We start from the raw sequence: 52,807 nt of genomic DNA on the forward strand, positions 1-52,807 counted from the left end.
GTTCGTCCTCGTCGCCGATGTAGACGGTCTCCTCGTCGACCTCGCCGATGAACTCGCCGCATTTAATGTTCACGTCGGCGGCTTCCAGGCGCTTGCGCAGGGCACCCTGGAGTTCGGGGTCGCTGTTTGGCAGAACCTGGTCGAGGCCTTCGACGAGGTGGATGTCGATTGGCGCGTTGTGTTCGTCGCGGAACTCGGCGACCTCGCCGGCGGTCTGGATGCCCGAGAGGCCAGCGCCGCCGATGACGACCTGCGCAGGGTCGTTCGTGGAGGCTTCGCGAGCGGCCTGCTGAATCTTGTCGTGGATTTCGAGGGCGTCGTCGAGGCTCTTGAGCGTCAGCGCGTGCTCTTCGAGGCCGTCGATGCCGAAGAAGGCCGTCTGCGAGCCCAGCCCCACGAGCAGGTAGTCGTACTCGACGGTGTCAGAATCGGCGAGGGCCACTTCCTGGGCGTCAGTGTCGATGCCGACGACCTCGTCCTGGACGAACGCCGTCGAGGGCTGCTTGATTTCGTGGACGGGAATAGCGATGTTCTCCTGGACGCTCGGGTCCCGAATGCAGCGGTGGGACTCGTGCAAGACCAGATGATAGTCCGTCTCAGAAATCCAGGTCACATCGACGTCTGCCACACCGTCTAGCTCGTCCTCTAAACTCTTGATTGCCCCCGCGCCAGCGTACCCCGCACCGAGCACGACCACGTTCTCTGTCATAGGCCATTCTCCGAAGTCATTAGATACAAACCCTTTGGAATCGGTCTACGGCTCCGCTGTTGTCCGCGCATGCTGGCTCACGGTCGTGACCCAGTCCCCTAAGTTTGCAGTCGCCTTCGGTCACCCTCCCGAGGTAAAACAGCACCTACCGTTCCGAAAGACGCCTCCTAATCACCTATTTACAGAGACAGTCTGTCCTTTCCGGTCGGCCAATCAAACAGAGGGAGGGGTAACCGGGAGCCGACAGACAGCACAACGGTTGTCCTGACCGTCAGGACTGTCCAGCACAGCGGTGGTCGGTCTCATTCGGCGCGGCCCACGTAACAGCGTTGTGCAGGAGCTTCTGGACGACCGGCCGGTGATACACTGGAAACGTCTCGTGGCCGGGTTGGAAGTAGAATATCCGTCCTGCATCACGATAGTAACAACACCCGCTGGGAAACACTGTGCCGTCGCCACACCAACTTACAGTCACCAGGGTGTCCGGTATCGGCAGGTCGAACCCCTTTCCGTAGATCTCGGCTCGTTCGAGTTCGAACTCCTCGGGAAGCCCGTCGGTAATTGGATGGCTCGATTCGACGACCCAGACGTGCTCGCGCTCGCCCTCCTCGCGCCAGCGCAGGGTGCCAGTCGTTCCCATGAGTGCCTCGAACGGCTTCGATTCGTGACTGGAGTGGAGCGGGATGAACCCCATTCCGTCACGGACAGCCTGCTCGACGCGGCTCGCAGTCGCATCGCTGACAGCATCGTGTGCGACATCTCCCCACCACAGTAACACGTCAGTTTCGGCGAGTACCTCCTCGGCTAGTCCGTTGGCAGGGTCATCGAGTGTCGCTGTCTGAACAGTGTGGCCGTACGAAGTAAGCATCTCAGCCAACGTCGTGTGGATCCCGTCGGGGTACATCGCATTGGCCGGGCCTGTCGCCCGTTCGTGCCGGTTTTCGTTCCACACGGTGACTGCAACCATACAAGAATACACTGAATAACCGGAGAAAAATATAATTACTCTCTCATGGCTGAGCTACCTGCACAGGGGTAGTTATTAGCCGGCCGCGGCCGAAATCCCGACAAGATATGAGTGATTCACCGGAGAAGCTCTCCGTCTGGTGTGCTGGCGAAGAGTGGTGTCCGATAACCACGACGGCGTCCCTCATCGGGAAGAAGTGGCACCCCGTCATCATCCACCGACTGCTTGATAACGGCCCGTCAGGATTTAACGAACTCAAAGAGAACGTCGACGGGATTTCTTCCAAAGTGCTCTCTGACAGCCTCGAAGACCTACAGGAGAAAGGGCTCGTCGACCGGGAAGTAATCAACGAACAACCGTTTCGCGTCAATTACTCGCTCACCGAACACGGGGAGTCACTTGAGTCCGTAATCACCGAAATGGCAGCGTGGGGCCAGACATACCTGCAGGAACCGACAGAGGCCGACGAGCCTACGGAGTAGGTCGTGCAGGCAATCGCTTTTGTTGCTGCCCGGCGAACATCCGTGTATGCCCGTTAATTCGGACGACGAACTCCGAGAGATCCTCGAACTGGACCGCGTCGCCGTCGTCGGGTGTTCGACCAGCCCCGGCAAGGACGCTCACGAGATCCCGAAGTACCTCAACGAACAGGGGTACGAGGTGATTCCGGTCAATCCCTTCGCAGACGAGATATTCGGACAGAAGGCCTACGACTCGCTGTCAGAGATTCCCGGCGAGATAGACATCATCGACGTGTTCAGGCCAAGCGACGAGGTCAGCGACATCGTTGACGCGGCCCTGGAACGGGACGACGACGCCGTCATCTGGCTCCAGCTCGGCATCCACGACGACGAGGCCGTCGAACGTGCCGAAGCGGCCGGCCGCCGCGTCGTCCAGGATCGCTGTATGAAGCCGACGCACCAGCAACTAATGGCCTGAACAGGCAGATAACGGCTGAGTGTGGTTGACACAGCTGTCGCCCGGTACGGTTTAGTTCGTGGCTGGGCCACATCCGGAGTATGCTGCCGTGGGTGCCAGAGGCGTACTGGCTCGTCCGGGTTCTGTTCCACCGTTCGCTGGCGGTTATTTACCTGCCGGCGTTCCTCGTCGCGGCCACGCAGTTTCGGTGTCGATTCTGCGCTACGTCAGCCCGGTCAGCGAGGGCGATCTGCAACACGCCAGGGTCCGGCAGGGGTCGTCAGTTCGTGTCGTCCCTGCGCGCTGGCGGCGTCTTCGACATGATTTTCCCCCACTTCGAACGGTTATCGGCGACCTGCCGATAGGCCCGCTCGCGGAACCGCTCGTAGTCCTCGAACTGGCGGAAAAAGGAGACCAGCGGCCGCGCCGGCTTGCCTATGTCGGTGTAGGTGAGCGCTGTCTCGATGGACTCCCCACAGGAGTACACCTCCTCGTCAGTCACCAGATGCGAGCAGGACTCGTAGTCGTCCGGAAGTCGCTCCAGCAGGTCGTCGTCAAGGTCGGAGAACCCGACGATTTCGAGGTCGGACCGCTCGTCGATGAAGTCCGCCCACCACGTACAGAAGCCGCAGTCGTCGTCGTAGACGAGCGTTGCGTCGCTCATATCCGACCTACGTACCCGAGGCACAAACACCTGTGGTTCAGCTGGCGGGAATTTACAGCCGATCACCACAGACACGGACATGAAGCGGTTCGTCAGACTGATTGTTGATCGTGGCCGGCGGGCTTGCCTTGGTGGTCGCGCTCTGGACGGTTTGGCTTGTGGCCTCGTTCTCGGCAGTCCGGTTCGGCGGGGTCGCGCTCACCCTTCTGGGACTGGCCGCCCTCGGAGTCGGTATCGGCCGGCAACTGTCGCTCAGTTAGTGACCGCGGCATGACTGTGACGCCAACTGTTTTGCCTGCCGCTCTCTTCAGAGCGCGTATGGACGAGGATGCAGTCGCCGAACTCATCGAGGAAGCGCTTCCGGAAGCACAGGCGACGGTCACCACACCGCGGGACCCCGACGACGACAAACACTACGCCGTACGCGTGGTGTCCCCGGCGTTCGAGGGAGAATCACTAGTCGACCAGCACCAGCTCGTCCACGACGCGCTGGGGGACCATCTCACCCGCGACATTCACGCTATCGAGCTGACGACACTGACGCCCGAGGAAGCCGAGTAGTCGAGCGTCCCGACGCTGTGGACTCGCTCGCCCCGTCGGTACGCCTTTATTGCCGACGCCGTTAGTGTGGGTATGGCATTCGAGCCCGAAGAACTCTCGCCCGAAGAGGTCACGGACCAGGTAGACAGCGTCATCGAGGACAACGAGGTCGTGCTGTTCATGAAAGGCAACGAGCTGATGCCACAGTGTGGCTACTCGAAGAAGGCCCTCGCACTACTGCAACAGCACCGCGACGACATCGAGACAGTGGACGTGCTCAAGGCAACCGACGCCTATCGTGAAGCCCTGGAGCGCCACAGCGACCGCGAGACTATCCCCCAAACGTTCGTCGACGGGGAGTTCATCGGCGGCAGCGACATCCTCGAACAGCTGGACGAGCGCGGCGAACTCGCGGAAAAAGTCGGCCAGTAAGCGCAGTCGGGAGTGGCGGCGGCGTTACTCCTCGTCCTCGTCTTTCATGTCGCCGAGTTTGTCGACGAGGTCGCTCGTGGTCGCCTCCGTCTCGAAGGAGACCGACCCGTCGTGGTCGTTCTCGTGGACCGCAACGCCCTCGCTGTCGTCTGCGTCTACGTCGTTGTCCTTCTGTTCGGATTCATCGTAGCTACCAAAGCCCATACAACTACAACTCGCAGTCCCACACTAAAATTCGCCGGTTCCTGCCGAGACACGACCATACAATGACATACCGAGACAAGCAAAGGTTCTTTACCGTGCTTGCACTCCCGCTAGATAACGGCAGTCGAGAGCCGTGGTTTTACCGACGGCTATCGGGCCTCCATCTCCAAACTTATGAGTTCCGCAGACGAGACACTTGATCGAATCAAAGCACAGGTCGAAGAAGAGACACCGGACGACATCGAAATCGAATCCGTCGCGTTCGAGGGACCGGAACTGGTTATTTACACGCCGGACGCGCAGACGGTCGCCAACCGCGACGGGATCGTCAGAAACCTCGCACAGACGCTGCGCAAACGTATCAACGTTCGCCCCACGCAGGAAGCCCTCGTCCCGCCGAACGAAGCCCGGGCTCGAATAACGCAGACGATTCCCGAGGATGCCGGCGTCCAGAACCTGGATTTCGACCGCCAGACCGGCGAAGTGTTCATCGAGGCCGAAAAGCCCGGCCGCGTCATCGGCCGCCACGGCGCGACCCTCGACGAAATCTCCGCTTCCGTCGGCTGGACCCCCGAAGTCGTTCGGACGCCGCCGATGGAGTCCTCGACGGTCTCGAACGTCCGGAACTACCTCAAGCAGGAACGGGAGGAACGACGGGACATCCTCCAGCGCGTCGGCCGCCAGATCAACCGCCCCACCACGGCCGACGAGGACTGGGTCCGACTCACTACGCTCGGCTGCTGTCGGGAGGTCGGTCGCGCGTCGTTCATCCTCTCGACGCCCGAGTCACGCATCCTCATCGACTGCGGCGACAAGCCCGGGGCTGAGGGCGAGGTCCCGTATCTCCAGGCCCCCGAAGCCCTCGCGGCGGGGCCGAACTCCATCGATGCCGTCGTCCTGACTCACGCCCACTTGGACCACTCCGCGCTCATCCCTATCCTGTTCAAATACGGCTACGACGGCCCGATCTACACGACCGCGCCGACGCGGGACCTGATGGGGCTGCTCCAACTGGACTACCTCGATGTGGCCTCCAAGGAGGGCCGCACCCCGCCTTACGAGAGCCAGCAGGTCCGGGACGCGCTCAAACACACGATTCCACTGGAGTTCGGCAATGTCACCGACATCGCGCCCGACATCAAGCTCACGATGCACAACGCCGGCCACATCCTCGGCTCGGCGGTGTGTCACTTCCACATCGGCGAAGGGCGGTACAACGTCGCCTTCTCGGGCGACATTCACTACAAGGACACTCGGCTGCTCGACGGCGCTGTCAACGACTTCCCGCGGGTGGAGACGCTCGTGCTTGAGTCGACCTACGGCGGGAAAAACGACTACCAGACCGACCAGTCCGACTCCGAGCGCGTCCTCAAAGACGTCATCAACGAAGCCTACGAGAAGGAGGGCAAAATCCTGATTCCGGCCTTCGCTGTGGGGCGGTCCCAGGAACTCATGCTCGTCCTCGAAGAAGCGATGCGAAAGGGCGACATCCCGACGATGCCGGTGTACCTCGATGGGATGATCCGCGAGGCGACGGCCATCCACACCGCGTACCCGGAGTACCTCCGCGAGGACCTCCGTCAGCGCATCCTGTACGAGGACGAGAACCCGTTCCTCGCCGAGCAGTTCGCACAGGTCGACGGCGGCGACGAGATGCGACGGGACATCACCGACGACGAGCCGGCTATCATTCTCACCACCTCCGGGATGGTCACCGGCGGCCCCGTGATGTCCTGGCTCCGCCTGCTGGGCAGCGACCCTGACAACACGATGGCCTTTGTCGGCTATCAGGCCGAGGGAACGCTCGGTCGCCAGATCCAGCGCGGCCAAGACGAGATCACGCTCGGCGATACCAGCGGCCCGCGAGCGGAACGGGTCAGCCTCAAGATGGGCGTCGAAACGGTCGACGGCTTCTCCGGGCACGCCGACCGACAGGGACTGGAGTCGTTCGTCGAGACGATGCACCCCCGGCCGGAGAAGATCCTCTGTGTCCACGGCGACGAGTCCTCGACGAACCAGCTCTCCTCGGCGCTGTACCAGAAGTTCAACATGCGGACCCACAACCCGAAGAACCTGGAAACGTTCCGGCTGTCCTGAGGGCTGCGCTGATCAGTTCTCTTCGGAGAGGTTCAATCCGGCAAACAGCCGCGCCGAAATCACCTGCTCGACGATATCGACGAGCACGGTGTCGTCGCTCGTGTAATCGGCGAAGATGCCGAGCGGCACCTCGCCGCCGGCCATCTCCCGATGCCCGCCCGCGCTCCCCACGTCACTCAGTGACTCACTCAGAACGTCACCGATGTTGACCCGGGAGTCCGTCGAGCGGGCGCTGAGCTGGATAGTGTCCTCGACGATGCCGAAGACGATGGCCGTATCGACGCCCTCCAGGGTCGCCAGGTAGTCGGCCGCCTGCGGCAGTGCGTCCCGCTCTGGCGTCCGTCCGACGTGTGAGATCAGCACCGAGCCGCGGACCGTCCGGTTCCCGATGGCGTCCGCGATAGCGTCGACAGTTGCGCCGCTGATCGACGGCGAGGAGAGTTGTCGCAACAGGTCCGAATCAGCCGCCGCTGTCAGAAAGCCGGCCGCCCCGTACTCGTCCGGCGTCACGCCGCGAAGGAAGCCCAGCGTCTCCCGTCGAATGGCAAACAGTAGCGCCGTCGCCAAGCGGTCGTCGAGTTCGATGTCGAGGTCCCGCAGGTACTCGGTCAGTATCGTCGCCGTCGCCCCGATCTCCACGCGGTGGTCGATGAACCTGGCCGCAATGTCCTCGGCGGGATGGTGGTCGATGACGATATCGACCGAGATGTCCTCGGGAACCCGGTTGTTCGATCCCGGAATCGAGTGGTCGACGAAGGCGAGCAGTTCCGAGGATTCCCGGTCGGTCACGTCGGCTGCATCGAACTCCTGGATGTCCATCTCCAGGAGATTGACGAACGAGCGGTTCTGCTGGTGTGAAATCTCGCCGCTGTAGAGGATTCGCCGCTCGTCGATGCCGACGGCGGCCGCGATACGGCCGAGCGCAAGCGCACTGGCCAGACAGTCGGGATCGGGGTTGTTGTGACAGACGATGGTAAGTGACTCCGCCTCTCCGAGCAAGTTTTCGAGTTCCGTTGCGGGACGCATCTATCAGTCGACCCTTCGGGCTCCTGATACAAGCGTGTGGGGGCCGGCCGTCGAGTCACACCCGGGCGCGCAGTTGCTGGACGAGAACGCCGAGGGCGAACGCGAGACCGAGGTTGACGAGTACGCCGAGAACACCGATTGCCGCGACCACTACGAGGTCATCTGTTCTAGAAACGCCGGTCCAGCCCAGTTGGAGCGCGATTAGTACCAGAATGACCCCGAGTAGCGCCGTCGGGTAGGCCGCGATGACGCCGACGGCGAGGAACGCGGTCAGCACGTAGCCCGCGCCGAGAATCAGGTTCGCGCCGGGCGTTCTGGCCCCGAAGGCGTACTTTCCGGCGACGCCGCCGCTCCCGTGACACATCGGGAACGCACCGAAGGGGACCGCGACCAGATTCATCAGCCCCATGCTGTTCGAGAGTTGGTCCGCGGACACGTCTCGGTCGAAGTAGTCCGCAAGCAGGACTGACGTGGCGATGGCGGCGTTGCCGACCGTGACCGCAATCTGAGCGAGGACGGCCTCTGCCGTCTGGACCGACAGTGTCATGCTTGGAAGCATGAACATGGCGTCGACAGCGGGGACGGCCGGCGTCGGCACGCCGGTCTCCGCGAGGGCGAGGACGACGCCGAGGACGAAGACGGCGAAGGCGCTCTGCCCACTGTAGCCCAGAAGTGCGAAGACGGCCACAAGGCCGACGGCAACGGCCAGGAGTGTTGGGTCGCTGAGCCCGAGACCGATGCCCGTCTCTAGCAGGACCAGTGCGACGCCGAGTTGGACCCCCCGGACCACGGTGTCGTCGACGTACCGATTGACCGTCCCGAGCGACCGCGTGGTACCGAGTACGAGCAGGATGCCCGCCAGCAGGAGCCCCGCAACGACGAGTTCACCGGTGGAGATAGTCCCGGCGATGACCAGCGCGGCGAAGGCCTTCATCGGCTCGACCGATATCGGGACGCCGTAGTACAGCCCCCAGACGACCTGAAAAACGCCGAACCAGACCAGCATGACCGGGAGCGAGAGCTCCGTCAGCACGGCGACGGCCACGACGACCGGGAGCACCGTCGCGGAGTCCCCGACAGCGCCGGTGAGTTCGTTCCACGACAGTGAAATCGCGGTTCGGTCGCGGAACGGGAAACTCATTCTGGCCGGTCTTCACGATGGAAAAACAAGAGCGTTTGCCCGCGGCGACCGCTACTCCGAGTACTCGTAGGGCGCACGGTCCCCGTCGGTGTCGATGTACTCCTCGTTTATCTCCCACTCGCCGTCCTCGGTTTCGACCATGTACTCCCCGTAGTAGGGGACCCGGGTGTCGACCGTCTCGCGGAACGCGGCGCGCATCGACTCCTTTGTCGTGCCGATGTCCCGCAGGTCGTCGTTGCGGTTCAGACAGCCCTTGAGATAGCCGTCGTGGGTGAGCCGTACGCGGTGGCAGTTCGCACAGAAGTTCTCGTTACCGACGGGGTCGACGATCTCGACCATGCCGCTGTTCTGGTTGTTGACTGGCTCCGTCTGAACGCCGCCGTCGGACGCGGCCAGCGAGGTGGTCGCGCCACTCCCTTCGACCGCCGCCTCGTTGCTGTGTATCCAGTAACGCCTGCGGTCGTGCATCTCGCGGTGTTCGACCGTGTCCGCGCGGTCTTCCAGCCAGTCGTGGACGCGGTCGATGTCGATGGCCCACTCCGGATGGCCGGCCAGTTCCGGCATGTACTCGATGAGCTGGAGCTGGAGCCCGGGGTTCTCGGCGACGTGGTCGACCATCTTCGGGACGTAGCCCGCAGTCGGCTCGAAGACGACCATGTTGAGCTTCACCGGCGCGAGGCCGGCGTCAAGCGCCGCTTCGACGCCTTCGAGGACGCGGTCGTAGGCCCCGCTCTGTGTCAGCTCGGCGAAGGCCTCGCTGTCGAGCGCGTCCTGGGAGACGTTGACCCGCTCAAGGCCCGCGTCGACGAGGTCCGGGGCGCGGCCGGGGAGGAAGGTGCCGTTGGTCGTCATCGACACCTCCATCTCGTTGGGGGCACGCCGAACAATCTCCTCTAAGTCCTCCCGGAGCATCGGCTCCCCGCCCGTGAACTTCACCGAGTCGACGCCGAACTCGGCGGCGACTTCGAGGAAGGCCACGATGGTGTCGGCAGTGAGTTCGTCGTCCTGTGCCTCCATCGGGCCCCGTGTGTCGCCCAGCCCCTCGTTGTGGCAGTAGACGCAGTCGAAGTTACACCGGTCGGTAAGGGAGACGCGGACACCGGAGACCTCGCGACCGAAGTCGTCTTCGAGCATTTCCTTGCTAACTGTTCACAGCACAACCTCTTAAATGACGTGACTGGTCCGGTTCCGTTATCGTGCGCACCAGGGTAACGGTTAATCCGACTACTGCCGTGTAGTGCGTATGGACATCGTCGACGCGCTGGACGCGCAGCACGGGACCACCTGCCTTGTCGGCGCTGGGGGGAAGAAGACGACGATGGCAACGCTCGCACGTCGCCTCGACCACGCTGTCGTCTCTGCGACGGTCCGGATTCCGATTTTCGACGGCTGGGTCGAGAACGTTGTCGTGACGGAAACCCCGCGGGAAGCAATCGAGGATGCGACTGCGTGGCCGCTGGGCGTCGTCCCGACACAGGAGCGGCCGGACCGCTACCGCGGCTACGACCCGGAAACTGTCGCCGACTTGACCGACATCGACCACCCGGTTCTGGTGAAAGCCGACGGCGCGCGGATGCGGGAGTTCAAAGCGCCGAGCGACCGCGAGCCACAGCTACCCCCGACGGCGTCGACGGTCGTGCCTATCGCAAGCGCCCACGTCGTCGGCGAACCGCTGACCGACGACCTCGTCCATCGCGTCAACGAAGTAGCCGCGATTACCGGGCTCGACCCCGGCGACGAGATTCGACCGCAAGACGTCGCTGCGGTCCTCGCCAGCGGCCGCGGCGGGCTGAAAGACGTCCCCGCCGGCGCGACAGCGATTCCATTGCTCAACATGGTCGACGACGCTGACCTCGAAGCGAGCGCGCGGGCCGTCGCCGAGGCGATTCACGACCGCGCCGACGTGCCACGCGTGGTGCTCGCGGAAATGCGAGCCGACGACCCGCTGGTGGCAGTCGTCTGAGACGAGCCGACACCGGCCCCGTTCGTTCAAAACTGTTCGGCCGCGGCCTCGAACTCCTCGCGGGTGTTGAGGTTCTCGAACGTCTCTAGCGTGGTGTGTTCGAGCACGTCCTCGTGCTCGACGACGACGTAATCGAGGTCGAAGACGGGTTCGACGACCTTGTGCTCGCCGCGTTCCAGCGCTCGCCGGCAGGCCGCCCGCATCGCCTCGGCGTGGTACACCGCCTGTGTCGTCTGGAACCACTCGTCCGGGCGCGGCACCGCGGCCTCGTGGGACGCCGCCCGCTCGAACAAATAGTCGACAAAGCCCGGGTCGACGAAGGGCATATCGCACGCGACCACGGCGGCGTACTCGCTGTCGACGGCCTCCAGCCCGGTCGCGATGCCCGCCATCGGCCCCTGGTCCGGGTCCGCATCGAGTGCGAACGTCGGGTCGAGTGTATGGCCCGACAGCGCCGCGTCGATAGCCTCGACCTGGTCCTCGCGGCAGTTCACGACGAGGTCGCCGACGACCTGTCCCAGTCGGTCGGCGACGCGGCGAATCATCGGTGTCCCCGCGAGGTCGGCGACGGCCTTGTCGCTGTCGCCGAACCGCGTCGACCGGCCGCCCGAGACGATGACTCCTGCGCGCATACCCCGACTTCTCGGGTCTGAGGGAAAGGTGCTTCGCGCTGTGGGTAATCCTTTAGTCGACAGCCGGCAGAGTGTGGGGTGATGACAGTGGCCAACCGGGACCGGATGCTCTACGTCGATCTGTCGTCGGCGTCGGTCGAGAGCCGTCCGGTCCCCGAGGCCTGGCGTCGCCAGTTCGTGGGCGGCAAGGGACTCGGCGCTCGGTATCTGTACGACGAACTCGACGCCGGCACCGACCCGCTGGGTCCCGAGAACGTCCTGCTTTTCATGCTCGGCCCTGTTTCCGGGCTGTTGCCGGGCGAGACGCGCTACGCGGCGGTCACGAAGTCGCCGCTGACCGGCGGCTTCCTCGACTCCTACGCGGGCGGGACGTTCCCGGACACGCTGGCTGGCGCACTGCAGGACCACATCGGGATTCTGGTCACCGGTCGCGCCCAAGAGCCGGTCAAGCTCGTCGTGGAGGACGACGGCGCGACCGTCGAACCTGCTGAGACGTGGGGCAAGGACACGGCCAAAACCGACGCGGCGTTCCCCGACGGGGCGGTGGCGTGCATCGGCCCGGCGGGCGAGCAGGGCGTCGCGTTCGCGACTATCGCCTCCGACGGCGGCGAACACCACGCCGGCCGGGGCGGTGCCGGGGCCGTGATGGGTGCAAAACGATTGAAAGCAGTCGTCGTCCGCGGCGACCCGCCGACGGATCTCGCGGAGCTACGGGAACAGTACGCAACCCGATATCGCGAGGGCGACACCGGGCAGTGGCTCCACGCCAGCGGCACCGTCGAGACGGTCGATTTCGCCAACGAGGTCGGCGCGCTCTCGACGCATGGCTGGGAGGACGGCCAGTTCGAGGGGGCCGACGGCGTCGGCATCGAGGCCGTGCAGGAACTCGCCGCGGGTCGGGAGTACGACGACGACGGGAGCCCCGGCGGCTTCCGCGTCGAGACGGAGAACGGCGAAACCGTCCCGCGCGGGGCGACGGCGATGAGTCTCGGGGCCGGCCTGGGAATCGACGACTTCGACGCCGTGGCGGCGCTTGGCGAGACCTGCAACCGGCTGGGGCTCGATCTCATCAGCGCCGGGAGCGCCGTCGCGTGGGCGATCAAAGCTGGCGACGCCGGCCTGCTCGACGAGTCGCTCGATTACGGGAGTCCCGACGACGCGCGGGCGCTCCTCAAAGAGATCGTCGCACGGGAGACGATGCTCGGCGACGCCCTGGCCGACGGCGTCGATGCGGCCTCGGCCCGGCTGGGCGGGGACGACCTCCTGCCGACGGTCAAGGCCATGGAACTGCCGGCGTACGACCCCCGCGGCGCACGGAGCATGGCGCTGGCGTACGCAACCAGCGACCGCGGGGCCTGTCACCGGCGGGCGCTCCCCATCGAGCGGGAAGCCTTCGACGGCGACTGGAGCCCCGAGCGGGCGGCCGCGGCCGTCATCCGCGAACAGGACCAGCGCTCGGTGCTGTGGTGTCTCGTCGTCGATGACTTCGTCGGCGACGCCTTCGAGGACCTCGGCGCGGAGTGGCTCGACGCTGTCGGCCTAGATACGGATGGCGACCTCGCGACAGTCGGCGAGCGGGTGTGGAATCTGACGCGCCTGTTCAACGTCCGCGAAGGCGTTTCCCGAGCCGACGACGAACTTCCGGCGAAGCTGCAGGAACCGCTCGACTCTGGCCCGAACGCTGGCGCGGCAATCGACGCCGAGTCGTTCGACGCGATGCTCGACGAGTACTACAGTCAGCGCGGCTGGGACGCCGACGGCCGGCCCACATCCGAGACAATCGAGCGACTCGGCCTCGCGGACGCCGTCGACCAATCGACACTACCAGCGGACACGACACTCGGAGAATGACAGACGAAATCGACCTCGACGAACTCGACGTACAGGACGACGAGGAGACGCCGAACCGGGGCGACTGGTTCTGGAGTGGTGAGGGCGACCCAGAGGACGAACCCGACCCCGGAGCGACTGGGACCGCATCGGTGCGGCCCGACAGCAACGCCGAGGCTGAGAGTCCCGGCGCGGCCGCAGGAACGGGTCCTGCTTCGGACACTGGTGTCGGAGGGAACGGCGGAGATACCGCCAGCGCGGACCCCGGAGGCCAGGCGGTCCCTCACGTCCCGCGGGAAAACAAGGACAAGCCGGTCGGCATCCCGACGGACAGCGGCGGCGCGGGCGGCGCGGCCGCGACCGACACGGACCCGGCCTCGAACGTCGCCGAGGACCCCGCTGCCGGCGAGGAACCCGTCGAAGCGAGCGGTCCCCACGGCGGCGGCATCGACGACATGACGATGGCCGTAACCTACGACGCGGCCCGGCAGTTCGCCGACCCGCAACTGGTCTTCCGCGAGGCGCGGGCGTGGGCCGACTGGGTTGGTATCGTCGGCGACGTGGAGGCGTTCGTCATCAACAAGTTCCAGCGTGACCACGGCATCGACGCCGACTTCTTCAGCGGCGCGGGTCAGGAACCGGCCGAACGCCTCGCCGACATCGACGAGCACTCGATGTTCTACGCCGAGCGGATGGTCCTCGTCGGCCGTCCGGACGACGAGCCCATCGCCGACCGGACGGGCTGGGAGTTTATCCCGCTCGCCGACGCCGCCGAGAAGGCGGAGTGGGAACTCGCTGATGAGTAACGCCCTATATTTATAATGTTTGCTGGTCATTGTCATACACGAACGACAATGACACTCCGAACCGCGGTCCAGCAGTCGAAGATACTCACGTTCGTGGTATTGGGTGCGTTCGTCTGGCTGTTACTGACACTGTTCGAAGTACTGTCGACCATCGACTTCGCGACCGGAACAGCGACGTTCGTCGGTCAGAACGCGCTGGGCGGCATCGCCGGGGTACTGGTGTTGGCCATCGTGCTCGGCGCGCTCGTGGTCCTGTACTCCGAGATAACCGAGTCGGACCCGGCCCCACAGTCGTGGCCCCCGTCCGAAGAATGACGTACTACAGTTGCGAGGAATGCGGCCAGATGATCGACCTCTCGGCGTTCGAGGGGCAGCCGCGCCGACAGAACTGTCCGGTGTGTGAGGAGACGACGCTGTGGACGCCCGAGTTCGAAGGCGAGGGGGTGTCGTTTTGACGCTCGTCTTCGAGGTAAGCGACCGCCTGTACGAGGCGGCCCAGGAATGGGCCGACCGGCGGTTAGAGGACATCGACGCGGCGATGGAAACGAAGGTCGAGCAGGCGCTGCTGGAGATTGAACACCTCGTCTCACAGTCCCACGACGTGGCGTTCGAGGTTGACGGCCGCGAGGTACAGTACGAACCGACAGAGGAACTGGCCGCGTTGCTCAGCCGACAGGCCGAGGAGAGCGGCCTCGACGAGAGCGCGGTCCTGAAGATGCACGTCGACCTCTACGCGAACGCGTTCCTCGACGAAGTCACGGACGAGCAGAAACCGCCGGGAACGCCGTCTGAGTGACGGCACCAAAACTTAAGCCCGGTCACTACGACAGATGATATACAATGGCACACGAAGAGAGTGAGTGGAAGCCGAAGGGTGCGACAGAGACGTTCAACGACTTCGAGGTCTGGGACCACGGCGTCTGGCCGGGCGACGTGAACCAGAACGACACGACGACGGACGACGACGAGGAGTGAGCCGCTGCCGGCGTCAGGTCTCGCACTGTTTTCGTGGCCCCTCCCTATACGCGAGCGACAGCTACGGGGCCGGGAAGGCCCGTTTGTCACGCGGCGGGACGTAGAAGTTCGAGCGTGACGCAACCTCGATAAATTCCAGCAGGCCGTTGTTCTGTCGGTCCCGGAGGTCTTCGTGCTCTTCTCGGAGCCACCAGCCGTTCATCGCGTCCCGAACTTCCTCGAAGTCCCGCGGGCGTTCCTGTAGAGACAGGAAGTGAATCCCGGCCTGGCCGCCGTCAATCGTGTTGAAGTCCCGCCGGAGGACAATCGGCTCCCCGTCCTTGCGGGCGCGGGCCACCTTCTCGAAGTGGCCGACCTCGCCCTCTGTACTCGCGTGCTCGCGGACCATGTCGGCGAAGGGGAGGGCACCTCTGTCGATGTCCTCCGGGGAGAACTCCGCCGAGAACAGTCGCTTGACGCGGTCGGACTGGGCGAGTTCCCACCAGTTGTCGAAGGCCTCGTTGATTCGCGAGAGGTGTATCGTCGTCCCGCCGGCGTAGGGGCCGTCGTCGATGGTGACGCGGTCCTCGCTGGCCTGCGTCCCGGCCCGGCCGGCGAAAAAGCCCGAGAACATATACGACTCCTCGGGGATGTCGGCGGGGACGCCCTCCGCGTCGGCGTGGGCCGCCGGAAGCCCCTCGCCGATGAAGCCGCCGCGGCGGTCGGCGACGGAGAACACGTCGCCGAGTCGACCCTGAATCTCCGCGTCCGCGAGCGTCGGCCGCGTGTCGAACATCGCCGATTCGGCGGCCGCGAGGTGTGAGGGAACGTCGCTTGCGAGGACGAGCATTGCGTCGAAGGCCTGCAGATCGGGATCGTCCGTTCGGGAGAGGACCCGCGGGCTGCGTATCGGGGACGAATCGAGCGACCCGTAAGTATCGAAGTAGCTCGTCCCCCAGCCAAGCATATGCAGGAGTCCCGAACTGGTGAACTCGTAGGCGTCTTCCAGCGTTCGCATCGCTAGCTCGACAGTCTCCGCGGCCGGATCTGACGGTGACCCGTCGAGGTCGAGCATGAACAGACGGAAATGACGCGGCAACAGGTCGTTGCCGGCGGCATCGCTCCGAAGGCGCTCGTTCCAGGCGTGTTGCCGTATTGGGAGTTCGTCGGCTCGGGGATTCGGGTCCAGGTCACCCGTCGGCGACTCCGCTTGCCTGGCCAGCAGGGACGAACAGCCGCTGAGACCGGCCGCTCCGGTGAGTGCGGAGAGTCGGAGCAGCAGGCCACGGCGTGATGTCATGGTATGCTATCACAGGGGTAGGGCTACGTGGAGAAAAACTTTGTCTCAAGACAACAGGTCGCAATGGTTTTTTACTTGCCAGTCCGTACCATAGTTCATGTTAACTATCCCCATACACTCGGAATCAGGGCTCAACCTTCCGTTTCCACCCGACATGGGCGCGATGGTCCTCGGTGTCGGCCTGGTCGTCCTCGCCGTCATTACGTACGATATCTATCAGCAACACTGGAACGAGGAGGGAACCTGATGGCCACCGAGCAATCGAACACCCGACTGACCGCTGTCTCGCTCCTCGGATATCTCCGAATCCTGGTCTACACCCTCGCCACGCTGCTGGCGCTGTCACTGCTTGTCGTCGGAACAATCGGACTCATCGCCGAGCTCAAGGGAAGCTGGCACTGGGAGATCCACCTCAAATCGACTATCAGCTACATCGGTCTGTTTGTCAGCCGTCTGCTGGCCGTCCTCGTCCCGCTGTTCGTGGTCCTCGTCGTCGGTCGGCGGGTGGTGCCCGATGCGTGAGCGACTGCGTGCGAACCCCTTTGGCGTCGTTGCGGCGGCGTCGGTCACGCTCCTCTGCGTACTGGTCGCGGGCGCGGGCGCCGTCGCGGTCGTCGCACGGTCGGTCAACTCCTGGCGGTCGCTCTTTTTCATGGAACAGGCGATGGCGTTCCTGCTGCCCGCGGTGAAGGTCCTGCTGGTCGTCGGCCTCATCGCAAGCACTGGGCTCGTGCTCCGTATCCGGTAGCCGTCCTGCTACCCGACCTGCGCGACGATTTCGTCCTCGAAGCGGACCAGTCCCTCGCAGATGAGCGCCGCCGCGAGGAACAGCCCGTCGTCGGCCTCCTTGCGCATCTCGTCGGTGAAGTCGACGACCCACTCGCTGAGGTGTTGCTCGATGAACACCCGCTCGTAGCCGACGGTCTCCTCGTCGCCCTCACGCTGGCGCTCAATGAGATACCGCAGGAACGCCATCTCGACGGCGACGAAGTCGTTCTCTTCGGGATACTCCTCGGGGGGTGCCCATCCCGCTGCGGCATAGCTGGCGTCGACCTCGGCCAGGCCTTCGCCGATGAACTCCGTGTCCGCCCGATAGTTCGTCTCGTGGGGCAACACCGGCGGCCGCGGGCCGACGAGCAGGTTCGTGTACTCCCGTTCGAGGTCGTCCTGCACCGCCGAAACCGACCGGTCTGCGTTCTCGTCGATCCACGTCGCAAGCACCTCGAAGCCCTCGTCGAGTTGATCGTTGATGGAGTCTTCCGGCAGTTGAACCTCGCCGCTCAACAGCCGCTCGACGAACACCTCCTCGGGCACGTCCCAGAACACGTCGATGACGAAGTCCACCAGTTCGAGACGGGCCTCGTAGACGGCCGCGTCGTTCATCGCTTCTCCCCCTGGTCGAACAGCAGGCGACTCCGACAGTCGCTACAGTACTCGAAGACGCTGTGGTCGGCGTCGGGGGCCAGCCCCTCGACCTGGTCGCCGACCTCTTCTTCGATTTTGTCGGCGGAGGCGACGCTGGTGAACGGTTTCCCACAGCGGACGCATTCCAGCATGTCGCCCTCGTGGACGGTCGTCCAGGCCTCGCCGTCGCGGTTCTCCGGTAGCAAGGAGAGGTCCAGACCATCGTGCATCGTAATCGCCGTCTCCGGACACCCCTCCTCACAGAGGCCGCAGTTCACGCAGTCCGCGTGGTTGAACGCCAGTTCGCCGTGGCCGGTTCGCTTGATGGCGTCGGTCGGACAGAGGGTCGTACAGGTCGGCGTCAGGGTACACGCGTCGTTGACGTCCATGACGCCGAAGTCCTTCAGCCCGCGAATCACCTCGCGTTCGGGTTCGACGTACTCCATGATGGTCCGGACGCTCTCCAAGGTCCAGCCGTGGGAATCGAAGTCGGGGTTCGGCCGCGGTTCCTCGCGGTCGGTGTCGCTGCGGCCGGTCGCCTCGTAGTCGCCGGCCGGAATCGGGGTCTCGTCGAGGCCGAACTCGACGAACCCGGACAGCGACTCGACGAAGGCCGCAGGGTTGCCCGCTTCCGGGGCGAAGAAGCCCACACGGTCACCGAGTCCGAGGTCGGTCGTCGCCCGATTGAGCCGGTCGACCAGGTCCTGCTTGGGGTCCGGGCCGGAGTGGAGGCAGGAGCCGCCACAGCCGACGATGGCGACACCGTCAGCGCCGGCCGCCAGCGCGTGCATGACGTGAGCTTCACCGACCGTGTCCGTGCAGTTGACCCGGACCGGGAGAATCGGTGGGTAGTCGAGATCGCCCGATTGGACGGCTTTGCGTCCGTGTGCGCGGAGCCGTTCGGCAGCGTACTCCGAGCAGACGAACGCGACGACCTGCGTATCGATACCGGCGCTGTCGCCGCGCGACAGCAAGCCCTCATCCGAGTCGTCTTCCAGCAGCGCCTCGACCTCGCGGGCGAGCCGTCGGTTCGAGGGCTCGCGGAGCTGTGTCGCGCCCGTCGGACAGGAACTCGTGCAGGCTCCGCAGTTCTCGCAGGCCACCTCGTCGAACTCCACGGAGTCGATAGTCGGCCGGTCGACCGCGCCGTGGGGGCACGCGTCCACGCAGGCCGTACACCCCTCCTGGCTGGACGCCCCCGCGGCACAGACGTCCATCTCGAGGTCGAGGAACTGCGGCTTCTCGATGCCGCCCACCTGCGATTCGACGGCGGCGATAGTTCCAGCGTCGACCGGTCCGGTGTAGAAGCCCAGCCGACCGCCGCGGGCGTCGTCGCGGCCGCCGAGATAGATGACCTGGTCGACTTCGACGGTGCGGGTAACGCCGTCCAGTTCGATGGCATCGGTCGGGCAGGTGTTCGTCCATTCGCCGTCGGGCGCGTCCGGATGGATGTCGACGGGGAACTCCGTCACCATTCCGTCCGGCCCCTCTCGAACGCAGTCCATGCAGTCGATACAGTCGTCGGTCACGCGGGCTTCAAGCGTGAGTTCGTACTCGCCGTAGGAGCCATCGATGTCGACGACACGCCCGCGCTCCATCGTCACGTCGCCGAGCCCTTCCACGTCGGCGAAGTCCCGCCCGTCCGCAATGAACAACACGTCGGCGTCGTCGGTCAGTGACCGCGCTGCTTCCGGATCACCAACGACGGCGACGCGGTTCCCGGCGTCTTTCGACACCGTCCGCGACGGCGCTTCCTCGCGCAGACCGGCCCGCTTTGCATTGATGAGACGGGCCGTCTTGTCGGTGGCCGCGGCCCCGTCGTGGACCCAGGCGTTGGTTTCCCGGTGGTCGACGAACACCGATGCCTCGGGGTGAAGGCCGTGTTCGTCGGCGAGCCCGCGGATGCGGTCCTGACACGACGGCTCCGGTGTCGTCGCGATGACCTGATCGAGGTCGTACTCCTCGATGACCTGTGACATCCCGGCCAGGCCGTCCTGACAGAGCAGTTCGGAACTGGCCACGACGTCGACACTGTCGACGCCGTCCCGTACCGCTTCGAGGTCGATATCGCACGATCCTCCACAGGAACACACAAAGGCGCCCGTGTTCATTAATCATGCAAAACCCTGTCCCGGTAATAGACCTTGCGGAGTGTTCACACATCTATTCATGAATACAACCCCAAATATTTGGCCGGGTGGAAAATTTCATGAATTATTATGGCTAACTATGACACATTTTATCATGGATGACATCGAATTTGTGGCACGTCTAGAGAGACAATGACAAACCAGATCTCGTGGCAAACACGGACAGCATCGGTAATGGGTGGGCACCATTCACCATGAGTACACAACAGGAACCAGTCTCACTGGATCTCGACCGGCGCTCGTTCATGAAGGCGAGCGCCCTCGCGGGCGGGGTCGCCCTCGGCGTCAGCGGCGCTGGTCGGGCGCTTCAGGAGGACGGTGAGGAAACGGACGGGACAGACACGGACACCGAACTGACCAAGACGATCTGTAACTACTGTTCGGTGGGCTGTGGCTTCCGTGGTGAGAAGGAGGGCAACTCCTTCGTCGGCATGGAGCCGTGGCATGAACACCCGATAAATGCCGGGTCGTTGTGTTCGAAAGGGGCCGGCATCTACGAGACCGAACATTCCGAGAAGCGTCTCAAACACCCGATGATACAGGAGGACGGGGAGTGGCGCAAACTCGGCTGGAACGAGGCCTACGACCGTCTGGCAACGGACATCCGGGCGCTGTGGCCGGATGACGATACCCCCCCGAGCGAGGCTGTCGACGTCGACGCGGAACACAGTCGCGAGAGCGTGATGCTGCTGGGCAGCGCCCACCACTCCAACGAGGAGGCCTACGCCATCCGAAAGCTGGCGGCGTTCATGGGCACGAACAACATCGACCACCAGGCGCGTATCTGTCACTCCACGACGGTGACGGGACTGGCGAACACCTGGGGCTATGGCGCGATGACCAACACCGTTCAGGACTACCGGAACTTCGACCTGAACATCATCATCGGCCAGAACCCCGCCGAGGCACACCCGATTGCGATGCAGCACATCCTCGAAGGGCAGAAACGCGGCGGAACCATCCTCAATCTGGACCCGCGGTTCACGAAGACGTCGGCCCACGCCGACGAGTTCATGCGGTTCCGTCCGGGCACCGACGTGGCCCTAATGATGGGTATCATCAAAGAACTCCGCGACAAGCACGGACTCGCGATGGACCCGGACGCGGACGACAGCGGGCAGAACATGCTCACTGACCGCGTCCAGGGCTGGGAGGACGTCGACGCCGAACTCGACGAGTACGACAAGGAGACGGTCGAGGAAATTACCTGGGTGTCCGCCGAGGACATCGAGCGCATCGCCGACATGATTGACGAGGCCCGGCCACACGTCCAGATCGAGTGGGCGATGGGTGGGACCCAGCACAACAACGGGACCCAGAACATCCGCTCGTATGCGATGGCGAGCCTCGCCTCCGGGAGTGCGGCCCGGAGCGGCGGCGGCCTCCAGGTGATGCGCGGACACGCGAACGTCCAGGGGGCGACCGATCTCGCGGTCGCGAGCCACATCCTGCCGGGGTATTACGGCCTCACAGCCGGCGGCTGGTCGTGGTGGGCCGAAATCTGGGACCGTACCCCCGAGACCAGCGGCTCCACCTCGTTTGCGGACCTGTACAACCGGTTCGAGCTGATGCCGCCGGAGAAGTACGTCCGCCAGAGCCCGAACTACGAGGGCAGCGAGGACGCGAACGAACTGCCGCCGAGCGGCGATCACGGCCCGGACAATCCGGCCGAGAACTCGATGATGTTCCAGAACGGGCTGACGGTGGCCCGCTGGTTCGAGTCGGCGCTCGATAAGGCAGACCGCTATCAGGAAACGCCGATCTACCAGCCCGACCAGACGAAAATTGCGTTCTTCTGGGGGCACTCGGCGAACTCCATCAGCGAGATGGAGCAGATGAAAGAGGGGATGGAGAACCTCGACCTGCTGGTCGTTGTCGACGTGTTCCCCTCGGTCGCCAGCGTCCTGCCGGACTACGAGGACGGACCGCCGGTGTTGCTACTGCCGGCGTCCAGCCAGTACGAGCACCACCGGTCGCTGACCAACACGAACCGGTCGGTGCAGTGGTCCGAACCCGTCCGCTCGCCGGCCCACAACTCCAAGCCGGACCTCCAGATCATGCAGGAACTGGCCGGCTATCTGGGCTTCGGCGAGCACTTCGACTGGGGCGCGGGCTCGGAGCTGTACAACGGGAAGTCGAGCTACCAGGGCGTCGTCCGCGAGTTCAACCTCGGGACTAACACTATCGGCTACCGCCAGACCCCCGAACGGCTCCAGCAACACCTGGAGTACGACTGGGCGTTCTCCAACGAGGACCTCAAAGGGGCCGAGGGGACGCCGGTCGCGGGCGAGTACTGGATGCTCCCCTGGCCCTGCTGGGGTGAGGACCATCCGGGCACCCCCATCATCTGGAACGACGACTTGGACCCCAACAACGGGGGGCAGGACTTCCGGACCCGCTGGGGCGTCTCGGCACCGACCCCGGAGGACTGGGACGCGATGCCGACGGACGACGAGTACCCGATGCAGAACACGCTCGACGCCGTCGGCGACCGATACGAGAGCCAGGAGGAGGCGCTGGACCTGACCCGGGCACCGTACAACCCCGAGTGGGCCGATGACGACGACACTGCTGCAGACGGCATGATTCACGGCATCCCGGAGTATCCGGGCTGGAAGGTGACGCCGCCACAGAGCCTCGTGGACCCCGAACAGGAGGTTCAGCCGGACGAGCTCACCATCCCGCAGCAGTACGCACTCGATAACCAGGAGTCGGTGTACACCGCCGCGCAGGCGCTGAACGACCCTGAAACCGGGAGTTCGGTGTTCGACGAGTACCTCGAAACGATGATCGGACAGGGGGTCGACCCCGAGTTCTACGAGGAGTACGATTACAACCAGCCCGACGCGCCGACCGGACGCGGCCGAGCGCGGGCCGTCGTCTGGAGTTTCCTCGACAAGGTACCGGTCCACCGCGAACCCATCGAAGGGCCGGACACGGAACTGCTGAACGAGTGGCCGGCCAACGGCCAGCAACGGAACTTCTATCGGCTCGACCAGAACAACCTCGAAGAGCAGGAACAGGCCACGAACATCATCCACAATCAGGACGACGGGCCTGATCTGGACATGATCATGACCAGCGGTCGGCAGGTCGAACACCAGGGCGGTGGTGCGGAGACGCGGAACAACATCCACACCGCCGACCTCCAGCCGCATATGTACGCTGAGATAACGCCGAACAAGGCGGAGGAACTCGGCGTCGACGGCGGCGACCTCGTCGTCATCTCCTCGACGGACCGCGGCTCCGTGCTGGTGAAAGCCCGCGTGACGGACCGGCCGAACGACCAGGAAGTGTTCCTGCCCTACCACTGGGGCGGCGTGTTCAAAGGCGAGAGTCTGGAGGACAAGTACCCCGACGGCCACGTTCCCTACGCCATCGGGGACTCAGCCAACGCTATCACGTCCCGCGGCTACGACGTGGAAACCCAGATGCAGGAGACGAAGGTGTCGATGGTCGCGGTCAACCCGGCGACGCCGGCGGTGCTTGACCAGTACAACATCGACGTGGACCTCGATCTCACGTTCCCGCAAGACGAGAACGACGTCGGGACACAGAAGGACTTCGACGTCCGCGACAACTCGACGGTGAAATGAGGTGAGCTAGTATGTCAACAGGCAACGAAGTGATGCACGACGGCGTGATGAGTACCGGCGAGGACGCGAGGATCTTCCCGGACGTCGAAGCGTGTATCGACTGTGGCGGGTGTGTCGTCTCCTGTAAACGAACGTGGGACGTCCCACGGGACGAACAGCGAATCAGTATCGCGACGATGCTCGAAGGCCAGGAGGCCGCGTCGGGGCTCAACGCCAGCAGCGGCAAGGCGATGGAACAGGGTGAGTCACCCGGCGAGACCGCGGTGCCGATGCAGTGTTATCACTGCGAAAACGCGCCGTGTGTCTCGGTGTGTCCGACCGATTCGCTCATCTCGAAGGAGAACGGCTTCGTCCGGGTCCGGGACGACCTCTGTATCGGGTGTCAGTACTGCCTCTCGGCGTGTCCCTTCGGCGCGCCACAGTTCCCGAACGAGGACGAGGGCGTCGCGAACCTCGTCGGCAGCGGTGGCAACATGGACAAGTGTACCATGTGCGAGGAACGCCAGGACGTCGGCAAGGGGCCGGCCTGCGCCGAGGAGTGTGCCACTGACGCCATTCTGGTCGGGACGCCCGCCCAGATATCGGACGAACTGGACAACAGGGACAGCGGCACGTTCTTCAACGACGTGGCCATGGACATCATCTTTGGCGAGGACGCCAGTGAGTTCCAATGACTGACAGGGACGACCTTCCGGAGGTGAACGGGTATAGCCGCGTCTCGGTGCTCATCAGCACGGTCGTCGGCCTCGTGGTCGCGGGGCTGGCGCTGTTCTGGGCACAGGGATTCAGGATCGGCTACGAGTCGCTGTACCGGGTCAATCCAAGCGTCGAGGGCGGCGGTATCGGCTCGGACTGGGTGTTCGGCAACACCATCCCCGCGCTCGACTTCCTCATCGCGCTCATCCACGCGGCCGACGTCATCCTGGGTGCGTTCATCCTCGTGATGGTGTTCATCCACTGGGCGGCGTTCCAGCGGCTGGCCGACCAGATGCGTGAGCCGGGCGAGGACGTCAGCGAGGCCGTCGCGGCCGACGGTGGCTCGCCGAACAGTGGTGACAGACAGGGGGGTGACGGCGCATGAGCAATCTCGACCACGGGAAGTTCACGCGCGTGACGACCCTGTTCCACTCGCTGCTGGGGCTGGACGTGTTCCTGCTGTTTTTCACCGGCTACGCCATCATGTTCAACGACGAACTGTGGTGGATGCTCACGCTGATGGGCGGGGCCTCGGGTGTGACGGCGATCCACCGTATTACCGGCATCGGGCTGATTGCGCTCGTCGTTTTCTGGATCACGCTCCAGATTATCTCCTCGACCGGCCGGAGCAACTTCTCGAAGATCCTCCCCGCGAAGGATGACATCGACGCGTTCATCCAGGACATCCAGTTCGTGCTGGGCCGGGCCGACGAACGCCACCCGAGCGCGCGACAGTTCGCCGGCTACAAGGCCGACGAGGTCCCGCTGCTGTCCTACATCGGCAAGGGCGTCGTGTTCATCTTCTCCATCGAGCTGACCCTGCTTGCGATTTCGGGCCTGCTCATCTGGAGCAAGACCGGACTCGCCGCGATGTTCCAGACCAAGGCGGCCGCGATGGCCTTCGTCACGTTCCACGGCCTGCTGGGCGTCATCATGCTGATGGGAGTCATGTTCCACATCTTCGAGCACGGGATGCATCCCGCCTTTTACCCCGTCGAGACGAAGGCGTTTATTCCCCGAAGTATGGTGCCAGAACACCACGGCGGCGACGAGGAGCCGGACACCACGGGCATCGAACGGCTCTCGCTGTCCCCGTCCTGGCGAACTGTCTCGACCATCTTCGGTGCGATGACCGTCATCGGCATCGTCTCGGTGCTCATCGGGAGCATCTTCGACGAGGGCTATCCGGTGCCGCGTGAGCTCGCAATCGGCGGCGGGCCGGCGAGCATCCTGTTGACTATCGGTATCAACCTCGGCATGATCGTCCTCGGTGTCGGGCTCGTGCTGTCGATGTACGGGAACGTCCTGCGCATCCGCTGGGAACAGCAGTTAGAGGAAGAGCGGGAACCGCCGGCCGCGGCCGACGGGGGCGAACCCCAGACTGACGGCGGCCAGCCGAACACTGACGACGCTGCGTCCGAGAACTGAATCGCCCGTGCGCCGTTTTTTGCCGTGCGACTACGCGATCAGTGCCTGTCCTTCGGGCGATAGCTCGACGTCGACGTCCTGCCGGGTCTGTTCCTGAATCTGATTCAGGTTCCGAGTCAGGACCTGGAGGATGTCTTTCGGTTCCGGGTAGACGAGCATGTTGCCGTCGCCGTCTTCCATGACCAGTTGTGTATCCGAGAGTGCAACCTGGTCACCCTCGATGCTGGCGACGATGACGTCCAGCGCCTCCGCGCCGCCGGGGTCGCCTTCCGTCACCTTCGTGATATAGAGCGCATCCAGTCCGATGAGGTCCTTGTACTCGCGGACCTGTTCGGCGCAGGCGACCATATCCTGTGTCACAGCCGTCTTTTCGGCGTTGCCGTGATCCCCCTCGTGGCAGTGTTTACAGATTCGGAGTTCGAGACGCATGCCCCTGTCTATGTGATTGGCTCTCATTATCGTTGTGGAGGGCGCGCTCAACCACTAGTGTTTACTGTACCGCTGTGAAATGGTATCATATGGCATCAGCGCTCAACGCGGTGTATCTGGCACTGGTCGTCGTCGTCGGCGTCGTCGGAACGCTGTTCGTCGCAAGTATCAGGTCCGCCGACGTGCGGTCCCGGTGGCTCGAACTGTCATCGATCGGGATCGTGGTACTGTTCCTGCTGTCCCTGGGCGTCCAGTTCCTCGCGTAACCGTACCCGATTGCCGGGAGACACTGCCGAAGCGATAGCCATCGTTGTGTCTCTGCCAAGCAAGATCCATCGACGGATGGCTCGAACTCTAGCTCAGTACCGGCAAATATAATCCAATCTACCCAAACTTATGAATATATTTTCCTCTATCTATTTTTCAGGCACTGAATTAGCGCTATATCTCGGAGACTCGTATATAAATACAGTATTTGGGTGTACTCCCTCGAAAGTCGGTGGGTTTAGCTACTACTTAGAACGTATCCAGTGATAGGAAACCGATAGTCGATATCCCTCGTTTAGAGTAACAGTAGTACATCCATTATTGAGATAGGGACCGCGTCAGGGGCGTGGTACTATATAGTACCACACGGTGTAAGATAGCGTTGGAACGTCGTTCACTCATGATGAATGATACGTATAGTGGCTATTTATCAAACAAAACCTAGAACCGGCATCTATGAGATGAAAGCCGGAACTCGTGTCTACTCGTTCGTGTCGCGGGACCGAAACACATGCTCGAAACGCCTTCCAGACATACTTCCAGTACCCTCCTGACTAGTCTGTGCTGTTCTGCAATCACTGGCCAAGGACGGTGCTATTGTCGAAATACGCTGTTTAATTACCGCTGTCACAATACTGTACTACCGTTCACCTTTTCTGAACACTGCTGTTACGAATAGGTAACGTTCAGCTCGATGACGTTGGCGACTTCCAGCACCTTCTGTGGGAGTTCCTCGCGGAACCGATCGCCACGGAACCGATTTGTCGGTCCCGAAACGCTAATCGCACCGATGATTTCGTTATCGTGGTTGAGCACTGGGGCAGCGACACAGCGGAGCCCTTCGAGACGCTCTTCGTCGTCGAAAGCGACGCCGCGGTCCCGGACGTCCGCTAGCTCTTGCTCCAGTTCCGCTCTACTACTGATCGACTTGCTGGCCTCCCCGCCGAGTCCGTGGCGGTCGACGATCGCATCGACCCGTTCGGTCGACATATGTGCGAGGATCGCTTTTCCCAGCGCTGTCGTATGAAGCGGAACGCGTGTTCCGACGTGGGCCTTGACCTGGACAGCTTTGTCTCCCCGAGCACGGTACAGGTACGACCCGCGGCCGTGTTCTTCGACGAGAATATTCGCGAGTTCGCCGGTTTCTGCGGCCAACCGATCGACCTCTGGCTTCGCGATCCCGAACAGTTTCTCCCGGTGGCGGGCGTATGCCCCCAGCTCCAGAAACCGGAGCCCTACCTCGTACACACCGTCCCTGTTGACAACGTACTCCTCCTGTTCCAGCGTGCTCAGATAGTTGTGAACCGTGCTCTTCGGGATGTCGAGATGCTGGGCCAGTTCGGTGACACCGGCCCCGTCGAGGTCTTTCAGTGCGTCAAGCACCTCGAACGTCGTCTCGGCGGATTTGACTGGGTTTTGAGCGGTCTTTGCCATACCCGATCATGGTACGCCCTCGTATTAAACAGTTGTTCAAACATCTGGGACAGAGCGGTGACCTCGATGCCACACCGGTTTCTGTCACGACATATCGATGGCATATCACCGCACACAGACACGTACGTTCCGGCCGATTGTCGCAAGTAGAGATACCCATAGAGCGTGTAGGCAACCGACGGGTGACAAAACTCTGTCGGGACAAATCCTCACAGCAGACCGACACACAGGCACGCAATCGGAACCAGTCGAGGGCCGAGTGGGGTATCACGCTGTGAAACCCCATGCGAAGGGGTTCCCAGAGAGACCGCGGCCCCGCTCCCGGTTCACTAGCCGCTCAGACGACCGTGACGGGATTTTTCAGCGTTCCGATAGACTCGATGTCGATGGTGACTTCGTCCCCTTCCTGCAGCGTAAAGTCGTCGTCGGGAACGAGCGAGGTCCCGGTAAGTAGCACTGATAGTTCGGGGACCGCGTTGTGTGCGGTGTAGTACGAGACGAGTTCCTCGCAGGTGCGTTTCATCTCGCTGGTGTTGGTCTCCCCGTGGTAGACACGCTCACCGTCGCGGTGGATCGACATCGAGAGCGCCAGCGAGTGTGGGTCTTCGATGTCCGTGACGACGGCCGGGCCGACCGAACAACAACGGTCGTACACCTTGGCCTGAGGGAGGTACAGCGGGTTCTCCCCCTCGATAGACCGACTGCTCATGTCGTTGCCGACAGTGTACCCGACGATTTCTCCCTCGTAGAGAACGATCGCAAGCTCGGGCTCGGGCACGTCCCAGTCCGAGTCGGCCCGGATACCGACTGCTTCGTTGGGGCCGACAGTCCGATTGGGCGTCGACTTGAAGAAGATCTCCGGTCGCTCCGCGTCGTGCACGTACAGATACATCTCCGGCGTGTCGCTTTCCTCTGTCCGCGCTTCTTCACTGATCTGGTACGTAACGCCGGCGGCCCAGACTTCGTCGGCAGTGACGGGGTCGGTAGCATCGGCTTCAAGTCGCCGCTCGGACACCGCTTCAGCGGCATCGAGATGGCGGGCACTGAGTTCGTCCGGTGCAGTCTCCGCAATCGAGGCCGACTTGAGGAGGTCACGGAACGTGCGGAGTTGCGGTTTGACGCTGGTCAAATCGTACACACCGTCCCCAGTTTCGACCGCTAACCGCTGTGAGTTCCCGTCGCGTAGCTGGTAGTACCTCATACAGAGTAGCAAACTGCAACAATACATCAATCTTGCGCTGCCAACGGCTTATTTTCTGCCTGTCGCAAGGGGACACAGACACTAGCTGTGGAGGGCATCAGTTGGAGAGCATCAGTTACCGGCGGTAGACATATAGTCGGTACAAACGGCACTTTTCACAGAGATACACAAGAAACTTCCTTCCGTCGGTCGGTAATCCATTTCCCATCAGGCGAACTGCCGTTCAGTAATACGGAACATCACGGATGACAGACGTACATACGTTATTCTGGTGTCCCAGTGAGTCTGTCGTGAGAGATGGACCTCTATCGAGCCACAGATCACGTCTGAAGTTGGACTTGAGTTCCCTAAGTACCACGTAATCTTCTAATTACGCTCATTCTCTTGCCGAATAGCACATATATAGGATGTACTTATCAATATCTAACTTTATATGCCCTAATATAGGCCTATCTGTGCAACAACTCACTTAGGTGCCTGAAATATGCGGACGGTGTCCCGCTTCCCATCTATCGAATCCACTTCAGTAAGTCCACAGTCTGTGAACACCGCGTTCCAGTCCCGATAGTACAGCGGGACGTTGTCGTCGACGTAGTTTACTTCACCCGGGTCGCCGCCCTCGTTCTCGACGGTGATCAGCAGGTCATCGACGATACGCGCCAACTCCTCGAACGCCCAGTCCACGTCCGGGTGGAGGTGCTGCAGCGTCTCGACGGAGAAGACGACGTCGTACGCGTCGTCCGCGACATCCGTGACGAACTCCTCGATAGCCATCGCGTGGAACGAACCGGTGGCCGCAAGGTCGGGGTACGTCTCGGCGAGGACATCTAACGCGTCGGCGTTGATATCGACCCCGGTCAGATCCGAGTAGCCAGCGTCAGACAGTGCAGCGAGGTGCCGCCCGGAGCTACACCCGACCTCGAGAATAGCCGCGTCCTGCTCGACGTGCTCCGCAAGTATCGACTGCACTAGCTCACTCGTCTCGTCCGCTCCATAGTAGGCATAATACGCGGGGGAGTATTCGCCGGACCGGTCGGCCCACTCCTCGCGGATGTCGGTAGAGTCCACGGTCAAGTCGGGAGGGGAAGACGGAAAGTTCTGCCGGCTCGGTCGCAGCGTCGGTGATTCGACCGAAAGACGCAACAGCCACCCAGGCGACCGATATGCCATGGTCTGGACAGTGATGCCGGACTTCGAGGGGTACGACGAGGCCCGCGATCAGTTCGACTGGGACCTCCCGGCGTCGTACAATCCGGCGGTCGATTTTCTGCAAAAACACGACGACCCCGACAGGGTGGCGCTCGAACAGGCATACCCCGACGGGCGGCGCGAGCAGTACACGTTCCGCGAACTGGACGAGCTATCGGACAGGCTCGCCGCGGGGCTGGCCGGCCTCGGTGTCGAGGCCGGCGACCGGGTCGGCGTCGTCGTGCCACAGAAGCCACAGAACCCGATCACACACCTGGCGAACTGGAAGCTCGGAGCCGTCTCGGTTCCGCTGACGGTCCTGTTCGGGACGGACGCACTCCGGTATCGGCTGGACGACGCCGGCGCGACCGCCGCGGTTATCGACCCCGCCGTGCGCGACGATATCGATGCAGTCCGGGACGACTGTCCGGCGCTGGAACACGTCGTCGAGATCGAAACCGACGCACCGGCGGGCGATGTCCACGCCTTCGAGGATGTGCTCGCCGCGCCGGAACACACCGATATCGAACCCTACGAGTCCACGCCGGACACCGATACGGCGATACTGTACACGAGCGGGTCGACGGGGCCGCCGAAAGGCGTCCGTCACGCACACGCGCTCTGGCTCGGGCGAGCCGCAGCCGCGTACAACTTCTTCGATCAAGGGCTGGGACCGGACGCGACGGTCTGGACGCCCGCGGACTGGGCCTGGGGCGCGGCGCTCGGGGGGACGCTCTTCGCGACGTGGCACCACGGCGGAACCATCGTCGGCTACCCCGCCTCGGGGTTCGATGCCGAGGAGGCGTTCAGCCTGCTTTCTGAGTTCGGCGTTACCCGGTCGTTCATGCCGGCTACCGCCCTCCGAATGCTGATGGACGTCGAGAACCCGACGGCGGCGTACGACCTGGCCATCGAGACGTTCGCCGTCGGCGGTGAGTCGCTGACGCCCGAAATCGTCGACTGGGTGGCGGAGACGTTCGACTCCGTCACCATCAACGAGTTCTACGGCCAGACGGAGCTGAACCTCGTCGTCGCCAACAACGCCAACTGGTTCGACACCCAGCCCGGCAGCATGGGTAAGCCGCTGCCAGGATACGATTTGACGATTCTCGACCCCGACGCCGCCGACCGCGGCGTTGCTGAGCCGCTCTCGACCGGCGTACTCGGCGAGATAGCGCTGCGACCCCACGACCGTTCGGTGTTCTTCGACGAGTACTGGAACATGCCAGACAAAACCGCAGCCAAGGAGGTCGAGGGCTGGTTCGTCACCGGTGACCTGGCCCGACGGGACGACGACGGCTACGTCTGGTTCAAATCGCGCAAGGACGACGTCATCATCACCAGCGGCTACCGCGTCGGCCCGATGGAGGTCGAGAGCGCGATTCTCGAACACTCCGACGTGGTCCAGGCGGGCGTCATCGGCGTGCCCGACGACACGCGCGGCGAGATCATCAAGGCCTACGTCGAGGCAGCCGAGGACGCGCCGAACCACGATACGCTCCGGACAGAAATCCGGTCCGTCGTCAGAGAGGCCCTCGCCGAGTACGAGTACCCTCGCGAGATCGAGTTCGCCGATATGTTGCCACAGACGACCAGCGGGAAGATCCGGCGGAAGGAACTGCAGGAGTGGAACGCCGACGACAGTGCTGCCGGCGGGCCACCGTAGTCTCCAGTGTGGCTCTCGGTAGTCATAGAGCGTCCGAAACCAGTTGTGTATGATGGATACTGTCGACTTCAAAAGGTAAGTTGGGAGCCGATATGCAAAGTTGTAGTGTGAAAAGACCATAATCGATAGAAAATAGAGATTCCAGTCCTATCTGCTGTTTTTGGTGTTTACATTCTAAATATACAGAGCTAAATCTGAAGGACATATCTAAGACACCCCTTCATTGGTGTCCCTCTGTAGTGTGTTGGTCAATCATAAGCCGGGAGCGTGGTCCAGCGGATGGTGGACCGCGGTCGTCAACCTCCGTTGACCGGCACCCGAGCGACGTACAGATTGCGTCGATAGCTTTCGGAAAACGACTGCAATACGGCTGCTCGGGGAAATTAAACGCAGGTATGAATGGAACGGACAGCCAGGATGGCCCGGCGTTCGGACGCGGGTAATCCCGTTTGCCTCCTCCACCCCGCGACCCCACGAGCGACGGGTGTTCGATGGTCCGCTGCTCACTTCCGTGCCTGGCGGAGTGCCATCGTTTAACCACATGGGCGCACCCCTGCAGGTGCGACCACGCGGACCGCCGTCCCCGTGGGACGAGGCTTCCACGTTAGCTTACGGGGTCCACGTCCGTCAGACCGGACGCCCCCGGTGTTCGGTCCCCGCTCAAGACCACAGTGCGGGCGAGGAGGGGGGCCTAGCCCCCCGACCTAGTCCATCTGAAACTCCGCCGCCGCCCCATAAGGGCCTTTCGGATGCGCCCACAGACCGCTGGACGACGCGCCGGTGGGCAGACCGGCCTACAGCAGGTCCAGCGCCCGGGCGAACCATGTCCCACCGAGCGGGATGAGCGCACCTGCGAGGACGACACCCCAGCGGTGGTACTCCATCAGTGTCGACTCAGTCAGTCCCAGCACGAGGCTCTCGGGAACGGTGACTGCCCAGAGGACGCTGAGGGCGACGATGAACACGCCCATGCCGATGCTGGCCCCCGCCGCGACACTCGGGTCCGACCGACCCTCGCGGCCGGCCGCCAGCACGATGATACAGACGAGCGCGAATACGCCCGGTAGCAGCGGGGATAGCGCCCCTGAACTGTAGTACGCCCCCACGGCACTGGTCGTCTCGACGAGGCCGTACGGGACCGCAAGTGCAAGGAGATACAGAACGCAACCGACGATGCCGACAGCCGGAGCGAGCCGTAAGTCGTCCATACCGTTGCTCGGTCCGGCGGCGTCATAACAGCGACGTTCGAGCGAAACGAGGAAATGTCGCCTCTCCGTAACCGTGGCTATGGGACTGGGTTCCACCGCGAAAAAGATACAGAAGGTCGCCGACATCGCCGAGGACCTCTACAAGAAGGTCAACGAGCTGAAGTCGCAGCTGGAGGACCTGCGCAGCACCGTCGACGAGACGAACACCCGCGTCGACGGGATGGAACAGGAACTGGCCGAACAGCGCGCACTCATCGAGGCACTCGCCGAAGAACGAGGCGTCGACACGGAGGCTGTCGTGGCCGAGGTCGCTGCTGACACCGACTCCGACACGGCTGAAGCGGTTTCGGAGTAATCCCGTGACTGCGGTCCCATGGCGCGGCGGAACCGGTTGGTTTAAACCATAACGTCATCATACCATTGTACGTAGGGCGCTTAGCTCAGCTTGGACAGAGTGCTTGGCTTCGGACCAAACCGTCGGGGGTTCAAATCCCTCAGCGCCCGTGATTTCTGCGCGGACGACAGTGAGCGGTGAGGAGCGTCGGCTGCAGGATTTGAACCACGCGAGACGAGCGAGAGCGAGTCTCGCAGTCGGGTGCAAATCCCGCAGCGCCCGTAACGGATTTTCGAGGGGCAAATCGCCAGACTGCGAAGGATCGGTATTGCTCTTAAGTGCAATGTTGTTGCTTTCGTTCGATAACCAAACGGTTCGGAACGGAGCTTGTGCCTTCTGGTGGATTTCCTCCGTCTCCACTGCGCGCCGCCGAGGAACTTACTCAGGCGTTTAGCGGGTGTCAAACGAGTTGATCACGTCAGTCGTCGAGTGAGTCTCGGCCAGATTCTGCTCGTTAAAGTCGGAATCATCGCTCCAGATGGCTGCATCGTTGGTAATCGCACACGCTAGGTAGAGAACATCGTCCGGGTCGGTGTCACCGATTGCTTCCTTTGCCTGTTCGATAGCTTGGTAGAAGTCGTCACCAGGAACAACTTCGATGTACTGGAACAGGAGGTCGATGAATTGTGTCACTCGGTCCGGCTCCATCCCGGATTTCTTCACGATTAGCTCCTCGTAGTTCTCGATTTCTTCGTGGACGAAGGCGGGTGTCAGGAGGTCGGGTTCGAGTGTGACGATGAGCTCACGCGTTTTTGAGTCAGCGATGAGTGCAGAGATGACGACGTTGGCGTCAATGACCAGCTTCATTCGTCGTCTCTACGCCGATTCCTCGTCAACGCGCTTACGTCCGCTCTCGTTTATTTTGTCGGCGATTTCCTGTACGTCGCTCTCGGTGAGATCGCTCTCACTGGTGAGTTCGTCCATCACTTCGAGCGCCTCGATTTTTTCTTCTATGGCCTGTCGCGTGACTTCGCTCCAGTTGATTTCCGGGTGGCTCTCCATTCGCTCCTTGAGGTCGTTGTCCACATTGACGGTGATACTAGGCATACAGAAACCTATGGGTTCACAGATTACTGTATTTTTCGGTGTATCTAAGAGCGCTCGAATTCGGTTGCCTCACGCCTATCAAGGGGATTCGCTCGCCCCACGAACGAGCGCCCTCAGCGCCCGTGATTTCTGTGCGAACGACAGTGAGCGGTGAGGAGCGTCGGCTGCGGGATTTGAACCACGCGAGACGAGCGAGAGCGAGTCTCGCAGTCGGGTGCAAATCCCGCAGCGCCCATCGCAGATCTTCTCCACCCAAACCGTCCGACAGCGGCGGCTTAGTTCTGCCAGTGAACGGAATGGACTTACTGTCCCGAGGTGACGGAGGCCGCGACCGAAGCACGAGTATGGCGATACCGACACGGTAGCCAGATACCCCGGCCATTTACAGCCAAAATACGCTACTGTGCGGTTCAGTCGTCGGCCGGCTCCACGACGCCGTCGAGTCCGGTCATCTCCAGCCCGCCACCGATGGTCCGGTTCGGGTACGGCATATTGATGTCCTCGGCATCGAAGCGTTGCTTGACTGCCTTGACGTATTCAGCGCGCGTCTTGACGAAGTCGGACCGACTCGGGTTCTTGATCCAGATACGGGACTGCAGTCCGACGGAGGAGTCACCGAGTTCAACGAGGCGAACCGATGGCTCGGGGTCGTCCATAATCTCCGGGTGTGCCCTGGCCTCGTCGAGAATGATTTCAGTCGCCTCGTCGATGTCGTCGTCGTAGTCGATACCGAACACGAACTTCAGTCGGAGTTGCTCCTTGGCGACGGGGTTCTTGATGACGCCATCGGTCAGATTCGAGTTCGGCACGGTCAGCAGCTCGTTGTCGAAGGTCCGGACGCGGGTAACACGGAGACTAATGTCCTCGACGACGCCGGAGTTGCCGTCCCACTCGATCCAGTCGCCGATCCGGAACGGCTTGTCGGTGTAGATGAACACGCCGGCGACGAAGTTCTGGATGACGTCCTGCATCGCGAAGCCGATGGCAAGCGTCGCCGCGGCGGCGATGGTTGCCAGCGACTGTAGGAAGTTCCCGTACTCGGCCATCCCGAAGGCGACGGAGATGGCGACGAACACGACACCGATGCTGACGACCTTCTTCAGCGGCCGCCGTGCGTGGGTATCGAGGTCCCGTGACTTGAGCGAGCGGTCGACGATGGGGAGCACTATCGCCTTCCCCAATGCGTAGACGAGGACGAAGGCGACGACGAAGACCACTGCCGAGGCGATGGACCCGGCCGCCGGTACGCCGAAGCCATTGAGTAGGTCGGTGAGCGGTTGGACCTGCATCATTTCTCGAACACCGCGGTGTGGCCCCGCACTTGAATCACCTCAGCGTTGACCATCTCGGCCAGGTCGTCAGCGAGTTCCTCGGCCGTTGTGCCGCCCCGGGACGACCGGAGGAACTTGACCTTCACGAGGTCCGTGTTTTCCAGTTGGTCGTCGAGTTCGTCCGCTACGGATTCGATGCCGTGTTTGCCAACGCGGAGCGTCGCGTCGAGGTCGTGTATCCGCGACTGTCGAGAAGAGTCACTCATGTACACCGTTTAGCGAAGACAGCCCCTTAAAACCAGCAGTCGTAAAGAATCCTCAGTCGTACGGATAGCGGGACTGTGCCCCACAGTCACACGTAATGACGACGTGGCCGGACTGGGTCCGGGATCGGGCGTTGTGTCCGTGCAGCAGGTACGTGTCGCAGGCGTCACACGTCGACCGCTCGAACGACCGCGGCAGGCGCAGGCGGTGGCGTTCGGCGACCCGACGAGCCCGGCGGACGTACGACCGGGCGCGCTCCTCGTTGCCGGCCTGGACGGCCTCGCGAGCGAGTGACTGGAGGCGCTCGATCCGCTCGCGGGCGATGGTCGCCTCGTCCGTCATTGCCGGTACTGTGTCGGCGGCGGGAAAATGCCTTCCGAACGAGCTAGCAATTGTCGACGCACGGTTTGGTAGCTTTGTAAACAGCCAGAAAGCCCCGAGACGCTGGGCTACTGCGACTCTCACGGCTCGCTTCGCTCGCCGTTCGAGTGGTCGCGGCGCGGAGCGCCGCGCACTCGCTGCGCGCTTCTTCGCTCCCTACCGTCGCTCATGCAGTGCTTGCTTCGTCTCGAACGCCCAGCGTCTCGCCCCTTTCAGTCCCACCTGTGACTGTTCGACCAGCCGACACGGGTGGGACTGAAAGGGGCCGCGCTATCGACGAACCCCGGTGAAGCAAGCACTGGACTGAGTGAACGGAGTGAGCGAGGGAAGCGCACAGCGAGCCGCGGGAGTCGATAGCGCGGGGGCTTTCTGGCTGTTCTGAACGTTTGTTTGGTAAGTAAACGCTTCTAATCACAGCCCCACAGGTGAAGTCGATAGGATTTTCGGCCCGGCCGGAGAGCCCCGAGACGTGCGCGTCCTGAACTATCTCGAACTGGCCGACCGCCTCGACCGGTCGGGCATCGGCACCGCCGTTGACCACCAGCGGGCGGCGCTGTCCGAGACCGACATCGAGGTGGAGACGACGCCCTGGCAGGAGGGCCATCCGGCGTGGGCACTGGGTGGCAATATCGCCTTCAACGACCCGGTGTTCCGCGAGTTCGACATCGCCCACTGCAACATGATCGGACCCGGCTCCGTCGCCGTGGCGCAGCACGCGGCGCAGGCGGACATCCCGCTCGTCCTGCACGCTCACGTCACCCGCGAGGACTTCCGGGACAGTTTCCGCGGGTCGAACCTGGTCGCGCCGGCGCTGGGCCGCTATTTGAAGTGGTTCTACTCCCAGGCCGACCTCGTGCTCTGTCCCTCCGAATACACGAAGAACATACTCGAATCCTATCCCGTCGACGCGCCCATACGGCCGATGTCGAACGGCGTCGACATCGACGCGCTGGCGGGCTACGAGGACCTGCGCGAGGACTACCGGCGGCGCTACGACCTCGACGGGATGGTCGTCTTCGCTGTCGGCAACGTCTTCGAACGCAAGGGGCTGACGACGTTCTGTGAACTCGCCCAGCGAACGGAGCACGACTTCGCATGGTTCGGCCCATACGACGCCGGGCCACAGGCCTCCAGGACCGTCTCGCGGTGGGTGAACGACCCGCCCGAGAACGTGACCTTTACCGGGTGGATCGAGGACATCCGCGGCGCGTTCGGGGCCGGCGACGTGTACCTGTTCCCGACGAAGGCCGAGAACCAGGGCATCGCCGTGCTGGAGGCGATGGCCTGCGGGAAGGCGGTCGTCCTCTCGGACATCCCGGTGTTCCGGGAGTACTACGAGGACGGCCACGACTGTCTCATCTGCGCGGACGAAGCGGAGTTCCGCGAAGCGCTGGAGCGTCTCGCCGAGAACCCCGACCTGCGGGAGCGACTGGGCGAGAACGCCAAAGAGACGGCCAGAGAGCACAGTCTGGACCGGGTCGGCCGGCGGCTGGTCGAGACGTACGAAGAACTGGCCTGAGCGGCGTTCGAAGCCGACGATTGTTACGCCGAGAGCGGTTCGCTGTCGACAGACATCGTCGGCGAGCGCCGCCAGACGACCGCGACCAGCGCCGCGCCGACCAGCACCAGCCCGCCTGCGACGCCGAACGCCAACAGGAAGTCGTAGCCGCCGAGCCAGCCGCCGAGTATCGACCCGCCGCCGCTCGCCAGCCCGGAGATCGCGGTGTACAGCCCGAGCGCCTCGCCGCGAATCGCCGGCGGCGCGAGCTGGGTGACGACGCTGGCCGCGGTGACGGCGATGACGGCCCAGGCGACGCCGATGAGGACGAACACGATGCCGTTGACCGCTGTGCCGACGAGCGTGACCGGGAGGAGCAGTCCCACGACGGCAACGGCCGGGTGGAGCGCCGCGCGGGCCAGCAGGCTCCCCACCTGAAGTCCACTCGGGTCGTACCGCTCGGCGAGCGAACCGGCGCGGTCGTACCACAGCGCCGAGCCGACGCTGGAGACGAGATACAGCGCGAAGACGAGTCCCGATTCGTAGCCGAGCGTCCGGGAGAGATACAGCGGTAACGGCCCCCAGAACACGCCGAAACCGACGAAGAAGGCGACGACGGCCCCGAAGTAGATGGTCAGCGAGGGGGAGAACCGGGCCGCGACTTCTCGGGGGTGTATCGACCGCGTGAGCCAGTACAGCCGCCCCTGACCGACCGGGAACGTCGCACTCCGGACCGGGAGCCGACGCGACCGGGCGATGGCCCGCGCCACCCGACTGGGCCGCGGCCGGTCGAGTTCATCGGGGTCGGACGGCAGCCACTTCGCCCCGAGAAACGCCGACAGACCGACGGCAGCCGCACACAACCACAGGAGCGACTGCTGAGCGGGGATCTCCCCAAGCGGTCCCGAGAGCAGCGTCGTCCACACGAGGCCGAGGACTAACCCGCCGGCCCACCCCCAGCCCTGGTAGCGGTTCAGGACAGCGAACCGCGCCGGCCAATCTCGCTCGACAGTTCCGGCGGTGACAAGCAGCGTCAGCACCGGCGCTGCCGCGCCGGCCGCGAACCACAGCAGGCCGTTGCCGACGATGACCAGCCACGGCTGTTCGGTGAGCGAGACGAGCAACAACGCGGAAGTCGCCAGCCCCAGTGCGAGGAGGACGAGCGACCGCCGCTTCCCCGTTTTGTCAGCGACGCGTCCGAAGATGAGTGCGCCCGGCGCACCCGCGGCGGCGGCCACCCCGGCGAGGACGCCCAGCATGAACGTCTCGCCGCCGATGGCGACGAAATACAGTGGAACGAGCAACGAGCCCGCGCCAAACGCGACCGATGCGATTGCCCAGGCGTACAGCCAGCCGTCCCGATCCATTACCCCAACTGTGCCACGGTCCCCCAAAAGAACTCTGGCACCCGCCAGCGAGTGACAACTGTCTGACTGATGGCGTGCCAATGGCAACGGTTTAAGGCCTGGTCCTGCTACGCCGCGGCGATGACACTGCCGCACGTCGCGACGTTCACCGACACGTACTTGCCGACCGTCAATGGGGTGACCTACACGGTCCAGACGTGGCGGGACCGCTGGCGCGACCGCGGCGGTCGCATGGGCGTGGTCTATCCGAAGAGCAATCACGACCCGTCCGAGAACGAGTATCCGGTCCGGAGCCTTCCGTTCCCATTCTACGAGGGGTTTCGCCTGGGCATGCCACAGATACCGAAGGGCGTCCGGGACGCCGAACTGGTCCACGCCCACACTCCGTTCAGCCTCGGGATGGCGGGCCAGCGACTCGCTGGTAAACTCGATATCCCGTTCGTCGCGTCGTATCACACGCCGACGAGCGAGTACGCCGAGTACGTCTCCTTCAACGGCGCTGTCGAGTCAGCGGTCCGCTCCAGCGCCGAGAGCTACGAACGCTGGTTCCTGGGCCGAGCCGACACCGTGATCGCGCCAAGCGAGCGCGCGGCGACTCACCTCCGAGAGGCTATCGGCCTCGATACGACGGTGACGGTCGTTCCGAACGGCGTCGACACGACCGTGTTCGAACCGGTCGACACGGCCGACTTCCGGGACCGCTACGACCTCCCCGATAGCCCTATCGTCGGCTACACCGGCCGCCACGGCTACGAGAAGTGCTTGGAAGACATCATCACGGCCTGCGAGGGGTTGGACGTGACTGTCGTGTTCGGCGGTGACGGCCCGGCCCGTGAATCACTCGAAGCGACGGCCGAACACAGCGACGTCGACGTGCGCTTTCTCGGTTTTCTGGACCGGACGGAACTCCCCGAACTGTACACTACCCTAGACGTGTTCGCGTTCCCCAGTCCCGTCGAGACGCAGGGTCTGGTCGCCCTTGAGGCCAACTGCTGTGGCACGCCGGTTGCGGGCGTCGACGCCGGCGCGCTCAGCGACACCATCGAGGACGGCGAGACCGGCTACTCCTACGACGAGGGCGACATCGACGGCTTCCGACGGGCTATCGAGCGCGTGCTGGACGATCAGGAACGGCTTCGGGAGCGCTGTCTTGCCCGGCGAGGCGTGATCAGCGTCGAGCACGCCATCGACAAACTGGCCGACGTGTACGACAGCGTGCTGTAGCGCTTGCCGGCCCAACTCAGGCCCGCGAGTGCGACCAGCCGATACCGAAGGCCAGCCCGTTCAGCGTCCCCAGCGCCAGGCCGATATAGAAATCACCCAGCGAGACGGCCAGTATCAGGCCGGCCCCGATTCCCAGTGCCAGCCCCTTCAGGACTGTCGGCCAGTGGAGCCAGCTGAGTCGCCCCTCGGCGTCGTCGCTCATACGCTCTCTCGGGCCGCCGGCGAGTAAACTGTACCCCTTCGTCACGATTGCCCGCGCCGGTCGAGGGCGGACTGTCGCTCCGCCAGTGCAGCGATACGGTCGTCGGCGTCTGGATGCGACCCGGGCAGGACTCGTTCGGTGATGCTGTGCCACCGGTGGGCGAGCCGTTCGGCCCGTCCGTTCGGTGCGGTCTGCTCATCGGCCGTAATGGCGTGTGGAACCACACAGAGCTCTCGGACGCCGGTCTCGGCGGTCCGGATGTCCGTGTCCGGGCGCTGGTCGTCTGTCAGCGTCTCCAGCGCGCTGGCGAGCGCCGCCGGGGAGCCACAGATGGCGACACCGCCCGCGTCCGCGGCGTACTCCCGAATCCGCGAGAGGAGTCGGTAGCAGGCCGTGCTGGCGAGATACAGCGTCGCCGTGACCGGTATCGCGATGACAGCGAAGAGCAACATCACGAGGTGGATGTTCCCGCCAGCGACCCACGTCCCGTCCTCGTCGTCGCCGCCGAGGAACCAGTGGCAAAGCACCGAATACTGCAGTGTTCTCCCGAGCGTGCGAGTGAACAGCGCGCAGACAGTCGGGAGGAACGCGGCCGCAGTCATGACGAACGCGTCGCCGTTCTTCAGATGGGCCAGTTCGTGAGCGATGACGGCGTCGAGTTCCGCGTCGTCGAGGTGGTCGACGAGCGCCGTGGTCACGAACAGCGTCTGCTCGCCGGGCCGGCTGGCGACGTAGCTGTTGGGCGTTTCGGAGTCGATGACTGTCACGTCCGGTGTGGCCATATCCGCCGTCTGTGCAAGCCGAGCCACCCGTTCTCGGAGGCGGTCGGCGGTTTCGCTGCGCCGTATCTTCGCCCGCATCGCGTCGACGGACTCGGGCTCAGACGCCGGGGACTCGGTCGCAGTTGTTCCGGAATCCCGGAGCGTCATCCGGTAGCCGTAGATGGACTGGACGGCGAGGACGAGCGGCGTCCCGACGAGGACGACGGGCCACAGCGGCACGATGTCGAACCCCATCGTCCAGAACAGCGTCCCGGTATCGTAGCCGACCAGCGGCAGGAGACCGAACGCGACGTGGCCCAGCACGTACGCGACGGCGACAGCCACGGCGTCGAAGGCGACGAGCACCACTACGAGCGCGAGGAGGCGTGCGCGGAGGGACCACGTAGTGGATGGAAGGGGAGCCATAATTGTTCGTTCGTTATGACGAACAAAAAGCGTACGGGGCTGCTCGGATTCGGCCTCAGGCCAGTGCGCTGCCGGCCCGGATAATATCTCGTTCGACGACCACCTTTTTCTGCGTCGGGTTCGCGTCGCCGCAACGCGGCTCGCGAACCGCTCCTTGAAAAACGTGGGCGAAAAAGCGCTCGTTCGCTCCTCGCTCACTCGCGTGCCTATGCTAGTGCGCTGCCGGCCCGGATAATCTCTCGTTCGACGACCACCTTTTTCTGCGTCGGGTTCGCGTCGCCGCAACGCGGCTCGCGAACCGCTCCTTGAAAAACGTGGGCGAAAAAGCGCTCGTTCGCTCCTCGCTCACTCGCGTGCCTATGCTAGTGCACTGCCGGCCCGGATAATATCTCGTTCGCCAAACGCCGGTCCGACCAGTTGCAGCCCCACAGGTAGCCCGTCTCCGGTCTCGCCGGCCGGAACCGAGATGGCCGGGAGGTTCGCGAGGTTCACCGGGGTCGTGTTGGCGTCGGCCAGATACATCGTGAGCGGGTCGTCCAAACTCTCGCCGCGTTTCATCGGCGGGACGGGCATCGTCGGCGACGCGAGGACGTCGGCGTCCTCAAGCGCCTCGTCGAAGTCCTGCTTGACCCAGGCGCGGGCGTCCTGTGCCTTCTTGTAGTACTTGTCGTGGTAGCCCGCCGAGAGGGCGTACGTTCCGAGCAGAATTCGGCGCTTGACCTCTTCACCGAAGCCCTCTTCGCGAGCATTTGCGAAGGATTCGTTCCAGTTGCCGTCGTAGCCGCCCGATTGCCCGTAGCGAACGCCGTCGAACCGCGCGAGATTCGAGGAGGCTTCCGACATCGCGATGACGTAGTACGCCTCGACAGCGTGTTCGACAGAGGGGAGGTCGACCTCGTGGTAGCTCGCGCCCTGGGCTTCGAGGTCGTCCATCGCGTCCCAGAACGTCTCGACGACTTCCTCGTCGGCCCCGTCCAGCAGTTCCGTCGGAACGCCGATAGAGAGCCCGTCGATGTCGCCGTCGGCGGCCGCCGCGTAGGAGCCGTCGCTCTCGGGCGCTTCCTGCGTCGTCGCGTCGTGTTCGTCCGGTCCGGCGATGACGTCCAACAGTTCCGCGGCGTCCTCCACGGACGGCGCGATGGGCCCGATCTGTTCGAGGCTGTTGGCGTAGGCGACGAGGCCGTACCGGGAGACCAGCCCGTAGGTAGGCTTGATGCCGACGACACCGCAGAAGGCGGCCGGACAGCGGATGGAGCCACCGGTGTCACTGCCGAGTGCGAGGTCAGCATCGCCAGCAGCGACGACGGCGGCCGAGCCACCGGAGGAACCGCCCGGCACGCGGCCCTCGGCGACGGGGTTCTCGACGGGGCCGTATGCGGACGTTTCGGTGGTCGTCCCCATCCCGAACTCGTCCATGTTCGTCTTGCCGGGGATGGTCGCGCCGGCGTCTTTCAGTCGCTCGACGACAGTCGCGTCGTACGGCGGGACGTAGTCTGAAAGCATCGCCGAGCCACAGGTCGTCCGGACGCCCTCGGTGGAGATGTTGTCCTTGACCGCGACGGTCTTGTCCGCCAGCGGGCCGTCGTCCGCGCCCTCGATGGTCTCGTCGGTGACGTAGCCGTTGTACGCCGTCATCTACGACACCTTCGGCCCTTTGAACTGCCCTTCTTCGGTATCACTGGCGTTCCGGAGCGCGTCCTCCTGCGAGAGGCTCTCGCGTGTCTCGTCGGGGCGCATCACGTTCGAGAGGTCGGCCTCCCGTTCTGTCTCTGGGACGTCGTCGAGCGCTTCGAACGCGTCGAGGATGTCGCCAAACTGCTCGGTGAACCGCTCGATCTCGTCGTCTGCGAGGTCGACACGGGCGAGGTCGGCGACGTGCCGGACCTCCTCGGGATCGACGGCGGGGTCGCTCATGTCGGGCCGGAGTGCTGGATGCGCGGTAAGCGTTTCGAAACACCGGGCAGATATATAGCATAGTTAATAATTGTGGAAGCGAATACACAAGAATTGCCAACTCTTGTTTCCCCTTCGGAAAATTGGACTTCTGAAACGGACAAAAGTTTTAAGTCGCCGTAGATACAACAATAGGCTACAACACGTTTTTCGGGTACGATACCCGGTTGTCCCACCCCCAACAAATGACCGATACCAGCATCCGCCGATACTCGAACGAGCGCGAGACGGAGACAGAGCAGACGGACGAAGAGGAGTCGGAGACGCTCGTCTGTCCGGAGTGTAACGGGTCGTTACTGTCCGACAGCGAGCGCGGTGAAACGGTGTGTGAGGACTGTGGGCTGGTCGTCGAGGAGGACGAGATCGACCCCGGTCCCGAGTGGCGCGCGTTCGATTCGAAGGAGAAAGACGAGAAATCCCGTGTCGGTGCGCCGACGACGAACATGATGCACGACAAGGGCCTGTCGACCAACATCGGCTGGCAGGACAAGGACGCCTACGGTAACTCCCTGTCCTCGCGCCAGCGCGAGAAGATGCAGCGACTGCGCACCTGGAACGAGCGGTTCCGCACTCGTGACTCCAAGGAGCGCAACCTCAAGCAGGCACTGGGCGAAATCGACCGCATGGCGTCCGCGCTCGGACTGCCCGAGAACGTCCGGGAGACGGCCAGCGTCATCTACCGTCGCGCACTGGACGAAGACCTGCTGCCCGGCCGCTCCATCGAGGGCGTCTCGACGGCGTCGCTGTACGCCGCCGCGCGACAGGCCGGGACGCCGCGCTCGCTCGATGAGATTGCCGGCGTTTCCCGCGTCGAGAAGGACGAAATCGCCCGGACCTACCGTTATGTGGTCCGTGAACTCAGCCTCGAAATCCAGCCGGCCGACCCCGAGAGCTACGTCCCGCGGTTCGCGTCGGATCTGGACCTCTCCGAGGAGGTCGAACGGCGCGCCCGCCAGCTGCTCCAGAACGCAAAGCAAGAGGGCGTCCACTCCGGGAAGTCGCCGGTCGGTCTCGCCGCCGCTGCGGTGTACGCCGCCTCCCTGCTCACCAACGAGAAGGTGACTCAGAGCGAGGTCAGCGAGGTCGCCAACATCTCCGAGGTCACCATCCGCAACCGCTACCACGAACTGCTGGAAGCTGAGGACAACATCCACCCGTAACCGGTATCGTAACCTAAACCACCGACTGTGCCGTGCCGTCGGTATGGAGACCACTCGGCATTTTGTCGCAACTGTCTACGTCGTTAGCGAGGGCTGCGTCGCGCTCCACGAACACAGTAAGCTCGGCATGTGGCTGCCCGCCGGCGGCCACATCGACCGCGACGAACTCCCCCACGAGGCCGCACTGCGCGAGACACGCGAGGAACTCGGCCTCGACGTGGACCTGATCGCACCACAGCAGGACATCGAGAGCGAAACGGTCCAGTCGATGCCCCAGCCACAGCATTTCCTGCTCGAGGACATCAACGTCAACGCCGAAGGCGAGGTCGGCCACCAGCACATCGACTTCATCTTCTACGGCCGGGCAGATAGCCGCGACATCACACCGGAGCCGGGCGAACAGCCGGCCGATGACTGGGAATGGTTTTCTGTTGACGACTTGCAGGCCCGGGGCGAGGAACTCCCGGCTGACGTGGTCGAGGTCGGCCAGCAGGCAATCGAAGCGGTACGCGAGCCGTAGCCGTGACTCACTCCACGAGCGACTCGACGTACTGCGTGACGTGGTCGTCCATCCGGCGCTTGTAGCCGGCCTGCCGGGCCAGACGGTCGAGTTCCCGGGCGGCGAGTGAGCCGTACTGTGCGGCCTTCTTGTCCCGGTTTGCGATCTCGTCGGGGAGTGATCCGCGGGCTGCCGCCCGGAGCGCGACCTTCCGCGTCTCGCCGTCCACGAGCAGCTCTCCGTCCAGTCGGAGCGCGGCGTCGACGACGCGGTCGTGTAACAGCGGTGTCACCGGCTCGACGCCGGCGGCCCGCAGTGCGAGCACGTCCCGCTCCAACTGGTCGGGGAGCGAGCCGATGACCTCCCGCTGTGCCCCGCGGACGGTGTCGGCTTCTACGCGGGGGTCCTCGGGGGCCTTTGCGACTTTTGCGTAGCCACCGAACAGCTCGTCGGCTCCCTGGCCGAGCGCCAGCCGGTCGAAGCCGTCGGCGGCGACCCGTTCCGCGGCGAGATACAGCGGGAGCGCAATCTGGACCGCCATGGCGTTGGTTCGACCGGTGGCGTGTGCGATTTCGGGGACGGCCCGCTCGATAGCGTCGTGGGTCAGTTCGACGACCCGAACCTCGGTTCCCAGCAGGTCGGCAGCCGACCGCGCCGCTTCAACGTCGTGGCTGTCGGGGAAGCCCGCGACGTACAGCGGCGCGTCGAGCCGTGCCGCGAGCAGCGCCGAGTCCACGCCGCCGGAGAACGCTATCGCGAGGGAATCGGTGTCGACGGCGTCGATACTCGTCTCGACGACGGCGCGGACCCGCTTGATGGCTGTCTCGCGGTCGCTGAACGGGTCGGGCGACGGGAACGACCACCGCTGTCGGGTCCCGTTGTCGTCCCGAATATGACCGGCGGGGAACGACCGCGGGTCGGCCAGCGCCGTCGGGTCGTGGCTCCACTGCTCGGGGTCGAGGCGCTCCCTGTCAGAAACAGTCCGCTCCACGAACAGCGGGTACCGCCCGAGAACGTCCCGGAGGAGCGTTCCGTCCAATTCGCCCGCGAACCCGCCGCTTCCCGGCAGCGCGTCGCCGCTTTCGAGGGCGTCGGCGACGGCGTCCGTGTCGGCTCCCTGCATCACTGGAGTAGCTCCGCGATACCGTTCTTGACGCGCCGCTTCGCTCCGCCGGCGGCCTGCCGGAAGCTAATCCGCCACGGCGTCCGCTTGCCCTCGACGGTCGTCTTGCCCTCACGGATGGCGTCGAGAATCGCGTCGGCCGTTCGTTCGTCCGTGCCGACGTTGGTGACTGCCTGCCCGACCATCTCCGCGATGTGGGCGTCACTGCCGGCGGTCATCGGCAACCCTTTGCGACGAGCGAACCGCTCGGCCTGTCGGTTCGACCGTCCGGTCAATAGCCGCGAGTTGTACACTTCGATGGCGTCGGCCGTCGCGAGTTCGGCCTTCGAGATGTGTTCCAGTACGCCGTGGCGGGACTCCTGGAACGGATGCGGGACGACCGCAAGTCCCCCCTGATCGCGAATGCGGTCGAGCGTCTCCTCGAACGGGAGGTGTGGCGGAATCGCCTCTTGAATCCCCAGGGCGAGGACGTGTCCGGCGGCACATGTGACCTCCATCCCGGGTATCCCGACGAGGCCGTACTCCGGGGCAAGTTCGGCCGCCCGGAGGCTGGCGTCGATTTCGTCGTGGTCAGTCACGGCCAGCGCGTCCAGACCGACGGCGCTGGCTTGCTCTAAGAGGAGCTCGACCGGGTCCCGGCCGTCGTACGACAGCGACGAATGCGCGTGTAGCTCAACCGACTGCACAGGTGTCGATAACGGGGGGCAGGGCAAAAACGCCCCGGTCCGCCCCCGTTCTCACAGAGAACAAACCGGCCGCCGTGTCCATGGCGGCCGAGTGCCCGAAGAACGCCCATCTGTCCCACGAGACTGAGCGTGTGCTTCCCGACGATACGACCGTCAATCGACGGTCGCATGTTGCAATTACTGATGTGCAAGAATGAGTGAGCTCCCTCAGCTTGGTGGGGATTAAAATGGGGTTAGATGCTGCCGACTCAGTCGGCCGAGCTCCCGCTCGCCACCGAGTTCTCGCCGGTATCGAACGGCGGCGACCCGTGGATCTCCGTCTCCTCCAGATAACACTGCGGGTCCGGGGCGAACAGGTCGTCTTCGACGGTGAGTGCCCGGAGCCGGGAGGCCCCGCGGCAGACCTCGGCGTAGCGGCAGTCGGCGCATTTGCCCGTGAGGTGCTCTTCGCGGTTGCGGAGTGCCGAAAGCAACGGGTTCGACTCGTCTTCCCAGATGGCGCCGAACGAGCGGTCGCGGACGTTCCCCAGCGAGTACCCCTGCCAGAACTGCGTGAGGTGGACGTTGCCCTGGTAGTCCACGTCGGCGACGCGTTCGCCGGTCGGGTCCCCGCCGTTGACCCGCAGATACTCGTACACCCGCTGGGCCTGTGCCTCGCTCATGTGCTCGCGGGCGTACTCGACGAGGTAGGCCGCGTCAGCGTAGTTGCCGACCAGTAGCGTCTCGATCTCCTCGCCGCGGTCGTGGTACTCGCGAGTCATATCACAGACCCGCTTGACCGCCTGCCGACGGTCCTCGGGCGTGAGGTCGGCGTCGACAATCTCGGTCCCGCGGCCGCCGTAATCCAGATGGTAGAAACAGAAGCGGTCCACGCCAACGTCGGTCAACAGGTCGACAACACCCTCCAGATCAGCGGCGTTGCGCTCGGTGATTGTGTACCGGAGGCCGGTTTTCAGTCCCGCGTCCAGGCAGTTCTCTATCCCCTGGACCGCGCCCTCGAACGCGCCGTCGACCCCACGGAAGTCGTCGTTTCGCTCCGGCAGGCCGTCGACTGAGACGCCGGCGTATTTCAGCCCGGCGTCCTTGAGCGACTGGGCGCGCTCCTCGGTGATGAGCGTCCCGTTGGTCGAAAGCACCGGGCGGACGCCGACCTCGTTCGCGTAGGCGACCAGTTCTTCGAGGTCCTGCCGGACGAGCGGCTCGCCGCCGGAGAACAGCACCACCGGCGCGCCGTAGTCCGCTAGGTCATCGAGCAGTGCTTTCCCCTCAGCAGTCGAGAGTTCCCCGTCGGCGATTTCGGTGTCGGCGGCGGCGTAACAGTGGTCACAGTAGAGGTTGCACTGCTTGGTGACGTTCCAGACGACGACGGGCCGACGCTGCTTCTCGTCCCTGATCTGGCGTTTGGTCGACTCGTCGGCCGCGTCGTACCGGAGGCCGTCCCCTTCAGCGTCGAGGTCACAGAGCAGTTTCGAGACAGAAATCATCGGTTCTCACCCCGGAGCGTCTCCGATTCCATCTCGTCGACACTCATGGTGGCGTCGTCCCCCGTGTTCCCCGTTCCGAGCGTCGCATCGTCCGTCTGGTACCGCTGGGTCTCGTCGGCGGGACACAACCACAGCGTGACGGCAGTCCGCGCGAACAGCGACGATGCCTGCTCTCTGGCGATGTCTGTGGACGGCGCGCTGACGCTTCCGACGTGGGTGAGCGGGTCCGCCGTGTCCTCGCGGACGAACACCTCCCACTCGCGACTCGTTGCGCCGCGCGGGGCGTCTACCTCGTGGTCGAACTCTTCCATACCCCTCTGTTAGACTCCCCCAAAAAAACGGGGCTAGCGCGTTCTCAGCTACTGGGAACTACTCAGTCACCAAGCACTGAAACGAAGCGAACGCTGGCGAGGAGACGGCAGCGGCATGAGTAACTGCGACGGGAGTGCAGTGGGGCATCATATTGGCCGTCCGACTGCAGCAGAAATCACTTTCGGGCTTCTCGACCGTGGTACCCCAATACAGCGTACTGTTTCCTGTTTCGGCAGTGATGATTCACTCAGATTACAAACGGTCATCGGCTGCGTCTGTTTAGCGCTGAGTCTGAACTGAACACGGCGATGTCTTCACCCGCTCCCGAGTTATTAGCTAAATCATATTGGATCACAGGTATTATTATAATCGGCCCTTAGATTAATAACACCGATGAAGCAGATCTCACGCCGAAGACTACTCCAGAAAGCAGGCGCGACCACGGTTGCTGTGACGGGGATGGCTGGCTGTCTCGGTCAAAGCGGCGGGTCACTCGACTCGGTAACCGTCGCATACGTGCCAATCTATCCGAATATGCAGCATTACGTGATGGAGCAGGCGGGCTACTACGAGGACATCCCGGCAGACATCACAATAGAACGGTTCAGCTCTGGTCCCAGCGTCGTCAAGGCATTTGCCAGCGGAGATGTCGACGTTGCGCTCTTCGGCATTACCCCTGCAATGGTTCTCGTGGACAGAGGCACCAACGCCGGTATCCTTGCAGCCAATTCGAAAAACGGTTTCAAAATCATGGCGACGACCGAGCTGGTAGCCCGCTACGAGCAGGAAGGGGCGGCCACATTCGAGCGCTTCGAACAGGAGTATGGCCGTAAGGTACGGTTCGGTGTCCCGCCGGACGGGAGCGTCCCCGACACCGTGCTTCGGTACTGGATCGAAGCGGACCTCGATATCGGGGAGATGGACACCGTCGTCGCCAAGTCGACCGTCCCGCCAGCGAAGGCGGTCCAGACGATCCAGTCGGGCGACATCGACGCGACGATCATTCAGGAACCGTTCGCGACGCTCATCAGTCAGGACGAGGGCTTCGGCGAACTCGCCTGGTCCGGAGAGATACTGGAAGACCATCCGGTCACGGTGTTGTTCGCAAATCAGCGGGTGATCAACGACAGCGTGGTCGCGCAGTCGCTGGTCGAACAGCACGCTGCGGCGACTGAGTTCACGACAGACGCGCCGGATACAGCGGCAACCCACGCTGCATCAGTGATCGGCTCGGGGGTAAGTGAGGACCTCGCCACGGCAGCCATGGACTCCAGGGCATCTGCGTTCGTTTCAGATCCCCACGCGATCACTGATCAGACCGAGACGATGGGGGCGTTCGTCGCAACCGTCGGAAACATCGAAGCGCCGGTCGCGACTGAGAACCTCTTCGCGTTCGACCCTTACGACGCTATTCAAGAATGACCCACCGAACAAACCACAGTCCCGACACGGTGGTCGCCAACAGTTTCGAGAGTGACCTACAGCGGTATCTGCGCGGGCTGGGCGGTCTCCTCGTGTTCCTCCTCGTCTGGTGGCTCGCTGCGGTGACGACACAGCCGTCCTATCTGGTGCCGGAACCGCTCGATGCAGCGCACGCATTTGTCGACCTGTTTGTGACTTCGACTACGATTGCCGTCCCCATCTTGGGTTCCCACCTATTGCTGCCGACCGGGCTCGCACACCTCGCACAGACGTTGTTCCACTACGTTCCTGGCCTCCTCCTCGGTGCCGGGTGTGGTATCAGTCTCGGGCTAGCGATGGGCTGGAACAGCACATTCGACGACTGGTTGCAGCCGCTCGTCCGGATGCTTCGACCGATTCCCCCACTGGCGTGGGTGGTCTTTGCAATTGTCTGGTTCGGAATCCACCATACCGGCGCGGCGTTCATCGTCTTCGTCGGCGCGTTCTGGATCAACTTCTACGGGGCGTACGGTGGCGTGGACGGTGTTTCACCTGAGCTGACCGATGCCGCCTCGACGCTCGGTGTGGAACGCGACCTCTCGATGCTGAAACTCGTCGCACTACCGAGCGCTGCCCCTCAGTTGTTGACCGGGTTTCGGACGAGCATCGGTCGGTGCTGGATGATCGTCGTCGGGGCCGAACTGTTTGGCGCGCCCGGCGTCGGCTACGAGATCATCAACGCCTCGAACAATCTCGCGATGGCAACCAGCGTCGCGTACATGTTCCTGATCAGCCTGGCGTTTCTCTGTATGGACGTCGGGTTCCGACTCGTCGAACGGAGGGTCCTCGCATGGCGCTGAGTGGGGGACGGTCCACCGACCAGGAGTCCAGTGAGAAGATCAGCGTTCGGAACGTCAGCAGGTCCTACGAGTCGACCCGAGCGCTCGAAGGAGTCTCCCTCTCGGTCACAGAGGGCGAGTTCTGCTGTGTGGTCGGTCCATCGGGATGTGGGAAGACCACGCTGTTGCGGGCGATCGCGGGCCTCGAAAATCCCGATAGCGGTTCAGTTCTGGTTGATGGGGACCCGGTCACCGATCCAGGCCTGAACCGTGGCATGGTCTTCCAGGAGTACGCACTGTTCCCCTGGCGAACCGTCCGTGGGAACATCCGGTTCGGCCTTGATCGCCCCGCGTGTAACTGCCCGGACTGTGAGGCACGAGTCCGGGAGCTGATCGACCTTGTCGGCCTCAAGGGCTTCGAGAACGCGTATCCGAAGGAGCTGTCGGGCGGAATGAAACAGCGTGTCGGGATCGCTCGTGCTCTCGCTGTCGATCCGGAGATCCTGTTGCTGGACGAACCGTTCGCCAGTGTCGACGCCCGGACGCGTGACCACCTGCACGGCGAGCTCCTCGACATCTGGAGTGAGACCGAACAGACCGTCGTGTTCGTCACCCACGACATCGACGAAGCAGTGACCCTGGCTGATCGTGTGGTCATCATGGACGCCGACTCCGGAACTGTGCGATCTACGCTCACTGTCGATATCGACCGTCCACGCCAGCGGACAGCACAGGAGTTCATCGAATACGTCGCCCGAATCAGGGATGAACTCGGTAGTTCGGACGGTGCCAGCGAGGCATCCTCGATGAGTAACATCTGATGTTAAGACGCTCTCTCGACACACCAAGGAGTCCTCTCTGGCTGACTCCGACAGTGTACTGTTCGTATAACCGAAGAGCTCTGGCGACGACGCATGGCAGTTCATTTGCAGAAGAATTCGATATAGCAGTACCTGGTTTATCGGCGGATCACGCCTGTCGCCATCGGACGGAACGCAGTGCCTCAGATCTAGCCGGAATGTCCCGCGAAAAGACCAATCAACTCACGCAGCCAATCGAAACGTCGTCTTACGCTTCGTAGCCGGCGTAGTCCATCAACTGTTTGAAGATGTCGGTGTCCATCGCCTCCTTGTAGACGACACCGGTGATCATCCCACCGGGGTAAGAAGTCCCGTTCATCGCGTGGCTGACCTTGTGACAGTGCGCGAGGTAGATGCCGGGGTCGGCGTCGGCCTCGAACTCGATAGTGTGCCGACCGGCGGGCGGGATGCTAGTGATGTCCTGGTCGTGGCGGGCGGCTTCCGGAATCTTCCCGCCGTCCTTGTGGGTCACCTGGAATCGGTGGTTGTGGATGTGCATCGGGTGGTCCATGTACCCGTTGTTACACATGTGGATGCGCACCGTGTCGCCCTGCTCGACGATGATCGGCGAGCCGTCCTCCGGGTGCAGCGTCCGCGGCGCGGACTTGCCGTTGACCGTGAACGTATCGGGGCGGCGGTTGCGAACGTCGTAGCTGGCGTCCATGCCGGCCATCTGGCGGTTGAGCCGGGAGTCCCACTCCTTCAGCGTCATGAAGTACTCCTTGTCGGCCGGTTCGTACCCCTTCGGGTCGACGCGGAAGATGCCGTACATCCCCATGTCGATGTGGCGGTGAGTCTGGTAGTG

At 63.5% G+C, this 52,807-nt stretch carries 61 protein-coding genes, 1 tRNA gene and 1 other RNA gene (2 of these 63 cut by a window edge); 30 read left to right on the forward strand and 33 right to left on the reverse strand.

Features of this window, described 5'->3' with window-relative positions; genetic code table 11:
- Positions 1-709, reverse strand: partial view of an NAD(P)/FAD-dependent oxidoreductase gene (locus VI340_RS08560; RefSeq protein ID WP_336358201.1) — the 5' portion only. It extends 461 nt beyond the left edge of the window; only the first 709 of its 1,170 coding nucleotides appear in the window; its start codon is at positions 707-709; the stop codon falls past the left edge of the window.
- 271 nt (positions 710-980) lie between these two features.
- Positions 981-1,676 (reverse strand): ThuA domain-containing protein, encoded by a 696-nt coding sequence (locus VI340_RS08565; RefSeq protein ID WP_008313289.1) that lies wholly within the window; start codon positions 1,674-1,676, stop codon positions 981-983.
- A 107-nt stretch (positions 1,677-1,783) separates the two neighbouring features.
- Here VI340_RS08565 and VI340_RS08570 point away from each other — a divergent pair, with 107 nt between their 5' ends.
- Together VI340_RS08570 and VI340_RS08575 are read left to right on the forward strand one after the other, a co-directional pair.
- A complete protein-coding gene (locus tag VI340_RS08570; protein WP_008313286.1) occupies positions 1,784-2,158 on the forward strand; it encodes a winged helix-turn-helix transcriptional regulator in 375 nt (124 codons plus the stop codon).
- A gap of 46 nt (positions 2,159-2,204) precedes the next feature.
- Positions 2,205-2,615 carry a CoA-binding protein gene (locus VI340_RS08575; protein ID WP_050007249.1) on the forward strand — a complete coding sequence of 137 codons (411 nt, stop codon included), beginning with the start codon at positions 2,205-2,207 and terminating at the stop codon, positions 2,613-2,615.
- A gap of 259 nt (positions 2,616-2,874) precedes the next feature.
- Here the strand turns inward: VI340_RS08575 and VI340_RS08580 are convergent, their stop codons facing one another.
- Positions 2,875-3,258, reverse strand: coding sequence for a DUF393 domain-containing protein (locus tag VI340_RS08580; protein ID WP_336358202.1), 384 nt, complete (start codon positions 3,256-3,258; stop codon positions 2,875-2,877).
- A 92-nt stretch (positions 3,259-3,350) separates the two neighbouring features.
- Positions 3,351-3,503 carry a hypothetical protein gene (locus VI340_RS08585; protein WP_161606638.1) on the reverse strand — a complete coding sequence of 51 codons (153 nt, stop codon included), beginning with the start codon at positions 3,501-3,503 and terminating at the stop codon, positions 3,351-3,353.
- Between the two features lie 73 nt (positions 3,504-3,576).
- On the opposite strand from VI340_RS08585, the gene VI340_RS08590 reads away from it, so the two are divergent.
- Positions 3,577-3,819 (forward strand): BolA/IbaG family iron-sulfur metabolism protein, encoded by a 243-nt coding sequence (locus VI340_RS08590; RefSeq protein WP_004516243.1) that lies wholly within the window; start codon positions 3,577-3,579, stop codon positions 3,817-3,819.
- A 72-nt stretch (positions 3,820-3,891) separates the two neighbouring features.
- Positions 3,892-4,230 carry a glutaredoxin family protein gene (locus tag VI340_RS08595; RefSeq protein ID WP_008313275.1) on the forward strand — a complete coding sequence of 113 codons (339 nt, stop codon included), beginning with the start codon at positions 3,892-3,894 and terminating at the stop codon, positions 4,228-4,230.
- A gap of 24 nt (positions 4,231-4,254) precedes the next feature.
- Here VI340_RS08595 and VI340_RS08600 read toward each other — a convergent pair whose 3' ends face one another.
- Positions 4,255-4,434, reverse strand: a complete 180-nt coding sequence (locus VI340_RS08600) for a DUF5786 family protein (RefSeq protein WP_004516241.1) — start codon at positions 4,432-4,434, stop codon at positions 4,255-4,257.
- Between the two features lie 174 nt (positions 4,435-4,608).
- On the opposite strand from VI340_RS08600, the gene VI340_RS08605 reads away from it, so the two are divergent.
- Positions 4,609-6,531, forward strand: coding sequence for a beta-CASP ribonuclease aCPSF1 (locus VI340_RS08605; protein ID WP_008313270.1), 1,923 nt, complete (start codon positions 4,609-4,611; stop codon positions 6,529-6,531).
- A 12-nt stretch (positions 6,532-6,543) separates the two neighbouring features.
- On the opposite strand, the gene VI340_RS08610 is transcribed toward VI340_RS08605, so the two are convergent.
- The 3 genes from VI340_RS08610 to moaA are packed head-to-tail and all read right to left on the reverse strand — an operon-like array spanning position 6,544 to position 9,832.
- Positions 6,544-7,557 carry a DHH family phosphoesterase gene (locus tag VI340_RS08610; RefSeq protein WP_151103518.1) on the reverse strand — a complete coding sequence of 338 codons (1,014 nt, stop codon included), beginning with the start codon at positions 7,555-7,557 and terminating at the stop codon, positions 6,544-6,546.
- Positions 7,558-7,612: 55 nt separating this feature from the next.
- Positions 7,613-8,698, reverse strand: a complete 1,086-nt coding sequence (locus VI340_RS08615; protein WP_336329284.1) for a putative sulfate/molybdate transporter — start codon at positions 8,696-8,698, stop codon at positions 7,613-7,615.
- 51 nt (positions 8,699-8,749) lie between these two features.
- The gene (gene moaA, locus VI340_RS08620) at positions 8,750-9,832 is read right to left on the reverse strand and encodes a GTP 3',8-cyclase MoaA (RefSeq protein WP_336358203.1); all 1,083 of its coding nucleotides are present in this window, start codon (positions 9,830-9,832) and stop codon (positions 8,750-8,752) included.
- Between the two features lie 109 nt (positions 9,833-9,941).
- On the opposite strand from moaA, the gene yqeC reads away from it, so the two are divergent.
- Positions 9,942-10,661, forward strand: a complete 720-nt coding sequence (gene yqeC, locus VI340_RS08625) for a selenium cofactor biosynthesis protein YqeC (protein ID WP_336358204.1) — start codon at positions 9,942-9,944, stop codon at positions 10,659-10,661.
- A 26-nt stretch (positions 10,662-10,687) separates the two neighbouring features.
- Here yqeC and VI340_RS08630 read toward each other — a convergent pair whose 3' ends face one another.
- Positions 10,688-11,293, reverse strand: coding sequence for a molybdenum cofactor guanylyltransferase (locus VI340_RS08630; RefSeq protein WP_336358205.1), 606 nt, complete (start codon positions 11,291-11,293; stop codon positions 10,688-10,690).
- A gap of 78 nt (positions 11,294-11,371) precedes the next feature.
- Between VI340_RS08630 and VI340_RS08635 the strand changes: the two genes are divergently transcribed.
- Genes VI340_RS08635 through VI340_RS08660 form a run of 6 tightly spaced genes read left to right on the forward strand, consistent with a single transcriptional unit; the run spans position 11,372 to position 14,904 of the window.
- A complete protein-coding gene (locus tag VI340_RS08635; RefSeq protein WP_049943107.1) occupies positions 11,372-13,144 on the forward strand; it encodes an aldehyde ferredoxin oxidoreductase family protein in 1,773 nt (590 codons plus the stop codon).
- Positions 13,141-13,929, forward strand: a complete 789-nt coding sequence (locus VI340_RS08640) for a DUF7124 domain-containing protein (RefSeq protein ID WP_008313258.1) — start codon at positions 13,141-13,143, stop codon at positions 13,927-13,929. The genes VI340_RS08635 and VI340_RS08640 overlap by 4 nt, the downstream gene beginning before the upstream one ends.
- A gap of 48 nt (positions 13,930-13,977) precedes the next feature.
- Positions 13,978-14,244 (forward strand): hypothetical protein, encoded by a 267-nt coding sequence (locus tag VI340_RS08645; RefSeq protein WP_336358206.1) that lies wholly within the window; start codon positions 13,978-13,980, stop codon positions 14,242-14,244.
- Positions 14,241-14,384 (forward strand): hypothetical protein, encoded by a 144-nt coding sequence (locus VI340_RS08650; protein WP_004591875.1) that lies wholly within the window; start codon positions 14,241-14,243, stop codon positions 14,382-14,384. The genes VI340_RS08645 and VI340_RS08650 overlap by 4 nt, the downstream gene beginning before the upstream one ends.
- Entirely contained in the window at positions 14,381-14,725 is a 345-nt protein-coding gene (locus VI340_RS08655; RefSeq protein WP_336329281.1) for a hypothetical protein, read from the forward strand. Before VI340_RS08650 ends, VI340_RS08655 begins: the two co-directional genes overlap by 4 nt.
- 44 nt (positions 14,726-14,769) lie before the next feature.
- Entirely contained in the window at positions 14,770-14,904 is a 135-nt protein-coding gene (locus tag VI340_RS08660) for a hypothetical protein (protein WP_008313251.1), read from the forward strand.
- A gap of 61 nt (positions 14,905-14,965) precedes the next feature.
- On the opposite strand, the gene VI340_RS08665 is transcribed toward VI340_RS08660, so the two are convergent.
- The gene (locus VI340_RS08665) at positions 14,966-16,183 is read right to left on the reverse strand and encodes a DUF7405 family protein (protein ID WP_008313249.1); all 1,218 of its coding nucleotides are present in this window, start codon (positions 16,181-16,183) and stop codon (positions 14,966-14,968) included.
- Positions 16,184-16,280: 97 nt separating this feature from the next.
- Between VI340_RS08665 and VI340_RS08670 the strand changes: the two genes are divergently transcribed.
- Genes VI340_RS08670 through VI340_RS08680 form a run of 3 tightly spaced genes read left to right on the forward strand, consistent with a single transcriptional unit; the run spans position 16,281 to position 16,931 of the window.
- Positions 16,281-16,430, forward strand: coding sequence for a hypothetical protein (locus VI340_RS08670; RefSeq protein ID WP_336358207.1), 150 nt, complete (start codon positions 16,281-16,283; stop codon positions 16,428-16,430).
- Positions 16,430-16,705, forward strand: coding sequence for a hypothetical protein (locus VI340_RS08675; protein ID WP_008313247.1), 276 nt, complete (start codon positions 16,430-16,432; stop codon positions 16,703-16,705). The genes VI340_RS08670 and VI340_RS08675 overlap by 1 nt, the downstream gene beginning before the upstream one ends.
- Positions 16,698-16,931, forward strand: coding sequence for a hypothetical protein (locus tag VI340_RS08680; RefSeq protein ID WP_049943106.1), 234 nt, complete (start codon positions 16,698-16,700; stop codon positions 16,929-16,931). The genes VI340_RS08675 and VI340_RS08680 overlap by 8 nt, the downstream gene beginning before the upstream one ends.
- 8 nt (positions 16,932-16,939) lie before the next feature.
- Here the strand turns inward: VI340_RS08680 and VI340_RS08685 are convergent, their stop codons facing one another.
- The gene (locus VI340_RS08685) at positions 16,940-17,566 is read right to left on the reverse strand and encodes a TorD/DmsD family molecular chaperone (protein WP_336358208.1); all 627 of its coding nucleotides are present in this window, start codon (positions 17,564-17,566) and stop codon (positions 16,940-16,942) included.
- Positions 17,563-19,698, reverse strand: coding sequence for a 4Fe-4S dicluster domain-containing protein (locus VI340_RS08690; RefSeq protein WP_336358209.1), 2,136 nt, complete (start codon positions 19,696-19,698; stop codon positions 17,563-17,565). The genes VI340_RS08685 and VI340_RS08690 overlap by 4 nt, the downstream gene beginning before the upstream one ends.
- A gap of 233 nt (positions 19,699-19,931) precedes the next feature.
- Here VI340_RS08690 and VI340_RS08695 point away from each other — a divergent pair, with 233 nt between their 5' ends.
- The 4 genes from VI340_RS08695 to VI340_RS08710 are packed head-to-tail and all read left to right on the forward strand — an operon-like array spanning position 19,932 to position 25,457.
- Positions 19,932-23,333 carry a formate dehydrogenase subunit alpha gene (locus VI340_RS08695; RefSeq protein WP_336358210.1) on the forward strand — a complete coding sequence of 1,134 codons (3,402 nt, stop codon included), beginning with the start codon at positions 19,932-19,934 and terminating at the stop codon, positions 23,331-23,333.
- A gap of 11 nt (positions 23,334-23,344) precedes the next feature.
- The gene (locus tag VI340_RS08700) at positions 23,345-24,007 is read left to right on the forward strand and encodes a 4Fe-4S dicluster domain-containing protein (RefSeq protein WP_151145890.1); all 663 of its coding nucleotides are present in this window, start codon (positions 23,345-23,347) and stop codon (positions 24,005-24,007) included.
- Positions 24,004-24,414, forward strand: a complete 411-nt coding sequence (locus VI340_RS08705) for a hypothetical protein (RefSeq protein ID WP_008313242.1) — start codon at positions 24,004-24,006, stop codon at positions 24,412-24,414. Before VI340_RS08700 ends, VI340_RS08705 begins: the two co-directional genes overlap by 4 nt.
- A complete protein-coding gene (locus tag VI340_RS08710; RefSeq protein ID WP_336358211.1) occupies positions 24,411-25,457 on the forward strand; it encodes a cytochrome b/b6 domain-containing protein in 1,047 nt (348 codons plus the stop codon). Before VI340_RS08705 ends, VI340_RS08710 begins: the two co-directional genes overlap by 4 nt.
- 30 nt (positions 25,458-25,487) lie before the next feature.
- Here VI340_RS08710 and VI340_RS08715 read toward each other — a convergent pair whose 3' ends face one another.
- Entirely contained in the window at positions 25,488-25,886 is a 399-nt protein-coding gene (locus tag VI340_RS08715; RefSeq protein ID WP_008313240.1) for a hypothetical protein, read from the reverse strand.
- Positions 25,887-25,975: 89 nt separating this feature from the next.
- Between VI340_RS08715 and VI340_RS08720 the strand changes: the two genes are divergently transcribed.
- A complete protein-coding gene (locus VI340_RS08720; protein ID WP_008313239.1) occupies positions 25,976-26,152 on the forward strand; it encodes a hypothetical protein in 177 nt (58 codons plus the stop codon).
- A 670-nt stretch (positions 26,153-26,822) separates the two neighbouring features.
- Here VI340_RS08720 and VI340_RS08725 read toward each other — a convergent pair.
- From VI340_RS08725 to VI340_RS08735, 3 genes are all read right to left on the reverse strand, one after another.
- A complete protein-coding gene (locus VI340_RS08725; protein ID WP_008313236.1) occupies positions 26,823-27,587 on the reverse strand; it encodes an IclR family transcriptional regulator in 765 nt (254 codons plus the stop codon).
- Positions 27,588-27,924: 337 nt separating this feature from the next.
- Complete coding sequence (locus VI340_RS08730; RefSeq protein ID WP_008313235.1) at positions 27,925-28,788, reverse strand: fumarylacetoacetate hydrolase family protein; 864 nt, start codon at positions 28,786-28,788, stop codon at positions 27,925-27,927.
- A 465-nt stretch (positions 28,789-29,253) separates the two neighbouring features.
- A complete protein-coding gene (locus VI340_RS08735; protein WP_336358212.1) occupies positions 29,254-29,856 on the reverse strand; it encodes a class I SAM-dependent methyltransferase in 603 nt (200 codons plus the stop codon).
- 100 nt (positions 29,857-29,956) lie between these two features.
- On the opposite strand from VI340_RS08735, the gene VI340_RS08740 reads away from it, so the two are divergent.
- Entirely contained in the window at positions 29,957-31,642 is a 1,686-nt protein-coding gene (locus VI340_RS08740) for an acyl-CoA synthetase (protein ID WP_336358213.1), read from the forward strand.
- A 402-nt stretch (positions 31,643-32,044) separates the two neighbouring features.
- Here the strand turns inward: VI340_RS08740 and ffs are convergent.
- Together ffs and VI340_RS08750 are read right to left on the reverse strand one after the other, a co-directional pair.
- Positions 32,045-32,357: signal recognition particle sRNA (ffs, locus tag VI340_RS08745), an RNA gene on the reverse strand.
- 79 nt (positions 32,358-32,436) lie between these two features.
- The gene (locus VI340_RS08750) at positions 32,437-32,850 is read right to left on the reverse strand and encodes a DUF7548 family protein (protein WP_008313228.1); all 414 of its coding nucleotides are present in this window, start codon (positions 32,848-32,850) and stop codon (positions 32,437-32,439) included.
- Positions 32,851-32,929: 79 nt separating this feature from the next.
- On the opposite strand from VI340_RS08750, the gene VI340_RS08755 reads away from it, so the two are divergent.
- A complete protein-coding gene (locus tag VI340_RS08755; RefSeq protein ID WP_008313225.1) occupies positions 32,930-33,205 on the forward strand; it encodes a DUF5798 family protein in 276 nt (91 codons plus the stop codon).
- Between the two features lie 74 nt (positions 33,206-33,279).
- A tRNA-Arg gene (locus VI340_RS08760) sits at positions 33,280-33,354 on the forward strand.
- A gap of 280 nt (positions 33,355-33,634) precedes the next feature.
- Here the strand turns inward: VI340_RS08760 and VI340_RS08765 are convergent.
- From VI340_RS08765 to VI340_RS08785, 5 genes are all read right to left on the reverse strand, one after another.
- On the reverse strand, positions 33,635-34,051 hold the full coding sequence (locus tag VI340_RS08765) for a PIN domain-containing protein (protein WP_336358214.1): 417 nt from the start codon (positions 34,049-34,051) through the stop codon (positions 33,635-33,637).
- A 9-nt stretch (positions 34,052-34,060) separates the two neighbouring features.
- Entirely contained in the window at positions 34,061-34,291 is a 231-nt protein-coding gene (locus VI340_RS08770; protein ID WP_336358215.1) for a hypothetical protein, read from the reverse strand.
- 410 nt (positions 34,292-34,701) lie between these two features.
- On the reverse strand, positions 34,702-35,580 hold the full coding sequence (locus tag VI340_RS08775) for a mechanosensitive ion channel family protein (RefSeq protein WP_044951907.1): 879 nt from the start codon (positions 35,578-35,580) through the stop codon (positions 34,702-34,704).
- Positions 35,580-35,828: a YhbY family RNA-binding protein gene (locus VI340_RS08780; RefSeq protein WP_008313216.1), complete on the reverse strand. Its 249-nt coding sequence runs from the start codon at positions 35,826-35,828 to the stop codon at positions 35,580-35,582. Before VI340_RS08780 ends, VI340_RS08775 begins: the two co-directional genes overlap by 1 nt.
- A gap of 52 nt (positions 35,829-35,880) precedes the next feature.
- The gene (locus VI340_RS08785) at positions 35,881-36,168 is read right to left on the reverse strand and encodes a ribonuclease P protein component 4 (RefSeq protein ID WP_004591847.1); all 288 of its coding nucleotides are present in this window, start codon (positions 36,166-36,168) and stop codon (positions 35,881-35,883) included.
- A 508-nt stretch (positions 36,169-36,676) separates the two neighbouring features.
- Between VI340_RS08785 and VI340_RS08790 the strand changes: the two genes are divergently transcribed.
- Positions 36,677-37,726 (forward strand): glycosyltransferase family 4 protein, encoded by a 1,050-nt coding sequence (locus VI340_RS08790; protein WP_336358216.1) that lies wholly within the window; start codon positions 36,677-36,679, stop codon positions 37,724-37,726.
- Positions 37,727-37,749: 23 nt separating this feature from the next.
- Here VI340_RS08790 and VI340_RS08795 read toward each other — a convergent pair whose 3' ends face one another.
- Positions 37,750-39,072 (reverse strand): MFS transporter, encoded by a 1,323-nt coding sequence (locus VI340_RS08795; protein WP_336358217.1) that lies wholly within the window; start codon positions 39,070-39,072, stop codon positions 37,750-37,752.
- 120 nt (positions 39,073-39,192) lie between these two features.
- Between VI340_RS08795 and VI340_RS08800 the strand changes: the two genes are divergently transcribed.
- Positions 39,193-40,296, forward strand: a complete 1,104-nt coding sequence (locus tag VI340_RS08800; RefSeq protein ID WP_008313206.1) for a glycosyltransferase — start codon at positions 39,193-39,195, stop codon at positions 40,294-40,296.
- A gap of 16 nt (positions 40,297-40,312) precedes the next feature.
- Here the strand turns inward: VI340_RS08800 and VI340_RS08805 are convergent, their stop codons facing one another.
- From VI340_RS08805 to gatC, 4 genes are all read right to left on the reverse strand, one after another.
- Positions 40,313-40,498 carry a hypothetical protein gene (locus tag VI340_RS08805; protein WP_336358218.1) on the reverse strand — a complete coding sequence of 62 codons (186 nt, stop codon included), beginning with the start codon at positions 40,496-40,498 and terminating at the stop codon, positions 40,313-40,315.
- Between the two features lie 41 nt (positions 40,499-40,539).
- Positions 40,540-41,685 carry a M48 family metallopeptidase gene (locus VI340_RS08810; RefSeq protein WP_049943104.1) on the reverse strand — a complete coding sequence of 382 codons (1,146 nt, stop codon included), beginning with the start codon at positions 41,683-41,685 and terminating at the stop codon, positions 40,540-40,542.
- Positions 41,686-42,042: 357 nt separating this feature from the next.
- Positions 42,043-43,320 (reverse strand): Asp-tRNA(Asn)/Glu-tRNA(Gln) amidotransferase subunit GatA, encoded by a 1,278-nt coding sequence (gene gatA / locus VI340_RS08815; RefSeq protein WP_008313199.1) that lies wholly within the window; start codon positions 43,318-43,320, stop codon positions 42,043-42,045.
- Positions 43,321-43,599: an Asp-tRNA(Asn)/Glu-tRNA(Gln) amidotransferase subunit GatC gene (gene gatC, locus VI340_RS08820; protein ID WP_008313198.1), complete on the reverse strand. Its 279-nt coding sequence runs from the start codon at positions 43,597-43,599 to the stop codon at positions 43,321-43,323.
- 224 nt (positions 43,600-43,823) lie between these two features.
- On the opposite strand from gatC, the gene VI340_RS08825 reads away from it, so the two are divergent.
- Both VI340_RS08825 and VI340_RS08830 read left to right on the forward strand, forming a co-directional pair.
- Entirely contained in the window at positions 43,824-44,798 is a 975-nt protein-coding gene (locus tag VI340_RS08825) for a transcription initiation factor IIB (protein ID WP_008313196.1), read from the forward strand.
- Positions 44,799-44,841: 43 nt separating this feature from the next.
- Positions 44,842-45,318 carry an NUDIX hydrolase gene (locus VI340_RS08830; RefSeq protein WP_336358219.1) on the forward strand — a complete coding sequence of 159 codons (477 nt, stop codon included), beginning with the start codon at positions 44,842-44,844 and terminating at the stop codon, positions 45,316-45,318.
- Between the two features lie 7 nt (positions 45,319-45,325).
- Here the strand turns inward: VI340_RS08830 and VI340_RS08835 are convergent, their stop codons facing one another.
- The 4 genes from VI340_RS08835 to VI340_RS08850 all read right to left on the reverse strand — a co-directional run bounded on the left by VI340_RS08835 (position 45,326) and on the right by VI340_RS08850 (position 48,901).
- Entirely contained in the window at positions 45,326-46,420 is a 1,095-nt protein-coding gene (locus VI340_RS08835; protein WP_336329266.1) for an asparagine synthase C-terminal domain-containing protein, read from the reverse strand.
- Positions 46,420-47,106: a PHP domain-containing protein gene (locus VI340_RS08840; RefSeq protein WP_008313190.1), complete on the reverse strand. Its 687-nt coding sequence runs from the start codon at positions 47,104-47,106 to the stop codon at positions 46,420-46,422. Before VI340_RS08840 ends, VI340_RS08835 begins: the two co-directional genes overlap by 1 nt.
- A 248-nt stretch (positions 47,107-47,354) precedes the next feature.
- Positions 47,355-48,590, reverse strand: coding sequence for a TIGR04347 family pseudo-SAM/SPASM protein (locus tag VI340_RS08845; RefSeq protein ID WP_008313188.1), 1,236 nt, complete (start codon positions 48,588-48,590; stop codon positions 47,355-47,357).
- The gene (locus VI340_RS08850) at positions 48,587-48,901 is read right to left on the reverse strand and encodes an Htur_1727 family rSAM-partnered candidate RiPP (protein WP_008313186.1); all 315 of its coding nucleotides are present in this window, start codon (positions 48,899-48,901) and stop codon (positions 48,587-48,589) included. Before VI340_RS08850 ends, VI340_RS08845 begins: the two co-directional genes overlap by 4 nt.
- A gap of 394 nt (positions 48,902-49,295) precedes the next feature.
- Here VI340_RS08850 and VI340_RS08855 point away from each other — a divergent pair, with 394 nt between their 5' ends.
- From VI340_RS08855 to VI340_RS08865, 3 genes are read left to right on the forward strand one after another with little or no spacing between them, the layout of a single operon-like run.
- Positions 49,296-50,324: an ABC transporter substrate-binding protein gene (locus VI340_RS08855; protein ID WP_080504343.1), complete on the forward strand. Its 1,029-nt coding sequence runs from the start codon at positions 49,296-49,298 to the stop codon at positions 50,322-50,324.
- Complete coding sequence (locus tag VI340_RS08860) at positions 50,321-51,163, forward strand: ABC transporter permease (RefSeq protein WP_008313184.1); 843 nt, start codon at positions 50,321-50,323, stop codon at positions 51,161-51,163. Before VI340_RS08855 ends, VI340_RS08860 begins: the two co-directional genes overlap by 4 nt.
- Positions 51,154-51,963, forward strand: coding sequence for an ABC transporter ATP-binding protein (locus VI340_RS08865; RefSeq protein WP_008313183.1), 810 nt, complete (start codon positions 51,154-51,156; stop codon positions 51,961-51,963). The genes VI340_RS08860 and VI340_RS08865 overlap by 10 nt, the downstream gene beginning before the upstream one ends.
- Positions 51,964-52,210: 247 nt before the next feature.
- On the opposite strand, the gene VI340_RS08870 is transcribed toward VI340_RS08865, so the two are convergent.
- On the reverse strand, positions 52,211-52,807 hold the 3' portion of the coding sequence (locus VI340_RS08870; protein ID WP_008313182.1) for a multicopper oxidase domain-containing protein. Its footprint extends 555 nt past the window's final position; 597 of the gene's 1,152 nt are visible here — the last part of the coding sequence; the start codon falls outside the window, past its right edge — the gene reads right to left on this strand; its stop codon occupies positions 52,211-52,213.

It is taken from the genome of Haloarcula sp. CGMCC 1.6347 (assembly GCF_037078395.1).
GTDB lineage: Archaea > Halobacteriota > Halobacteria > Halobacteriales > Haloarculaceae > Haloarcula > Haloarcula amylolytica.

Excerpts from the sequence above, each read along its gene's own strand:
- VI340_RS08565 (WP_008313289.1), bottom strand. The coding sequence starts at position 1,676 with ATGGTTGCAGTCACCGTGTGGAACGAAAACCGGCACGAACGGGCGACA.
- VI340_RS08570 (WP_008313286.1), top strand. The coding sequence starts at position 1,784 with ATGAGTGATTCACCGGAGAAGCTCTCCGTCTGGTGTGCTGGCGAAGAG.
- VI340_RS08575 (WP_050007249.1), top strand. The coding sequence starts at position 2,205 with ATGCCCGTTAATTCGGACGACGAACTCCGAGAGATCCTCGAACTGGAC.
- VI340_RS08580 (WP_336358202.1), bottom strand. The coding sequence starts at position 3,258 with ATGAGCGACGCAACGCTCGTCTACGACGACGACTGCGGCTTCTGTACG.
- VI340_RS08590 (WP_004516243.1), top strand. The coding sequence starts at position 3,577 with ATGGACGAGGATGCAGTCGCCGAACTCATCGAGGAAGCGCTTCCGGAA.
- VI340_RS08595 (WP_008313275.1), top strand. The coding sequence starts at position 3,892 with ATGGCATTCGAGCCCGAAGAACTCTCGCCCGAAGAGGTCACGGACCAG.
- VI340_RS08600 (WP_004516241.1), bottom strand. The coding sequence starts at position 4,434 with ATGGGCTTTGGTAGCTACGATGAATCCGAACAGAAGGACAACGACGTA.
- VI340_RS08605 (WP_008313270.1), top strand. The coding sequence starts at position 4,609 with ATGAGTTCCGCAGACGAGACACTTGATCGAATCAAAGCACAGGTCGAA.
- VI340_RS08610 (WP_151103518.1), bottom strand. The coding sequence starts at position 7,557 with ATGCGTCCCGCAACGGAACTCGAAAACTTGCTCGGAGAGGCGGAGTCA.
- VI340_RS08615 (WP_336329284.1), bottom strand. The coding sequence starts at position 8,698 with ATGAGTTTCCCGTTCCGCGACCGAACCGCGATTTCACTGTCGTGGAAC.
- moaA (WP_336358203.1), bottom strand. The coding sequence starts at position 9,832 with ATGCTCGAAGACGACTTCGGTCGCGAGGTCTCCGGTGTCCGCGTCTCC.
- yqeC (WP_336358204.1), top strand. The coding sequence starts at position 9,942 with ATGGACATCGTCGACGCGCTGGACGCGCAGCACGGGACCACCTGCCTT.
- VI340_RS08630 (WP_336358205.1), bottom strand. The coding sequence starts at position 11,293 with ATGCGCGCAGGAGTCATCGTCTCGGGCGGCCGGTCGACGCGGTTCGGC.
- VI340_RS08640 (WP_008313258.1), top strand. The coding sequence starts at position 13,141 with ATGACAGACGAAATCGACCTCGACGAACTCGACGTACAGGACGACGAG.
- VI340_RS08645 (WP_336358206.1), top strand. The coding sequence starts at position 13,978 with ATGACACTCCGAACCGCGGTCCAGCAGTCGAAGATACTCACGTTCGTG.
- VI340_RS08650 (WP_004591875.1), top strand. The coding sequence starts at position 14,241 with ATGACGTACTACAGTTGCGAGGAATGCGGCCAGATGATCGACCTCTCG.
- VI340_RS08660 (WP_008313251.1), top strand. The coding sequence starts at position 14,770 with ATGGCACACGAAGAGAGTGAGTGGAAGCCGAAGGGTGCGACAGAGACG.
- VI340_RS08665 (WP_008313249.1), bottom strand. The coding sequence starts at position 16,183 with ATGACATCACGCCGTGGCCTGCTGCTCCGACTCTCCGCACTCACCGGA.
- VI340_RS08670 (WP_336358207.1), top strand. The coding sequence starts at position 16,281 with ATGTTAACTATCCCCATACACTCGGAATCAGGGCTCAACCTTCCGTTT.
- VI340_RS08675 (WP_008313247.1), top strand. The coding sequence starts at position 16,430 with ATGGCCACCGAGCAATCGAACACCCGACTGACCGCTGTCTCGCTCCTC.
- VI340_RS08680 (WP_049943106.1), top strand. The coding sequence starts at position 16,698 with ATGCGTGAGCGACTGCGTGCGAACCCCTTTGGCGTCGTTGCGGCGGCG.
- VI340_RS08685 (WP_336358208.1), bottom strand. The coding sequence starts at position 17,566 with ATGAACGACGCGGCCGTCTACGAGGCCCGTCTCGAACTGGTGGACTTC.
- VI340_RS08690 (WP_336358209.1), bottom strand. The coding sequence starts at position 19,698 with ATGAACACGGGCGCCTTTGTGTGTTCCTGTGGAGGATCGTGCGATATC.
- VI340_RS08695 (WP_336358210.1), top strand. The coding sequence starts at position 19,932 with ATGAGTACACAACAGGAACCAGTCTCACTGGATCTCGACCGGCGCTCG.
- VI340_RS08700 (WP_151145890.1), top strand. The coding sequence starts at position 23,345 with ATGTCAACAGGCAACGAAGTGATGCACGACGGCGTGATGAGTACCGGC.
- VI340_RS08705 (WP_008313242.1), top strand. The coding sequence starts at position 24,004 with ATGACTGACAGGGACGACCTTCCGGAGGTGAACGGGTATAGCCGCGTC.
- VI340_RS08710 (WP_336358211.1), top strand. The coding sequence starts at position 24,411 with ATGAGCAATCTCGACCACGGGAAGTTCACGCGCGTGACGACCCTGTTC.
- VI340_RS08715 (WP_008313240.1), bottom strand. The coding sequence starts at position 25,886 with ATGCGTCTCGAACTCCGAATCTGTAAACACTGCCACGAGGGGGATCAC.
- VI340_RS08720 (WP_008313239.1), top strand. The coding sequence starts at position 25,976 with ATGGCATCAGCGCTCAACGCGGTGTATCTGGCACTGGTCGTCGTCGTC.
- VI340_RS08725 (WP_008313236.1), bottom strand. The coding sequence starts at position 27,587 with ATGGCAAAGACCGCTCAAAACCCAGTCAAATCCGCCGAGACGACGTTC.
- VI340_RS08730 (WP_008313235.1), bottom strand. The coding sequence starts at position 28,788 with ATGAGGTACTACCAGCTACGCGACGGGAACTCACAGCGGTTAGCGGTC.
- VI340_RS08740 (WP_336358213.1), top strand. The coding sequence starts at position 29,957 with ATGGTCTGGACAGTGATGCCGGACTTCGAGGGGTACGACGAGGCCCGC.
- VI340_RS08750 (WP_008313228.1), bottom strand. The coding sequence starts at position 32,850 with ATGGACGACTTACGGCTCGCTCCGGCTGTCGGCATCGTCGGTTGCGTT.
- VI340_RS08755 (WP_008313225.1), top strand. The coding sequence starts at position 32,930 with ATGGGACTGGGTTCCACCGCGAAAAAGATACAGAAGGTCGCCGACATC.
- VI340_RS08765 (WP_336358214.1), bottom strand. The coding sequence starts at position 34,051 with ATGAAGCTGGTCATTGACGCCAACGTCGTCATCTCTGCACTCATCGCT.
- VI340_RS08770 (WP_336358215.1), bottom strand. The coding sequence starts at position 34,291 with ATGCCTAGTATCACCGTCAATGTGGACAACGACCTCAAGGAGCGAATG.
- VI340_RS08775 (WP_044951907.1), bottom strand. The coding sequence starts at position 35,580 with ATGCAGGTCCAACCGCTCACCGACCTACTCAATGGCTTCGGCGTACCG.
- VI340_RS08780 (WP_008313216.1), bottom strand. The coding sequence starts at position 35,828 with ATGAGTGACTCTTCTCGACAGTCGCGGATACACGACCTCGACGCGACG.
- VI340_RS08785 (WP_004591847.1), bottom strand. The coding sequence starts at position 36,168 with ATGACGGACGAGGCGACCATCGCCCGCGAGCGGATCGAGCGCCTCCAG.
- VI340_RS08795 (WP_336358217.1), bottom strand. The coding sequence starts at position 39,072 with ATGGATCGGGACGGCTGGCTGTACGCCTGGGCAATCGCATCGGTCGCG.
- VI340_RS08800 (WP_008313206.1), top strand. The coding sequence starts at position 39,193 with ATGACACTGCCGCACGTCGCGACGTTCACCGACACGTACTTGCCGACC.
- VI340_RS08805 (WP_336358218.1), bottom strand. The coding sequence starts at position 40,498 with ATGAGCGACGACGCCGAGGGGCGACTCAGCTGGCTCCACTGGCCGACA.
- VI340_RS08810 (WP_049943104.1), bottom strand. The coding sequence starts at position 41,685 with ATGGCTCCCCTTCCATCCACTACGTGGTCCCTCCGCGCACGCCTCCTC.
- gatA (WP_008313199.1), bottom strand. The coding sequence starts at position 43,320 with ATGACGGCGTACAACGGCTACGTCACCGACGAGACCATCGAGGGCGCG.
- gatC (WP_008313198.1), bottom strand. The coding sequence starts at position 43,599 with ATGAGCGACCCCGCCGTCGATCCCGAGGAGGTCCGGCACGTCGCCGAC.
- VI340_RS08825 (WP_008313196.1), top strand. The coding sequence starts at position 43,824 with ATGACCGATACCAGCATCCGCCGATACTCGAACGAGCGCGAGACGGAG.
- VI340_RS08830 (WP_336358219.1), top strand. The coding sequence starts at position 44,842 with ATGGAGACCACTCGGCATTTTGTCGCAACTGTCTACGTCGTTAGCGAG.
- VI340_RS08835 (WP_336329266.1), bottom strand. The coding sequence starts at position 46,420 with ATGCAGGGAGCCGACACGGACGCCGTCGCCGACGCCCTCGAAAGCGGC.
- VI340_RS08845 (WP_008313188.1), bottom strand. The coding sequence starts at position 48,590 with ATGATTTCTGTCTCGAAACTGCTCTGTGACCTCGACGCTGAAGGGGAC.
- VI340_RS08850 (WP_008313186.1), bottom strand. The coding sequence starts at position 48,901 with ATGGAAGAGTTCGACCACGAGGTAGACGCCCCGCGCGGCGCAACGAGT.
- VI340_RS08855 (WP_080504343.1), top strand. The coding sequence starts at position 49,296 with ATGAAGCAGATCTCACGCCGAAGACTACTCCAGAAAGCAGGCGCGACC.
- VI340_RS08860 (WP_008313184.1), top strand. The coding sequence starts at position 50,321 with ATGACCCACCGAACAAACCACAGTCCCGACACGGTGGTCGCCAACAGT.
- VI340_RS08865 (WP_008313183.1), top strand. The coding sequence starts at position 51,154 with ATGGCGCTGAGTGGGGGACGGTCCACCGACCAGGAGTCCAGTGAGAAG.